Raw genomic sequence first — 57671 nt, 5'->3', positions numbered from 1 at the left:
GTTCCCGGCCGGCGCTCTGTGCGACCGGGAGGGCAGCCAGATCCCGTTCTCGCCCAAGCAGGCCGACCGGATCGCGAAGGGTGATCCCAGGCCCTCGATCGAGGAGCGCTATCCGGATGCGAACGCCTACGTCGCCGCCGTCACGAAATCGGTCGATGCACTCGTCGCCGATCGCCTGCTCCTGCGCGAGGACGGCGACCACATGATTGAGGCCGCCCGGCCGCGAACCCCGTAACGGTTTTCTGCAGCCGAGCAGGCATTCACCAATTGCCTGTTCGGCTATGCGTCCGAAGCGACGCGAGGCTTGGACGCGCGAAGCGCGGCTACGGTCTCCTTGCCGAAATACAACGCCCCTCCCAAAGTCTGGATCGGGTTGTGAGCTGCTTAGGCAGTCTAGTAAATTTCACTGAGAATACCAAAACCATTAGGAGCGCGAAATGTGCGATTTTTACTTCATTTGTTGAATGCTTTCCTAAAAAATATCTCGTTGTAGAGCTATTTACCGAAGTTTAAGAGATAAAATTTTCGATATGTATTGATTTGCCGAGCGTCAGGTCGGCAACCGCCCTGCGAAACCTGCGGTTCTCGCGCTGTAGATCCTTCATCCGTCGGACCTGACTGGTCTTCAGACCGCCAATCTCCTAACGCCAGCGTTTCGTAGGTAACCTCCAGCACAGCCAGCGTACGGATTACCTAGGTCACGCTCTGGGCCTGCGCGATCAACACGTCCGCCTGCTGCAGCTTGGCGACGACATTCTCCGGCTAGTGCCACTACGTTCCCGACTGTCTCACCTTGTCTTGGCCCGCAGGCCATGCCGCAGGGCGGACCACTCACAGGGGGCGAATTAACTGCAATCCGACCAAACGGAGAGGCTTCCACTGAAGTGGAAATGCTTGCGATGCTGCGGATATTAGGGGCGATCGCGTGCGGGTGGCGACAGGCGATATGGCTTCGGCGCGCTACCATGCGCAGCTGCTGATCACCGAGGATTCGGCAGCGTTGCGGCGTGGAAATCAGTCCACCGATACGAACAAAAGTCGATGCTCGGATGTTACGTATGAAAACTTAGATCGTAACGCTCCATTTCCAATCAGCTGAACGGAACAGCCTCAGCGCAGGCCGTAAACCGTATTGAGATGCGGCATGTCGCAAGGCCAAGGCGCCGGTGCCCCAACGTTGAATCGGAAAATGCAGTCTCGGCTGGCAAATCTCACACACTAATTGCCTTTCAACCAAATGCATCATTTGATCGTTATGTAGCCTCTCGCCTGCCGCACGATGATCTGTAAGTTGAAAACGCAGAGCATCTACGCTTTTGGCACTCACTCGTTGGCCTCGTTGGGCAATCTGAGAGGGCGTCAATTAGCTATTTTGCCAAGTCCGACATACGGGGAGGGGTAGTCATGCCGCAGTTTACCTACAACTTCAGCGATCCCGCCGGCAGTAGCTTCACGGTTACGACAGAAGACAATACGACCGTATTCACGTCCCCGAGCGGGCAACAGGCTGAGGGATTTGCAATCACGGGGATCAGTGGCACATTCAACGGCCAAGAGATTACTGGCCTGTCAGGCCCGGCCGGTTTCAGTCAAAGTGACACCGATGCAAATGGCGGCGGAGCGTCCGGACCTTTCAATAACATCATTTTCATCAACGACACGCAGGCCGAATTCGGCACAAGCTCGCGCGGTGTCGATTCGAATGGTATCGGGTTCCGAACCGCAACGACTGACTATGGTGTCTTCACCGACGGAACCGAGTTTCGCTATCAGGCAAACGGGAACCCGACACCTGCAACCCTCTCTTCCACGAACGCCCCCTGTTTTGTCACGGGCACGATGATCCGTACGACTCGGGGTGAAGTGGCAGTGGAGGATCTGCGTGTGGGGGATCTGGCCGTTACCGCTTCAGGGTCGGTGCGTCCGATCACTTGGATCGGTCACCGCGAGGTTGCCTCCACAAGCGGTTCAATCTGCTTCAGTCATCAGCCGGTGCGTGTGCGCGCCAACGCGTTCGGTCGCGGCCTTCCTGTGCGGGATCTTCGCTTGTCGCCGGGCCATCCCGTTCTCGTCGGTGCAGATGCGGACAACGAAGGGGGCTACCTCGTCCCCGTGATGTGCCTCATCAACGGTACGACGATCGCGCGCGAACCGGTTTCTTCGGTGACCTATTGGCATGTCGAACTCGAATGCCATGATATCCTGCTAGCCGAAGGCCTTGCTGCAGAAAGCTACCTGGATGGAGGCGAACGCGCTTTCTTCGAGGAAGCCTCCGACCATGCCCTCCACAATCCGGACTTCGTTGTTCCGGGCTGGGATGCTCGGTGCCGCCCAGTTGCGGTGGATGGGCCCGTGGTCGAGGCCGAGCGGGCTCGTCTTGCTGGGGTCTTCGCCGGAAGCCTCACCGCCGATTGCGCATGGGAAGACGCCGCGCGCTTTCCTTGGCTCGCTGCCTGAGACAGCACGCGCCGGAGGCCGGGTCGTGAGACCCGGCTTCCCTCCTTGAACACCGTTCCAAACCGTCGAGCGGCAGACGAGCGGCAACTCAGGACAAAGCTGAAACGTGTGCCGTTCGTGCGGGGTGCAGAAACGGGCAGCACGAAAATCTACAAAGGTGTGATCATGCGCAAGAGCGACAAGCTTCACACCGTTCCATTCAAAGCCCTCGATACCGTGGCTTCAGGGCAGACCCGAGCCAACGAGTTGAACGAGATGTTAGGAGAATTTGCCGGGTTCGGCCGCGCCTGACTGTCGAGACTGTTCTTCCGCGATCCATTGCCAAACCTGAATGTCGCTCACAAGCTTGGCTGGGCAGACGAAGCTGAAGAGAGAGTCATTAAAATCGCCACGCATGGCTTTAGCGTTATATTGAGCTCACACGATTTGACTGTGACCATATCGGGCAGCTGAGAAGAAGTTTCCGCGCTCGCCAGCCGATTCGATGTGGACACGGTTTTCATTAATTGGCCATAACTCTGCAATTATTCACTCAGAAACTCTGCGTAATTTTGCCTCAAACTCGAATAAGCTTATCTAGTTCGAATTAGTTCTAAAGATCTATCCGATTCGGGCTCTGCGTGTAGGAGGGCGGATCTGAATTTCATGTCTGCTACGCGGAGAGCGGTGCGAACGGTCGCGCCCTTACGGCTCATAAAGCTGCCGGTCACCGGGCATGAGCCGGGGCATCAACACTCAATCGACACAGGTTTGGAAGGCTACACGGTCGATTGGCCTGTGGAACACGAACGAGGTCATGAACCAGATAAAACGCAAATTTATCATGAAGTTGTTTGTTTCCGGGCCTGCGACCAAATTTTGCTGGCTCAGGAAAATAGCGATCACATCATTGTGACTTGGTACGGGGGCGAACAAATATTGATTTTCAGCCATCTTGCAGCCGGAAACTGCTCAGGTTTCGGTTTCAAGCGGGGGAGCGATGTCTGTCGATGCGGCGACGAAGGGCCATTTGATGGACTTAACTGCGAGTATTGTCGGCAATTATGTGTCCAACAACACAATTGCGACGATACAAATGTCTGAATTTATATTGGATATTTATGCAACCTTGGCTTCAATTGTGCAAAGTGATCCAGCCATAGCAAAGCCCAATACGCCGAGCAAACCGACCAAAACTCAAATCCAAACTTCGATCACCCCAGAGGCAATTATTAGTTTTATCGATGGCAAACCATACAAGTCGCTCAAACCGCATCTCAATGCGAATGGGTATAATGCCGACTCATACCGCGATCACTACGGCCTACCGTCTGACTACCCAATGGTTTCTCCACATTACTCGGAGAAGCGCTCGAAAATTCGAACCAAAATAAAAACTCGGTAGTATGCTTTAAATGCAATGTCGAATAGTTTTATTGAATAGCTCAATAAATACCGGGACAATTGTCAAATGTCTGTGCCTCAATGCAACTTATATTTACGATCTGAATTTGCAAAGAATTCTCGAACGGTAAATTATCGTCATATTTGAAGCACCTGCGGTGAAGTCGAAGTCGTCAGCAAACCGTAACGCTTCAAGCCTAGTGGAAGGCGGCGAAACTTTCAGACGCTGTTCAACGCTCCAGCATGCTCTCAAGATTCAGGAGCGGCTCCGAAAAGTCGCTCCCAGGTTCTCTATTGAGCCGTTGCTATCCTACAATCAGGTTTCGACTGTTTCGACAATGGCGTTTAGGCCCTACGACGGTTGAAGTCGAGTACCGTCAGAAATCCACCGACGCCGATAGGATGAAAGTTCGGGGCGCGCCGACGGCGAGAAACCCGCGGGCGGCGGACGCCCAATATTTCTCGTCGAGCACATTTCTGACCGTGGCCCGCAGGACCACCGGCTTACCGTTGACGCCCTCGAACGTGTAACGCAGTCCCGCATCAAACCGCGTCCAGTCCGGCACTGTCTGTCTGTTGGCCTGATCGAAGTACACCCCACTCGTGTAGATTGCCCGGCCCGTCAAGGTGAGCCCCGGCGCCAACCACGGCGGCAGGTCGAGTTCGCCGTAGAGGTTGAATGTCGTGCTGGGGACACCGGGCGCGATATTGCCATTGAAGTCCGGTACCCCGTTCTTGTCCTTGTCCTCGGTGTTGACCAGCCTCGCATCGATGAAGGTCACGCCGCCGAGCAGCCTCACGCCGGGCAGGGGCTCTCCGAACAGGTTGAGTTCGAGGCCACGGTTCCTCTGGAGACCGCTGACGGTGAAGGTTCCGGCATCGTTGAACGCGTTCGGCTGCTCGATTTCGAACAGTGCGGCCGTGACGGCATAGGTGCCGAAATCGTACTTCGCACCGATCTCCTTCTGCTGACTCACGACAGGGGGAAACACTTGACCTGGATTGGAGACGCCCGTGCTCGGTGCAATTGGTCCTTCCGTGAGAGCCTCGATGTAATTGCCGTAGAAGGAGAGATTGTCGAACGGGCGGAGCACCAGGGTGATGGCCGGGCTGAACCGGCTTTCGAGATAGTTGGTCGAGAGGCTCCCCTGAGTTGCGACCGGTCGGGTGACGTAGCTCTTCAGCCCGACCTCTTGATAGCGGCCGCCCAAGGTCAGGAGGAAGCGATCATCGCCACCGAAGGAGAGCGTATCGGCCACGGCGACGCTCCGAACGGTGAGATCGTTGAAGAGCGGTTGCTGGCCGGATCGCGGAAGGCCGAAAGTCGCGACCGAACCGAATGGAAGATAGTTCGGCTCGTAGATATTTGTCGTGAAACTTGGAAGCTTCGGAGGGAAGTAGCCTCTCGAGTAATTCTTATTATTGGCTTCGGTGGCAGAGACACTGAGCTGATGGCCGATGAAGCCGGTTTGGAAATTGGAGCGGAGGCCCACTTCCCCGGTCAGCCCATGCAATTGGATGGGAGCGATAGCGAAAGTATTGGTCGCCCGCCCGTTCGAGTTCGTGATCAGATAGTACGAGCTGAGGGAATCCTCGCTGTAGCGACTGATACCTCCCGCTGCGTAGAGCGTGGTATCGGGCGTCAGGTCATATTCGACGCGACCCACCGCCATATTGTATCGGCTGTCGTTGAATTCGAAGCTGCTCGCGGTGTTGCGCCGATTGGCGGGATTGCGGGGGATGCGGATATCCGCCACCGCTGAATTGAAAAGGGACGTCGGGGCGGTGATGTTCTGCCGGCTATGCACCAGATCGAGCGAGGCCCGGACCCGCTCGCCGCGGTAGTCGAGTCCGAGCGCTGCGACCCCGACCTCGATCTCGTTCTTGTCGAGCGCCGTGGCTCCGTTCCGGTACGCACCGTTGAAGCGCACGCCCCACTCCTTGAACGTGCCGAAGCGTCGGCCAAGGTCGGCATGCGTCCAGATCTGCGCGTCGCTGATATACGTGGTCGTGAGCCGGGCGAGGGGCTCGTCGAGGGCACGCTTGGGAACGAGATTGATCGTACCGCCGATCCGGCCGATGCCGCCGCTCAGAAGGGCTGTGGGCCCGAGCAACACTTCGACCCGCTCGATCCCCTCGACGAAATGGCGACGTGGGCTGACGAGGTAGAACAACCCGTCGAAGGCGGTATCGAGATTGGTCACCGAGTAACCGCGGATGAAGTAGGAGTCCCGCTCGCTGAAGGCCGGCGCATCACTGCGGACGGAAGGATTGTTCAGCGTGACGTCGCCGATGGATTGGGCCTCCTGATCCCGGATCAATTTCTCGGTATAGCCGGTGACGCTGAACGGCGTCGTGAGCACCGAGCGGTTGCCGAGCATGCCGAGGCGGGTCCCCGTGGCGACCTGCCCGCCGGCATAGGGGGCGGGCGGCTGACCGATGGTGCCGGACCGCGGCGGCTGACCAGTCGTGACCGTGTTGCGGCCTCGGGCATCGCCTTCGACCCGCAATTCATCGAGTCGCACCGAGCCGACCGGGTCCGGGCCGAGTTGCGCGTAGCGCGGATTGACCAAGGTGATCGTCGTCGCGCCGGCCGGCCGATAGGTCAAACCCGTCCCCTTCAGCAGCTTGGCCAGCGCATCGATGGGGGAGAACTCACCGTCGAGGCCCTCGGTCTCCAACGTTGCCGTCAATTCGGTTGGGTAGACCAGTTTCACGCCCGCCTGCTCGGTGAAGGCGACGAGGCCGTTCTCCAACGGTCCCTTGGGGATGGTCAGATGGACGCTGCTCCGCTCCCCAACCAGGCGCTCGGCCGGCGGGCTGGGTTGGGCCGCGACCGCCTGAGCCATCGCCCCAAACGACACGCCAGCGAGGGCGATCGCCGCCACCCGGCTCCGTGAAACTATGCTGATCTGCGCTGCCATGTTCTTGCCCCTCGATCGGTCGGGGCGGGCGTTTCGCGCGCTCTTGCCCCGTTACGGACCAAGATCAACGAGCTCGCGATCTCCTGACGTCGGCGGCAGATTTTTTTTCGCGCTCCCTCAGAAAGGCGCGCCGACCAGGACCAGCAACGGAGATACGCGATGGAGGGAGACCCCCATCGTGGCAGCGATCACCGCAAGGGCGTCGTCCGTGTCACGGGTGTCGAACGCTCCGGTCACACGCCGCTCACCGAGGCGGCGGTCGAGGAGGAGGATACGCCCATGGCGATAGCGACCGAGTTCAGTCAAAACCGCGGAGAGCGGCTGACCGGCGAAGAGAAGCCGATTCTCACGCCAAGCCATGCTGCGCTCCACATTCGCTGCGGCTGCGGTCAGGGAGGCGTCGCTACCGCGGTGAACGGCTTCGCCGGCCGATACCAGCGAGCGGCGACCCGCCTCGCCGACTTCGACACGGCCCTCTGCGACGCCGACCGGCTGATCGGTGCCGTCGGCGCGCACGAAGAAGCGCGTCCCCACGGCCCGCGCGCTCAATCCTCCGGCCTCGACCGTGAAGGGTCTGCGAGGATCCGACACAACATCGAAGTTGGCCTCGCCGCGGAGCAGCGAGATCCGGCGCTCTTGGGGCGTGAAGCGCACGATCAGAGCCGTATCGGTATTGAGGTCGATGCGGCTGCCATCGGGAAGCATCGCGTGCGTGATCTCGCCAACACCGCTCCAGAGATCGGCCCGCAGCCGATCCACGAGACCGTACCGATCGGCCAATATCCCGCCGAGCGCGGCGGCGAGAGCGATGCCGGATACGGTTTTGGTCACCCGTCGTCTGAGCAGCCGTCCTGCGGCTTTGTCGGAGCCGGACTTGGCTTCGGGCAGCTGCCCGAGCCTGTGCCAAAGGGCGTCCATCTCGTCGTAGGCATCCGCGTGCAGCGGATCGGCCGAGCGCCAGACTTCGAACGCGGCCCGGTCGGCCGCGGTCGCGTCCGCTGACGACAGACGGGCAACCCACCCGGCGGCCTCCTCGAAGACCGGATCGTCGGATTCGACTCCGCTCCCTTCGGTCTGCTCGTTGCCGGCCACGGCCGTTCCCCCGGTTCGCGCCGTCTGCCAGGCGATGCGCTTCTCTGCTTTAGATCAACGAAGCGCCGAACTCCTGAGGCCTTGCCTTCAAAAAAGTTCCGATTGCCGAGCTCGGCAGTGCAGAAGCGCCTTGATGAGATGCTTCTCGACCATGTTTCGCGAGATGCCCAGGCGAATCGCGATCTCCCCATTCGCGATGCTCTCGAAACGGCTCAGCAGAAACACCTCACGGCAGCGCGGCGGCAATTCATCGATGGCGAGGGCAAGACGCTTCAATTCCTGACGGGCGATCACCTGCCGTTCCGGAACAGCCAAGCCGTCGACGGCGTCCGCGAGATCCACCTCACCGTTGTCGCTGAAGAGGCAACGTTCGAGCCGATGGCGGTTGCGCGTTCGCAACGCGACATTCCGGGCGATCCGAAAGAGGAGCGCCGAGGGATGCTCGACATGGGTGCGCGACAAGGCCGCGATCATGCGCAGGTAGGTTTCCTGCGTCGCATCGGCGGCATCGACGGGGTTGCCCAGCATGCGCAGGAGGAAGCGCTGCAGCTTCAACCCTTCCCGGCGATGAAGAGCATCGACCGATACTCCGCTCATGACTCCAATCCTGTCGGTGACGGACCTCCTGGCCGCTCAACGCCGTGACGCATCGCCGATCGTCAGACAAGACAGCTCAAATCATGCCCGGATTTTAGGGCGCTTCTAAACAAGGCAAGCTTCAAAGATAAGATACTGGGCGCAATATAGGAAATAGCTTGATTTGAATTGATCGAAATTGCTGCGGCCCGAAATCCGCTTGCTCTTTCCGGAACAGTTGCGTTTTTGCGACAGGCATAGATCGCAGCTTCACAATCTGAAATATATAAATTTTACGACAAATATAAACTATCAATTTGTGTTTTATTTGATGTTAGACATGCGCATTCGATCTATCGCGAGCTTCAATCAATGCGGATTTAGAAAATATTAATATAAAATATCTTCATATCTGAGGGTATTATTCGAAATTATATTCATACTTCCTTAATACCGTGCGCATCAGATCTGAATTTAATTTGTTTCTATGTCATATATATCTGCAATACAATATCAATACCGATATTTCTCATACATTATGTTACTAATCAATCGACTTGAAAAGCATGAAAATATTAAACCAACACATTTATACCAAATTTGCCCGCCAATGCTACAAGTTGCCGTTTAAGATTGGTTCTAGGGAAATATATTACCGATCATCATGGCACGCCCTGATTTCGAAAGATTCACAAGCGACACAATTACATCAGGAATCAAAGCGACCTTTCGCGACAAAAAAGGGAAGATGCTCTGAACAGCTTGGCCGAGCAAAGACTGAAAGGCGTTCACCGAATGTTTGCAAGCGCTTGCCGCTCAAAACGGAAGCGCAGTGCCGCGCAAAAAGGGCTGCAACGAATTTGTGATCGACTGGGTTAATGCCTAGCTCAGGCGAACCGGCTCGAGCGACAGGAGAGCCATCGATGTCCGTCACAACCATTCTGCTGATTTTGCTCATCCTCCTCGCATTCGGCGGTGGTGGTTTCCTCGGCGGCGGCGCTTATCGGGGTCCCGGCTTCGGCCTCGGCGGCATCCTGCTCATCATCTTGATCGTGCTCCTGGTAACCGGCAGGATTTGAGGCAGATTCCCGCGATCTACAGTGGCCTGATCGCTCTATTGGCGGTCTTGTCGGATTGAGGATGCGGGTCGTCCCTCCCAGCTACGGCCGGGAGGGACGTTGCCGCTTGATGGGTTCCGGAGCCAGCCTCGGTGCCACGGGAACCTGGCGATGAGCCGGACCCGGCATCAGAGGCACCGGTGCTGTTCGATGTGCCTGAGCGGCTCTTTTCGCCCGCCGATGGCGCGCTGCCCGATGCGCCGGGCGTTGAACCCGAGCCCGCATCGTTCGCACCCGTCGCGTTGGCCGTGCCTGAGCTGCTAGCCCCAACCGATTCTGATCAGGAGCTTGAGCGGCCGGCAGCAACTTGCGCGACCGTTGCGACCAGAGGCAGACCTGCGAACGGTGCTACTGTCATCCCCATTCAGTTTCTTATCTTTGATGCCTGCTGGCGACTGTATAAGTTCAGCCGAACGCGGCCGTTCAAAAACGTAAGAATTAATCAAACCGCTATATTCCGAGGGTTATGGTACAAAACGATCAATCACGCCGTCGATATAGATTATATATACTTATCAATAATTCAATCAAGGCCGATTTCAAAGCAATCGCTCGAATATTGGACGTCATGTCGGAATTTTAAACGCGTTAATATTGCGCGGAAACTCTTCGTTAAATAGCTTGCACCCTTCATTCATCGACATATTCCAACAGAATCCATCACCGCGCCGAGTATAAAGATGCGTTACAAAATGACATCCAAGCGAGGCGTGACGACCACTTACCTTAACAAATTCTTCACGACCACCGTTCAGACTCTCCGCATCCTGAGCGATCCCTCACCCTTTGCCGGGGTCATCGACCAATCGTGCGAAGGTCGATGCTGAACGGATGACGAGGATCCATGTTGCGCATCTTGATGACGATCCTCGCATTGTCGCCCATCGCGCAGGCACAGGCTGAATTCCGCGCCTATGCCCCTTATCGGGTTGCCTATCGGCAACCGACTGCCGCACTCGTAACAGATAGTCCGGAAGCCGAAGCTCCCCCAGACCCCGTGCGCGAGGCGGCCAAAGCGCAACAGGAAGCTTTCGATCGAAAGATTGCGGACAGCAGCGATCGGGCCGTGAAGTCGATCTGTTCACGCTGCGCAGATCCTCAAATCTCCGTCGCATCGGCATCGCCACGGCAGCGTCAGGCGCGCGCACGCGTCAATGCGGATGGGGTGATGATCGCAAATCCCGGTCTGGCCCCCCTCGACTGAGTGGATCTCTGAAGATCCTCTCTCGCCATAGCGCGCAGCGGGTTCTGGATGGGGTGAACCTTCGCATCTAAGAGGGAGCGGGAATTGTCATGGTTCATATCCCGACAGTCATCGGCCTCGCCCCTGTGAACCCATAGGCAGCACGGGACCGCGTCACAAAAGGGTCAAGCTCGCGCAGCACCCTCTGCCTTCCGTTCGGTCGGCAGAATGTACGGGATACGGGCATGACGGTTCGTCGGACCATTAGAGGCAGCACCCACGGGTCGCTGCATCAGGCGAACAAATTTCTGCGCTTCCTTTCGGTCCTTCTCATTTCGACAATTGGCCTCGGGATCTTCCAAACCCCTTGCGCATCGGATTCGGACGACGATGCGGATCGCGAGGAACGGGTCGTGTTTCGCCACTACGTCTGACCGAGGGGAGGGACCGCCGGCGCATCGGCGCTTCCTCGATTTCGGCGCGATTGGCTGAGATGAATCGCGCAAACACATCATCCGCGCGACGGATTTCATGAACCTACAGCCCCCGACCGCCCTGATACGGCGAAGCCAGACGGATATCTATCTGCAGGTCCTCAACGCATTGATCCTCCGGGACATGCGCAGTCGCTTCGGCGGTTCGTACTGGGGCTATCTCGTCCAGATGCTGTGGCCGGTCGCCCACGTCATCCTCATCGTCGGCATCATGGTGTTTCGTGAGGTGCCGTCACCGATGGGCGATTCGACGATGCTCTTCGTTGCATCGGGTGCGTTTCCCCTTTTGGCTTTCAAGTATATCTCGCGCGAGATGATGAAGGGATATCTGGTCCACAAGAGTCTCACGTGGTTCCCTCAGGTCAAACGCATCGATACGATGGTGGCCCGTGCTGTCGTGGAGATCTGCAGCAGTTTCATGGGCTTCGGTGTCATCTGCCTCTTCCTGCTGGCATTCGGCGTCGATCCGATCCCGGTCGACATCACGACCGCCATGACGGGTTATATCGCCGCCATCGCCCTCGGAATTTCCGTCGGCACCGTCAATGTTGGGATTGTTTCGATTTTCCCGCCTTGGCAGATCATCTACATTCTTGTTGTTCTGCTCGTGTATTTTTCCAGCGGGTTGATGTTTGTTGCCGCCTACATGCCGGAGCAGATCTATTCGCTGATGAGGTGGAACCCGTGCGTACAGATCGTCGAATGGGTCCGCCTGGGCTATGAACCGAGCCTCCCGATTCAAATTGATTATCTGTACATTCTCGGCTGGATCTTCGGCAGCCTCACCGTCGGCCTGTTGATGGAACGGTACGTCATGGAACGGTGAAACGACGGCCGGGACGCTCCGTCAAACCAGACGGAGCGGGCGGCCGGGTGTGAGGCCGAGTCTCGCGGCGACATTCGAATTGAGCACCTCACCGGTGATCTCGGCGATGTCGGACAGGCTGAGATCGGCGACCATTGCGGCCATGGCCTGTCCCGAACTCGGGGCAAGGACGGCAAAGCGGGTCGGGGCCTTGTTAGGGCTGGAAACGCGGATGACGTAGGTCCGCACTGCCGAGGCTCCATGTCGGAACGGATGGTTCGATGTGACCGCCGGCTTCGCGCACAGCGTGTGCAAAGCCATTGAGCCCCGAACGTCTCACATCCCGCGAAGCCCCGATAAATAACAAAGAGCAAGGCGATCCGCTGAGAACGCACACTCGTTGGAGCGGGTGAGCGGCAGACCAAACCTGTTGCCTCGAAGAAACAGCAGCGGCTTTCGGCCTTCGAGCCGATTGGTTGGAAAGCCTCCCGGGCCGACATGGGAGGGGGGCATGGCGATCGTCACGACATGCGCCGTGAACGACCCTTGGCCTGTCAGGATCTCATCGCAACCGAGAGGGTCCCAGCGCGGCACAGGTGGCGTGCCTTCAGGCCATCCCGCTTCTTAACGCTCGAGAAGTCCCGCCGACGAACACGCTGATCGGGCCGTTCGATCTGCCTGAAAGCAGGCGTGCCCCCCGCAAGGCTGGCGGGCGGCACGCTTCTCGTTCGACTGGGCGATCTACCAAGCCACCGTATAAGCGACCTCGAACGAACGGGGCCGTCCGAGATACCAGCTCGTGTTCATCCCGCCGGCGGCACGGCCATCGACGGCATAAACCGTATCGAGCAGGTTGAAGACCCGGAACGACAAGCGGGAAGACGGGGTGACCTGCCGATCGAGGCCGAGCGTCACCAAGGTATAATCCGGCCTGCGGGCGAGGTTGGCGAAATCGCTGAAGACTGCGCCGACATACTGCACCCCGACCCGAGCCTCCCAATCGCGGGCGAAGGCCCAGTTGACCCAGAGATTGGCGACCTGCTCCGGCACGTTGATGGGACGGTTTCCGGCGAAGGAGACGCCACCCTGACTGAAGGCATCGTATTCAGCGTTGAGCAAGGCGAGATTGGCATCGACGCGCAATCCAGGCGCGGGCAGCCAGGACAAGGCGGCCTCGGCACCGTAGGAGGATTGCTGGCCGACCTGGACCGAGACCGTAGGCCGAGCGGGGTCGTTCGAAATCAGGTTGTCCTTGACGATGCGGTAGCCGGCCAGCGTCCACTCGACGGCGCCGCCGAAGGCGAGCCCCTTCGCCCCGACTTCGACTTGGCGACCGGTAGAGAGTTCGAAGCCCGCGAGCGATTGCGAGAGCGAGATCAGGCTGTTCACCGGGTCGGTGGCGGTGGCGTATTGCGCGTAGAGCGTCGTGTCGGGCGCCACCGCGTAGACGAGGCCGAAACGATAGCCGAGGGCGCGGAACGAGCGCTCGAAGGACGTGCGGTTCAGCAAATTGACCCGCGACAGGTGCGGGGCATCGAAGCGCACACCCGCCAGAAACGACAACCTTTCGGTCAGTTCGAGCCGGTTCTCGGCAAAGACGGACGCTTGGTTCGTGCTTGTGGCGTAAGCCGGGACCGCCCGACCATTGGCGGGGAAGAACCCCGGATCGTATCCGATCAGCGGGACGCTCGTGGGCGTCTCCACGAAGTCGCCGCTGAAGTTGTTGGTATGGCGGAACGCGATATGGTTCACATCGAAGCCCGCCGTGAACTGGTTCGCCAACCCGAAGGCCGAGCCCCGGACCGTCGCATCGAAGCGATTCCCGATCTGTTCCTGACTATGGTAGATTTCGAGATAGTCCGACCGATCGACCAAGCCGGTCGTCGGGTTGTAGGCGGTCTGCTCCACATCGAACCAATGGCGGCGGCTCTGTAAACGGTAGGCCGTGTTGCGGACGGTGATATCGGCGGACGGCGTCCATTCGGTGCGGAACTGGGTCCAGTTGTCGTTGTAGGTGATCTTGGAATCGCGGACGTTGTAGTTGTTGAAGCGCACGGCATCGAGCACGCGCCCATTCACCAGCGGCGTACCCCAGTAGCGGGTCGGCTCCTGGTAGCCGAGGTCGTGGCTCACAGTGAAGGTAAGGTCGGGCGTCGCCCGCCAGGTGAGGGCGCCAGAGATCGCGAGATTGCGGAACTCGCCATTCGGCGAGATCCAACCATCGGCGCGGTTGCCGCTGATATTGAGGCGGTAGGCCATCGACTCACCGATCGGCCCGGTCGTGTCGACCGCCGCACGAGCCAGCCCGTCGGAACCGAGGCCGACACGGGCGACTTTGAGCGGCGTGAAGAGCGGCTTCTTCGAGACGACATTGACGATCCCGCCAATCGCCCCCTCTCCGTAGAGCACCGAGGCCGGCCCGCGCAGGACCTCGATGCGCTCGACATTCCACGTGTCGAACGGGAAGGTCAGCGTATTGGCCCCAACATAGAGCCGCGTGCCGTCGAACAGCGTCTGGATCGAGTTCTGCCCGGCGAAGCCTCGCGCGGTAAAGGCGCCGATGCCGAAGCCGGGCGAGCCGAAGGCAGTGATGCCCGTGCCGTTCTGCGAGACGGCCTCCAGCACGGATGATTGACCGCGCAGCCGGATGGTTTCCCCGGACACGATATCGAGGCTGGCCGGTGTCTCCAGAGGGGTCAGGCCCAGCCGGCTCGCGCCGCGCGACGGCGTGCGAAGATTGAGCCCGACCGGTGAGGCCTGGGTCAGGCTCGGCTTGCGCAGCAGGGCGGCCGCCTCCGCACCGACGGCGTCGGCGGGCGCATTGGCCGGAATGCCGGCGATCGCGATCTCGTCGAGGTGGGTCTCGACGGGTGCCGCGACCTGGGACTTTGCGGCCAAAGGAAGAGACGTGGAAAGAGCAGCAGAGAGGGCGGCGAGGAACGGCCTCGCTCGGCGGCCTGCGGGATAGGACATGATGGCAACAGCCTCGGACGGCAACAATGGCACGTCACCGCGAACGAGGCCGTGGCACGAACTCGCGCCTTAGCACCCGCCGAGGCACCCCGCCCAGCGCGTTTCGCGTGTGACCACGGCGGACGGCAGGTCTCCTGGCTCGCGGGTCGCCGCCCCCCATCGTCTTCCCAGGCGAGGCGCCAAGTGACGTGGTGATGGGGAACTCTCCGCTCACAGTTGCGGGGGCAGCCGCGGGTTCGGGACCGATCCCTCACCGCGTTCCCTTTTGATCCCTCGCGGGAACCGTCTAGTATTAGACTAAAAGGCGTGGGGCCCGGTGGTCAACTGAATTTGAACAGGTTTCAGGGGATTTCCCGTGGATCATCAAATCCATGGTATCGCGCACTGGACAAGAAAAAAGGCCGCCCCAATGGAGCGGCCCGAAGTCTAGGGAGGAAACGCCCAAGAAGGGCAACGGGACCGCGACGCCATCGCGATCTCGCATGCAGATCAGTCTCACGTTGCGCTGCACAAAACAATCCGGGAGTGATGATCGCAGCTATGCACCACATGCATGATGGGGAGGGTCGCGGCTGCCCCCACGCGTCGTGATGAGCGCGCGAAACGGCGGGTCGTCCCACCCGGCGCAGGATGGACATCTCATTTCGCGGCCGAGGAACGGAAGCACCTTTGATCACCGCACGCAAAGGCCCGGTGTATTGCCGAATTTGTGCGCATGATCGGCACCGGATGGATGGTGCCGCCTGATTTGATTGTTCTCGAATGCGAATTCGTGATTGAAAAGTGATTGGATCGATGCCGATCGCAGCTTTTACCTCACAAATCAGTGGAGCGAGCACAAACACGTGACGCGCCCAGGGTTTCAGTCCCGCAAAGTTGCATAAGCTTTGCTTAGGTTCGGAAGCGACGAATCCGAGGCCCCGACGATCATGCGGATATCAGCACTTCTTCCCGTTCTCCTCTCGACACTCCCATCTCCGGCGGAGTTGATGGCCATGGAGTCTCATATCGCGGCGGTCGAGTTCTCCGTTGCGGCCGATCAACTGATCGGCGAGCGCGTGACCCTCGAAGATTGCCATCTCGTGTTCGCCACGGAGAGCGAGGCGACCTGTCTCGGTTTCACCCCGCAGCCGGTCGCGGCCGAGGCAACGGCTCCCCTACGCCGGGTGCTGATTCGGCTGGCGGATGTCGGCGAACTCGCACAGCGGCAGGCCCGGGGCCTGTGCGAGGGCGGGGCGCTCGATGAGGCCTGCCATGTCAGTGTGTCCGGCGTGGTCGAAGATCAGTCGAGCGATTTCGGCGTCAGCGACCGGCACGTTCTCGGCTTGCGCGAGGGGACGATCCACTGGCCGGATTGACCGGTTCGTCTCGCCTTCGCCGATGGGAAACCCACTCAAGGCCCCGGCGTTGACGGGCCAGGGAGTTCCATCATGACCATGCGCATTCTGCTCGCTGCGGCTCTCGGCGCCACCGTTGCAACCGCAGCCACAGCCCAAACGCCGCAGACCGGGACCGGCGGCGGTCCCACCTCGACCGTCACGGCACCGAACACCTCCGCCGTTGGACGGACCATGCCCCCCGCCGGCGGTGGGCTGGATCGGATCGATCGCAGCGAGTCGCGTTCGATCGAGCGGGAATCCCGCACCGAGCGGCGGAACGACAAGATCGATACCGGCATTTGTATCGGCTGCGATAAGTAGCCGGCCGTTCCGTCGACCGGTTACTCCGACCAGCGCAGCGACGCCGCAGCGGCCAGGGTGCCGATCACCCCCGCGATCAGGCTGAGCGCGCCGAGTACGGCGAGGGGGGTCGTGAACGGCACGGTGCCGCCGAGCGCCGCCTCCGTCGCCGACACGCCGAAGATGAGGGTCGGAATCATCAAGGGCAGCACCACGATCGCCAGGATCAGGCCCCCGCGACGGATGGTGGCGGTGAGGGCCGCCCCGACCGCGCCGATGAAAGCGAGCGCCGGTGTGCCGATCAGCAAGGTCAGGGCCGTTGCACCCATGGCCGTCGGCGAGAGCGCGACCAGCAGGCCGAATAACGGGGCGCTGAGCGCCAGCGGCAGACCGGTGGTCAGCCAATAGGCGGTGACCTTGGCGAGCACCACGAGTTCCAGCGGCACCGCGGCGCCCGTCATTAGGTCGAGGGAGCCGTCCTCCTCATCGGACTGGAACAGGCGGTCGAGGCCGATCAGGGTCGCCAAAACCGCGGCCAGCCACAGGATCGCCGGGCCGATCCGCGACAGCAGGTTGAGATCGGGACCCAGCGCGAAGGGCACCATCACGACGATCATCAGGAAGAACACCAGCGAGAGTGCCCCCGAACCGCCGACGCGGGCAGCCAGCCGGAGATCGCGGGCGAGCAGCGCCGAGAAGGCCCGCATCATGCCCAACTCTCCTCGATCCGCTCGTCGAGCACCTGTTCCGCCGTGGCCGGACCGATCCGCAATTCACGGGCATCCTCCAGTCCAAGCGCCTGATGCGTCGCGGCGACGACGAGACCGCCCTCCGCCCGGTGTCGGCCCATCATCGCGGCGAGCACATCCTGGGAAGCGAGATCGAGTGCGGCGGTCGGTTCGTCGAGCAGCCAGAGCGGGCGGCGGCAGACGAGCAGCCGGGCGAGGGCGACGCGCCGCCGCTGACCGGCCGAAAGGTAGCCTACCGGCAGCCGCGCCACGTGCGGGAGCCCCATCGCCGCGAGGGCCTCGCCCGGCGTCAGCTGCGCGTCGCCCAGAAGGTCACGGGCGAAGTCGAGATTCTCCTGGGCGGTCAAAGCGGATTTGAGGCCGTCGCGATGGCCCACGACGTGCAGGCATTCGGGGAGACCCGCGTCGCCGATATCCTCTCCACGGATCGTCCCCGCATCGGGTTTCAAACGGCCGGACAGCATGGCGAGTAGGCTCGATTTCCCCGCGCCGTTGCGGCCCGTGATCATCAGGGCCTCGCCCGGTCCAAGGGTGAACGAGAGCCCGGAGAAGATGCGTCGACCGGAACGCCGACAGGCGAGGTTCTCGACGATCAGCCGCACGGATTGCCCTGTGACGCCACGCGTCCATCCTCCGACCGCACGGAACGACCCAGCGGAAACGGGAACCCGATAGCCTAATGCGCGGCGAGAGGCGAACCGCGCCGCTTTCGCGTCGACGATCGCAAGGGCCCGGGCCGGTGGGGGCCTGACCCAAGGCGGATATTCAGCCCGATGCCGCGACCCCGTCCCAAAGGTGGCGAGGACCGAGGGCGATCCGGCATCCGTCGCCGACCGTGCGCCGCTGAAAGAGCATCACGCTTGCATCAGGTGCGAACACGGGCCGCATGCGGGTGGCTCGTCGGTGACTGCTTCAGGGCACCGCCGACGAAGGCATCTTAAGGGGACGTTACCCGCCGCAGACTGAGGTCTCCGTTTCAATCATGGGACGGCGTCACTGCCCGCGTAAGAGGCAGTAGCGGCCAATTTCGAAACGTTCTATAGACCGGGCAGGCTGCGCCGCGCGATTTTCTCAGGGCGTCCAATTCGCCCCTCGCGCACCATCCTGAGTGTCCTCTCGGGCACTCTTCCCGGGCGCCCCCGGGGCGGCGCGCGCTCGTTAGAGCGCATACGGCCGAACACCTCTCGTGGCGCAGGTTATGCCTACGCCGTGTTCGACAACGCCAGCTTCAGGATGAGACCCGCCGTGGCATCGCTCGACAGTTTCAAAGCCCGCCAGACGCTTCAAGTCGCGGGCAAGACCTACACCTATTACTCGATCCCCGAGGCGCAGAAGAACGGCCTGGCCGACGCCGCCGCTCTCCCGTTCTCGATGAAGGTGATCCTCGAGAACCTCCTGCGCTTTGAGGATGACCGCTCGGTCCGCAAGGGCGACATCGAGGCGGCCGTCGCGTGGCTCGACAACAAGGGCAAGGCCGAGACCGAGATCGCCTTCCGCCCCTCCCGCGTGCTGATGCAGGATTTCACGGGCGTCCCCGCGGTGGTGGACCTCGCGGCGATGCGCGACGCCATGGCGGCGCTCGGTGGTGACCCGCAGAAGATCAACCCGCTGGTGCCGGTCGATCTCGTCATCGACCACTCCGTGATCGTCGACGAGTTCGGCACCCCGAAGGCGCTCGCGGACAACGTGGCGCTGGAATACGAGCGGAACGGCGAGCGGTACACCTTCCTCAAATGGGGTCAGTCCGCATTCCGGAACTTCTCGGTCGTGCCGCCCGGCACCGGCATCTGCCATCAGGTCAACCTGGAGTACCTGTCGCAGACGGTGTGGACGCGGTCCGAGGACGGCGCGGACGTCGCCTATCCGGACTCGCTCGTCGGCACCGATTCGCACACCACCATGGTCAACGGCCTGGCCGTGCTCGGTTGGGGCGTCGGCGGCATCGAGGCCGAGGCCGCGATGCTCGGCCAGCCGCTGTCGATGCTGATCCCCGAGGTCATCGGCTTCAAGCTGTCGGGCAAGCTGCCCGAGGGCACCACCGCGACCGACCTCGTGCTCACTGTGACGCAGATGCTGCGCAAGAAGGGCGTTGTCGGTAAGTTCGTCGAATTCTACGGCCCCGGCCTCGACGACATGGCGGTGGCCGATCGCGCCACGATCTCGAACATGGCCCCGGAATACGGCGCCACCTGCGGCTTCTTCCCGATCGATCAGAAGACCATCGACTTCCTCAAGGTCACCGGCCGCGACGACGACCGCATCGCCCTCGTCGAGGCCTATGCCAAGGCGCAGGAGATGTGGCGCGACGCAGAGACCCCGGACCCGGTCTTCACCGACACGCTCGAACTCGACATGGGCACCGTCCGCCCGTCTCTCGCCGGCCCGAAGCGCCCGCAGGACCGGGTCCTTCTCGACGCCGCCAAGGCCGGCTTCGCCGACGCCATGGAGAAGGAGTTCAAGAAGGCTGCCGACATTTCCAGCCGCTACGCGGTGGAGGGCACCAATTTCGACATCGGCCACGGCGACGTGGTGATCGCGGCGATCACCTCCTGCACGAACACGTCGAACCCGAGCGTGATGATCGGCGCCGGGCTGCTGGCCCGCAACGCGGTCGCCAAGGGCCTGCGCTCGAAGCCGTGGGTGAAGACCTCGCTCGCCCCCGGCTCGCAGGTGGTGGGCGAATACCTCGACAAGTCGGGTCTGCAGGAGAGCCTCGACGCCCTCGGCTTCAACCTCGTCGGCTTCGGCTGCACCACCTGCATCGGGAATTCGGGTCCGCTCCCAGCCCCGATCTCGAAGGCGATCAACGACAACGACGTGGTCGCGGCGGCCGTGCTCTCGGGCAACCGCAACTTCGAGGGCCGCGTGAACCCCGACGTGCGGGCCAATTACCTCGCCTCGCCGCCCCTGGTCGTCGCCTACGCGCTCGCGGGCTCGCTCCAGATCGACATCACCACGGAGCCGCTGGGCCAGGGCTCCGACGGTCAGCCGGTCTACCTCAAGGACATCTGGCCGTCCTCGGAGGAGGTGAGCCGCTTCATCGAGGAGAACATCACCTCGGCCCTGTTCAAGAGCCGCTACGCCGACGTGTTCGGCGGTGACGACAACTGGAAGGGCGTCGAGGTGACCGAGGCCGAGACCTTCGCCTGGGACGGCGGCTCGACCTACGTGCAGAACCCGCCCTATTTCGAGGGCATGGAGATGAACCCGGCTCCGGTGAAGGATATCGAGGGCGCGCGCATCCTCGGCCTCTTCCTCGACTCGATCACCACCGACCACATCTCGCCCGCGGGCAACATCCGCGCGGCCTCGCCCGCCGGTGAGTATCTGCAGTCGCACCAAGTCCGTGTGCAGGACTTCAATCAGTACGGCACACGGCGCGGCAACCACGAAGTCATGATGCGGGGCACCTTCGCCAATATCCGCATCAAGAACCAGATGGTGAGGGACGAGAGCGGAAACGTCGTCGAGGGTGGCTGGACGCTGCACCAGCCCGATGGGGAGAAGATGTTCATCTACGACGCCGCGCAGAGATACGCGGCGGAGAATACCCCGCTCGTCATCTTCGCCGGCAAGGAATACGGCACCGGTTCGTCGCGCGACTGGGCGGCCAAGGGCACCAAACTCCTCGGCGTGCGCGCGGTGATCGCGGAGAGCTTCGAGCGCATTCACCGCTCGAATCTCGTCGGCATGGGCGTGGTGCCGCTGGTGTTCCAGGGCGAGACCTCTTGGCAATCCCTGGGGCTCAAGGGCGACGAGACCGTCACCATCAAGGGCCTGGAGGGCGAGTTGAAGCCCCGCCAGACCTTGACCGCCGAGATCACGTCGGCCGACGGCTCGACGAAGGAAGTGCCGCTGACCTGCCGGATCGATACCCTCGACGAGCTGGAATATTTCCGCAACGGCGGGATCTTGCCCTACGTGCTGCGTTCGCTCGCGGCCTGAGGACGACCCGTCGATCGGGGCGCTCCTGAGCGCCCTGGAAATAGGCTTCTCCCGAAAGGGAGGGGCCTTTTTCGTATCGGCGCGCTATGTCGTGGCGTGGCAGGACTCGGAGACACGGCACGCATGATCTTGGAAATCGCGCAGATCGACGTGAAGGTGGGATCGGAGCCTGCCTTCGAGGCCGGCATCACTCAGGCCGCGGAGATTTTCCGCGCGGCGAAGGGCTGCCGCAGCTTCACGGTGCGTCGCTCCATCGAGAAGCCGCAGCGCTATCGCCTGCTGATCACGTGGGACACCCTGGAGGCCCATACGAAGGACTTCACCGGCTCTCAGGCTTGGAAGGACTACCGCGCGCTGGTCTCCGACACCTTCGAGAGCCCGCCCCAAGTCGAGCACACCGAACTCGTCCTCGAGGCGTTCTGAGCGGAAGAGGGGAAACGCGCTGATGAAGATGTATGGCAATTGGCGCTCGGCGGCGGCCTTCCGCGTGCGCATCGCGATGAACCTCAAGGGTATCGCCTACGAGGAGATCTTTCTCGATCTCGACGCGGGCGAGCAGTTCAAGCCCGACTTCCTGGCCATCAATCCGCAGGGCGCGGTCCCTGCTTTGTTCGATGGCGATGGCCCGCCTCTCACGCAATCGCTCGCGATCCTCGATTACCTCGAGGAGACACAGGGCGGTATGAAGCTCCTGCCAGCCGATCCACGGGAGAGGGCGCGCGCGCGTTCCCTCGCGCAGGTCGTCGCCTGCGACACGCACCCCCTCTACGTCCCTCGGGTGCGCACCTTCCTGATGGAGCATTACGGTCTGCCACGGGAGAAGATGCTCGACTTCCTGCGCAACGCCTTCACAACCGGCCTGAACGTGCTGGAAAAGCGACTCTCGACCGAGGCCGGCACCGGTCGTTACTGCCAGGGCGATGCGGTGAGTCATGCCGATCTCTGCCTGATCAGCCTCTGGGTCGGCACTGGCATCTTCGGCATCGACACCGCGCCCTATCCGACGGTCAAGCGCATCGCCGAGGCTCTGCTCGCCCTTGATGCCGTCGCCAGGGCTCACCCCTTGCGGCAGCCCGGCGCACCGGCGCAATAAGACCACCACCTGTCCGCCCCGCGCCCCACCCGCGCACGGTTGGTGTGGGCCGTTGCAGGATTGCTGGTGTAAGATCATTCCAAACTGGCAAAAGGGCCGTCCGCGAGGCGGCCCGTTCGTGGAGTGGGGCGAGGATGGTTCCGAGCGAGTCGGTCACCGATCTGCACAAAATCGTCGTGGTGGGGGGAGGGGCGGCCGGGCTGGAATTGGTGACGGCGCTGGGCAACAAGTACGGCAAGTCCGGCAAGGCCCATGTCACCCTGGTGGACCGGGCCCGCACGCATATCTGGAAGCCGCTCCTGCACGAGGTGGCCGCCGGCTCGCTCGATGTGGGCCATCACGCCGTCGACTACCTGCACCACGCCCACGCCAACCACTTCCGCTACCGCATCGGCGAGATGACCGGGCTCGACCGCGAGCGCCGTGTGGTCCAGTTGGCTGCCAGCACCGATAGCGAGGGACGCGAGGTCACCCCGGTCCGCTCGATTCCCTACGACACGCTGGTCATGGCGGTGGGCTCGACCACCAACGATTTCGGCACCCCCGGCGTGCAGGAGCATGCCATCGCGCTCGACACGCAGGAGCAGGCGGTGCGCTTCCACCAGCGCCTCGTCAACGGCATGCTCCGTGCCCACACGCAGGCGGGCCCGGTCCGTCCCGGGCAGCTTCACGTTACAGTGATTGGCGCGGGCGCGACCGGCACCGAGCTCGCGGCGGAGTTGCATCGCACGACCCGGGAGGTCGCCCAGACCGGCCTTGATCGGATCGATCCGGCGAAGGATCTCAAGATCACCCTGGTCGAGGCCGCCGACCGCATCCTGCCCGCGGTCCCGGCCCGACTTTCCTCCGAGGTGATGACGCTTCTCAGCAAGATCGGCGTCGAAGTGCGGGTGAAGGCCCGCGTGACCGAGGTGCGGGCCGACGGCGTTCAGCTGGCCGATGGCGGCTTCATTCCGTCCGAGCTCGTCGTCTGGGCTGCGGGCGTGAAGGGCGCGGGTTTCCTGAAGGATCTCGGCGGCCTCGAGACCACCCGCAACAATCAGCTCGTCGTGACCCCGACCCTCCAGACCACCCGCGACCCGGACGTGTTCGCCATGGGCGACTGCGCCTATCTCGTCGAACAGGGTTCGGACACGCCCATTCCGCCCCGCGCCCAGGCCGCCCATCAGCAGGCCGCCCATCTGTTGAAGCAGATCCCCAATAAGATGGCCGGCAAGCCGCTCAAGCCGTTCAAGTATCGCGACTTCGGTTCCCTGGTGTCTCTGGGCGAGTACACCACCGTTGGAAATCTGATGGGGTTCATCCAGGGCAAGAACATGTTCATCGCCGGCCTCTTCGCCCGGCTGATGTATCGCTCGCTCTACAAGATGCACGAGACGGCGGTGAACGGCTTCTGGAAGACCAGCCTGGACGCGCTCGCCCGTGCGATCACGCGCCGGACCGTGGCGCGGGTGAAGCTGCACTGATCCTGCGCAAGACGGAGGTTGTGGCCGGCCATTCAGCGCAGCGGCACGATCGAAGCGGGCGCTCCCAAGAGGGCGGGATCGACACGCGCTTGAAGCGTGATGGGCCGCGCCTCATCTTCCTGTCCGGCCGGCTCGCGTGAGGATGGCCGGAAGGAGATGCCATGGTCCTGATCAGCGTGATGTACCCGAGCGACAGCGGCACCCGCTTCGACATGGGGTATTATCTCAAGAGCCACATGCCACTGGTGAGCCAGCGTTGGTCGTCCAAGGGGCTGCACGACTACACGGTGCTCAAGGGCGTTGGCGCACCGGATGGGGGCGCTCCGGTCTATCAGGTGGTAGCCAATCTTCGCTTCGAATCCGCCGACGCCTTCAAGAAGGCGGCCAGCGAGGACGGTCCGGAAATCTTCGGCGACATCCCGAACTTCACGGATTCCCAGCCGGTGGTTCAAATCAGCGATTTCGCCGAGTAAGCGATTGCCCGGGCCGTCCTCACGGCCCGGGCAGCGTGTTTGAAGAGGGAAGGGCGCCGATGATCGACATCATCAAGCAATTGCAGGAGGCGAACCCCGCCCTCGGCACGACGATCATCGTTCTGCGCGCCGATTCGCGGGCACTCGACGGCACCGATCGGCTGACGCCCGAGGCGCAGGCCTGGATCGACGCGAATGCGCCCGACGCGCGTCTCTCGCAGGAAACCGTGTTGCTCGCGCCCTATCCGGGCGGGACACCGTCCGAGCGGCGCGTCACGGTTCTGGCCTTCTCCGATTCCCGGCAGCTTGCCGCCTTCGCGACGGCCTGGACCGTGGACCCGATCGAGGAAGAGGATGCCGCCTGAGGCTGTCGCTCGTTCGGCCGGCCCCGTTTCTTAAGGGTCGGCTCGATCGAGTGTGGCCCGTCTTTTCCGAGACCGAATGCGCGACGGATCATCCGTCGTCCCGGATCGGACATCCGGGACGACGGTGAGGCGCGCTCAGACGATTTTCTCGGCAGCCAGGATCATGTCCTTCATCGCGGCCGTGGCCGCCTTGTAGGCGGGGGTGCCGACGTCCCAATTGCCCTGGGCGATGGCTGTCACCATGCGCGCGGCTTCCTCGTGAGCCTTGGCCTCGGCCGTCAGGAATGCTTCGATCGCCGCCGAAGGAGCGGAGCCACCCTTTGCCGCTTCCGCAGCCCGCTTGGCCGCACGGCCCCGCAGGGTCGCAGAGGCCTGATCGGCGGGGGAGAAGCCGACGAGGATCGTGGCGAGCGCCCGCTTCCACTGGCCGATATCGGCCGGCAGCCGCACCAGTTCGTAATGGTCGATGCCGACGGGCTCCTCCAGCCCCTTCTGCGCGAGCGCCTCGGCCTTGGCGAGCCGGCTCGTGATGCTGTCGATTTCGGTGCGGGTCTTGGCCGCCTTCTCCGCAATGCTCTGAACGCTGCCCGAAATCTCCGAGGTGGCGCTGCGTTGCTGGCCGAGGGAGGCGGCGAGCGCCGCGTTCATCTCGCTGGTCTGAGAGATGCGCTCGGCTGCGCCCTCGACGCGCCCACCGAGTTCCTCGACGACCGTGCTGCCGGACGCCACGGCGGCGCGGCTCTCTTCGACCGCCTTGGCGATCTGGCCCATCTCACCCTGGAGGGTGTTGAGCCAAGTGCGGATCTGCTCGGTGGAGCGGGCGGTCTGGCCGGAGAGCGACTTCACCTCCGCGGCCACCACGGAGAAGCCGCGCCCCGCCTCGCCGGCGCGGGCCGCCTCGATGGTGGCGTTGAGGGCCAGCAGGTTGGTCTGGCTGGAGATCGTCGCGATGGTTCCCGCCATCGTGCCGATCTCGGCGATCGCGTTCTGAAGCAGCTTCAGCCGCTCGTCGATCTGGTGGGTGCGGTCACGGATCGCATCCATGGCGGCGCGGGCGTTGCGCACATCCGCCGTGCAGCTCGCCATCGCCTCACGGGCGGCAAGCGCGCAGGCTCCGGCCGATTCCGACGTATCCGAAACCTCGGCGATGGAGGCGACCATCTCCTCGATGGCGCTGGCGATGGTCTGCGTCGATTGTGCGACCTCGCCGATATCGTAGGTAGTCCAGCCGATATTGATCGCGGCTTCGGACGCTTCCTTGGCGACGGAGGCCAGATTCGTTCGTTCGGCCTTGAGACCGGCGCTGCGAGCCCGATTCAGCCCGTCGAGGGCCGTACCGACCGGCGTACCGGCAAGGGCAGGCTCATCGACGCGACCGCTGGTCTTCGTCAGCCGCTCGATCGCCGCCACGAGGCGCGCATCATCGGGCAGTGTACCGGATTGGCGTTCCGGGACCGGCGGCGTGACGGTGCCAGCATCGCGGCGGAACTTGAGTGGCAGCATAGGAATCCCGGTTACTTCGCCATCCCGGGTCGAGCCGGGACGACGGATCGTAAAAGGACGATGAGCCGCTCGGGTCGGACGCTCGGTGCGGCTATCGTCCGCTGGCCGATACAGTGTCAGCGCGTCGTTAAAATTCGATTTCCGAAATTCATCTGGGATATTCTGTCAGCTGCCTTGGGCACACAACCCTCGCCTGCATAATCACGTACAATCCTTGCGGGTTTGAAGCCCGCCACTCATGCGATTTTTGTGCGTCGCAAAAATGTTATGCTCAGTCGTAGCATATCTGGACAACGGATCGGACGATCCCTAACTTAGGCGGCACAATGCTCACTTTGAGCATAAAGGAGTCCGCGATGTTGCAGGCTGGATCCGCCCCCCGCGAGGACGTCGGCCGGGCCTTCCCGCTGCCCGAGCTGTATGCGCGCGTCAGCCGCCACGTACCGGCCGTGGAATGGCCGGCGCTCGCGCCCGACGTGGAAGCGATCCTGCGGCTCAAGCGCGAGCGGAACGCCGTGGTACTCGCCCACAATTACCAGGCGCCGGAGATCTTCCACACGGTGGCGGACATCGTCGGCGATAGCCTGGCATTGGCACGCGAGGCCGTTAACGTCGATGCCGACGTGATCGTGCTGGCCGGCGTCCACTTCATGGCGGAAACCGCCAAGCTCCTGAACCCGAACAAGACCGTGCTCATCCCGGACATGGGCGCGGGCTGCTCGCTGGCGGACTCGATCACCGCCGCCGATGTGCGCGCCCTAAAGGTGCGTTACCCCGGTGTGCCGGTCGTCACCTACGTGAACACCTCCGCCGCGGTGAAGGCCGAATCCGATGTCTGCTGCACCTCGGGCAACGCCGCGGACGTGGTCCGCGCCCTGGGCGTGCCGCGCGTTCTGATGATTCCGGACGAGTTCCTGGCGCGCAACGTCCAGCAGCAAGTTCCCGAGGTCGAGATGCTCACCTGGGCCGGCCACTGCGAGGTGCACGAGCGCTTTACCCCCGCCGACATCGCCGAGGTGCGTGACAGCTATCCCGGCATTACCGTGATCGCCCATCCCGAATGCCCGCCGGAGGTCGTCGAGGCGTCCGATTTCTCGGGGTCGACCGCGATGATGATGAATTACGTCACCGAGAAGCGTCCCGCCCAGGTCGTGCTCGTGACCGAGTGCTCGATGGCCGACAACATCGCCGTGGCCAACCCGGATATCGAGTTCATCAAGCCCTGCAATCTATGTCCGCACATGAAGCGGATCAGCCTCGCTAATATCCGGCACGCTCTTGAGACGATGACTCACGAGATCACCGTCGAGCCCGCTCTCGCGGACCGGGCGCGCCTCGCCGTCGAGCGGATGCTCGCCGTGCAGCCGACCAAGACCGTCTCGCCCGCACCGGCCGCGGCGGCCGCCTGATGAGCATCGTCGCCCGCAGCCCCGCCGACCGCGTGATCGTGGTCGGCGGCGGCGTCGCCGGTCTCGCGACCGCTCTGCGGCTCGCCCCGTGCCCCGTCACGCTCATTACCGCAGCCCCCCTCGGCCTCGGTACCGCGACCGGCTGGGCGCAGGGCGGCATCGCCGCTTCCATCGGCCACGACGATGCGCCAGCCCTGCACGCCGCCGATACCGAGGCCGCGGGCGCCGGCCTGACCGAGACGGACGTCGCTCTGTCCGTCGCGGAAGCCGGCCCCGGATTGATCGATTGGCTGATCGATCTCGGCATCGGCTTCGACCGCGCGGCGGACGGGGCGCTCGCCCTCGGGCTGGAGGCTGCCCATTGCCGCCGCCGCATCGTGCGGGCGAGGGGCGACTCGACCGGAGCGACCGTGCTGCAAGGGCTGGTGCGCGCCGTGCAGGCCTGTCCGTCCGTCGAAATCGTCGTCGCGACCCTGCACGATCTGCTCCGCGACGCGGATGGGGCGGTGCGGGGTGTGATCTGCGCCCGCGACGGGGCGGCATTTCGCCTGCCCGCCCGCGCCGTCGTCCTCGCGACCGGCGGGCTCGGCGGGCTCTACGCCTCGACCACCAATCCCCGCGGCGCCACCGGCCGTGGCCTGCTCGCGGCGGCCCGGGCGGGCGCGGCCCTGCGCGACCTCGAATTCGTGCAGTTCCACCCGACCGCCATCGCCTCGGGGCGTGATCCGATGCCGCTTGCCACCGAGGCCCTGCGCGGCGAGGGCGCGGCGCTGATCGACGAGCACGGCGAGCGCGTCATGGCCGGCGTGACCGGAGGCGACTTGGCCCCACGCGATGTCGTCGCACGCGGCATCTTCCAGGCGCTGGCTCGGGGCCGCACGGTCTATCTCGACACGCGCGGCGCTCTCGGTCGATTCATGCCGACGCGGTTTCCGACCGTTGCGGCGCTCTGTGCCGAAGCCGGAATCGACCCGGCGGTGCAGGCGATCCCGGTGCGACCGGCGGCGCACTACCACATGGGGGGCGTGCTCGTGGACGCGTTCGGCCGCAGCAGCGTCTCCGGCCTGTGGGCTTGCGGTGAGGTGGCCTCGACCGGCCTGCACGGCGCCAACCGCCTCGCCAGCAATTCCCTCCTCGAGGCACTCGCCTTCGCCCCCCGGATCGCCGCGGCGATCACCGACGCGGCTCCGGCCCATGCTCCGGTCAGCCCCGCGCCGCTGCCCGCGTCATTTCCGGTCGGGGAGGGCGCGCCGGACGAGGTCCGTTCGGTGATGGAGCGGCATGTCGGCGTGGTGCGCGATGAGAACGGTCTCTCCACGGCGATCGAGCAGTTGGACCGCCGTGCCCGCCTCGGCTGCGCCGCGGCCGAGACCGGCCTGATGATCGCGCGGGCGGCGCTCGCCCGTCGCGAGAGCCGTGGCGCTCATTGGCGAAGCGATTTCCCCGAGCAGCTTCCGGCTTACCACGCGGTGACGACGCAGGCCGATGCGATCGGGATGCCGGCGAAGCAGGAGTTCACCGATGCCTGACGATCGGCTCTTGCCGCTCCCCCGCATCCTGATCGAGCCGGTGGTGCGCGCCGCACTCTTGGAGGATCTCGGTCGGGCCGGTGACATCACCACCGACGCCATCGTTCCCCCATCCGAGCGGATGGAGGCAGTGATCGCGTCGCGTCAGGACGGGGTGATCGCCGGCACCGACGCGGCGGCGATCGCATTCGAGCTGATCGACCCGACTCTCTCTGTCACGGTCGAGCATCCCGACGGGGCCCGTGTCGTGCCTGGGGATGTGGTGATCCGCCTCTCCGGCCCCGCCCGCGCGGTCCTCACCGCCGAGCGCGTCGCCCTGAACCTTCTCTGCCGCCTCAGCGGCGTCGCCACCGCCACAGCCTCCCTGGTCGACGCGGCGCGCCCGCACGGCAAGGCCAGCATCGTTTGCACGCGTAAGACCACGCCGGGCCTGCGGGCCTTGGAGAAGCACGCGGTGCGGGCGGGCGGGGGCTCGAACCACCGCTTCGGCCTCGACGACGCGGTTCTCATCAAGGACAACCACGTCGCGGTGGCCGGCGGCATCGTGCCGGCGATCGAGCGGGCCCGCGCGCGGGCCGGGCATCTCGTGAAGATCGAGGTCGAGGTCGATACGCTGGCGCAGCTCGAAGAGGCGCTGCGCGTCGGGATCGACGCCGTGCTGCTCGACAACATGAACCCCGAGACCCTGACTCGAGCTGTCGCCATGGTCGATGGTCGCGCCATCACCGAGGCATCGGGCCGGATCAATCGCGACACAGTCGGCGCAGTGGCTGCCTCCGGCGTCGATCTGATCTCCGTCGGATGGATCACGCATAGTTCGGCGATCATCGATCTGGGGCTGGACGCGGCCTGAGCCCGTCCTTGCCTATCGGGAAGTGCTCGCCGTCTGCTCCTAGGTCTCCGGGCGTCCGAGCCCTGGCCCCGACTACCCGAAAGAATAGACGGGTGCTCTCGGTTGCCTCGGTCCGCAGTGCGGCGAGGCCGAGCGTGACGGCCCGTATCGCCCATGCGGCAACGAGAGATCGGGCGATGGTGCGGTGTCCTTAAGCTCAGGTCGCGGGGTCGGACGCTGCGCGATCCGGTCTGCTGGGTCCGAGTGAGCCGACGCGACGATCCGCGCCGGACGATCATCGTATTAAGCGAACTTGCGGCTCGTAGATGCGATGAAGTGGCCATCGACCGGAGGGTCAGCGGGTCGAGGGACGAAGGGAGCCGGCGTTCGTCGGACCGCGGTCCGGCCGAGCCCTGCGAACGACACGCTCGAGGAGCGGTTTCCTTCCCATCGCACGGCCAAGCTGACATAGTGTTGCCACACGGTCACGAGGCGCCCCGAACCGGTGGTGCGGTGCAAATCAAGCTTGGCTTTAACCGGCGAGCGTTTACGCCTTGGCGATGATCCGCACGGCATCGTGCGTCCTGAGTTCACCGCGTTCCCGCACATTCCGCCTGTCCCCGAGAGGACCTGATGCGCCGTTTCGTCACCGCCCTGAGCGGGCTTGCCTGCGCGACGATCGCGCTGGCCGGCCCCGTTGCCGCCTACGAGATCGACCCGCTGACCCGCCAGCCGCTCTCCGACGTCCTGACCGTCCGCGTGCGCGCACAGGCGGTCCCGACCGCCAACGCGGCCCTGCCGAGCGCCGACCCCTTGCTGCCGAGCTCGGCCGCGGCTGCCGTGCCGCAGGCCACCGCCATCAGCCGCGAGACGATTCCGTATTCCGGCCCGCACAGCCCCGGCACCATCGTGGTCTCCACCGCCGAGCGGCGCCTCTACTTGGTCCTGCCGGGTGGGGAGGCCATGCGCTACGGCGTCGGCGTCGGACGCCCCGGCTTCACCTGGGGCGGCGCGCAGACCATCACGATGAAGCGCGAATGGCCGGATTGGCGTCCCCCGGCCGAGATGCTGCGCCGTCGTCCTGACCTGCCGCGCTACATGAAGGGCGGCATCGAGAACCCGCTCGGCTCCCGCGCGATGTATCTCGGCAACACGATCTACCGCATCCACGGCTCCAACGAGCCGGAGACGATCGGCACCGCCGTGTCGTCGGGCTGCATCCGCATGACCAATGAGGACGTCGCGGATCTCTACACCCGGGTGAAGGTCGGAACCCGCGTCATCGTCCAGCGCTGAGGCGCGTCAACGCCGTCGAAACATCGGGGCTGGCGGCGACGCCGGCCCCGATTGCATTTCACGGCTGCGTGAGACCGGAACATCGAGCCTGCGCCTCCCGTTGCGCCAGCAACCGAACGGGAGATGAAACATGGTCGATTCCAGCACCATTCGTGAGCACGCCACTGTCGTCGGGTCCGACGGCGGCCATGTCGGCACCGTCGATCACGTCGACAAAGGCGAGATCAAACTGACGAAGAAGGATTCCGAGGCGGGCGGCCTGCACCATTACATCCCGCTCGACTTCGTGGACTCCGTCGACGGCGATCAGGTGCGGCTGAACAAGCCAGCCGATGAGGTCAAGCGCGAGTGGAGCACCTCCGGCGCCGCCTGACCCTTCGAGACGGGCGGCGCTTTGCCGCTCCGCCCGTCTGGTCGCCATTCAGTGGCAGCCACAGTTTCCGCTGCCGCACCCGCCCCCGCTCTGGCCGCCCTTGGCCGGTGCGGCAGCAATCCGGTCTCGGTTCAACCCGCGCTCGTCCAGCTCCTTGAGGTAGGTCGCCCATCGATTTCGATATTCGCGACCGAGATCGTAAAGATAGCCCCAGCCGTAGATGCCGGTGTCGTGCATATCGTCGAAATGCAGCTTGACGGCATAGTTGCCGATCGGCTCAACCGAAAGAATGGCGACGTCGCGCTTCCCGCCGATCACCTTGCGCTCTGCCGGCGAATGGCCTTGCACTTCGGCCGATGGGCTGGATACGCGCAGGTATTCGGCCGGGAGATCGAACCGCCCGCCATCGTCGAACGCCACCCGCAGGATGCGCTTGTCCCCGGTCAATCGAATTTCTGTGGGCCAGCGCTCGCTCATGGGACAAGTCTCACGTATTGGCTCGCGTATCTGATCCACGCCCCGCGCGGTTGTGGGCGGGCGCGTAAACCCTCATATGGCCGAAGATGTTGGATCTGTCAGCCGACAAGCCGCGTGCCGCCGAGACCGCCCATGACGAGGCGTCGACGCTGCTGAGACCGGCTCCCCTGATCGACCCGTTCCAGCGGGCGATCACCTATCTGCGCCTTTCGGTCACCGACCGCTGCGACTTCCGCTGTGCCTATTGCATGGCCGAGGACATGCAGTTCCTGCCCAAGCGCGACCTGCTGACGCTGGAAGAACTCGACCGGCTCTGCGGCGTCTTCGTCGAGCGCGGCGTACGCAAGCTGCGGATCACCGGGGGCGAGCCCCTGGTGCGGCGCGATATCATGCAGCTGTTTCGACGGCTGTCGCGCCATCTCAAGAGCGGCGCTCTCGAAGAGCTGACGCTCACCACGAACGGCTCGCAGCTCGCGCGGTTTGCCTCCGAGCTTGCCGATCTCGGTGTGCGACGGATCAACGTCTCGCTCGATACGCTTGACCCGACGAAGTTTCGCGAGATCACCCGGCGCGGTGATCTCGCTACCGTGCTCGGCGGGATCGAGGCGGCGCGCGCCGCCGGTATCAAGGTGAAACTCAACGCCGTGGCCCTGAAGGGGGTCAACGAGGACGAGATCGCGCCGATGCTGACCTGGGCGCATGAGCGCGCCATGGACATGACGTTGATCGAGGTGATGCCGCTCGGCGAGATCGACGGCGACCGGACCGATCAGTTCCTGCCGCTCTCGGTCGCCCGCGCGCGGTTGGAAGAGCGCTTCACCCTGACGCCGCTGCCGGACCGTACCGGTGGCCCGGCTCGCTATGTCCGCGTCGAGGAGACCGGCGGGCGGCTCGGCTTCATCACGCCGTTGACCCATAATTTCTGCGAGAGCTGCAACCGCGTGCGCCTCACCTGCACCGGCAAGCTCTACATGTGCCTCGGACAGGAGGATGCCGCCGACCTGCGTGCGGCCCTGCGCGCCTCGCCGGACGACGCCCTCGTCACCCGGGCCGTGATCGAGGCGATCTCGCGCAAGCCGAAGGGGCACGATTTTGTCATCGAGCGCGCCCGCCCGGCAGCCGTTCCGCGCCATATGAGCGTGACGGGGGGCTGAGCTTTCAGCCCGCCACCGGCTGCAGCACCGCCCGCATCTCCGCGTTGTCGAGCCAGCCCCGCACCCGGTCGCAATGCTGCGCGATTTTCGGTGCCGGGGCATAATGCGCGAGCGAACCCTCGACCATTGCCTGTAGATCGAAGCAGCGAATGGCATCCAAGAGGAAATCGAAGCCGCCGGCCGGCGGTTTGAAGGTGGTCCCACCGGTGAGCCCGTATCGCGCCGCGATCTCCGGATAGACCGGCCAGACGATGCCGCTCAGCGGATCAGTGAGGACCTCCTCGCAGCGAACCGGGCGGGCCGGAATATCGGCCCGTGCCAGAGCTTCGCGGGCGAGATCCTCCATCACGAACAGCTTCGGATGGTTGACCGTGTGCATGAAGCAGCCGCGCCGCATCCAGCCGGCGAACAGGCGCCCGAGTTCAAAGCCATGCGCTCGGCTCATCGCCAGGAGCGAGTCGCGCGCGCCGAACCAGCCGTCGAGATAGCCGATCTTGGCGAACACCTCGGCCCGGAACAGCGAGACGATCTCGCGCGCCGAGTAGCCGCAGGCGAAACCGTAGACGATCAGTGCCGAATGGTAATCACCCATCGGCGAACCGAAATTGCGGCCCTTGTTGCTGATGTAGACGATATCCGGATGGAAGGCCGGGAAGATGATGCTCGGCACCGGCACATAGGCACGCGCGGCATCGCGCAGGCGGGCGGGCGTCAAAGAGCCTAATTGCCCCTTCTCGAAGGGCAAGCTGACGGTGAGATCGGCGCCCGCCGCCATCGTCAGAATTCGTTCGGGACTCGACTCGAACTCAGCGACGTTCGCCGGTTCTACCGTGGCGACCTCAGCATCCGGCGCAAGGAACCGAAAGCACCCGCCCAGGACCGCGACCTGACAATTGTGGCCGACGACGAGGATACGCCTAGCCACGGCTGTGCGCTCCCGCCCGCCAGAAGCTCCTCGTCGCAAACGATGGCAGCCTGCTCGGCGAATTCGCGCCGCGCCTCGTGGAGGCTGCGGCACGAGGCGGGGAGGGCATCGGCGTCCCCGCCTTCGGTGAGATGGCGGAAAAAGACCCGCATGACATGGTCGACACCGTCCTTGCTGACGGATCTGAGATCGCTGTCGAGATAGCGAAACGCGCCCTCGGGTGAGGTGACGATCTCGTAGGAAGGGAAGTAGAGCGTATCTGAGCGGGTATCGGCGAGGCGCTGCGCGGCGACCCGCAGGACTGCCTTGCTGTGCACGGTCGATTGCAGCACGTGCCGCGGCGCGTAGGTCGCCACCAGCGGCACCGGCGACACGGTGAGGATGAGGCGAGCCTGCGAATTCACCGCCTTCAGCGCGTCTGCGAAGGCGGTGAGATCGGCGATCACTTCCTCGACCGGCTGGTTGGCGAACAGGTAGGCGGCCGGATCGTAGCGGCCGGCCGCGACGCCGGGGCATAGCGGGAACGCCGCCCCGTCGGAGGCCGCCTGCCATCCCTCGGTCAGGCCGAGGGTGAAGACGAAGACGTCGAGCGTCTCGAACAAGCGCCGCACCTGCGCAAGATGCGCCTGCCGTTCGATCTCGACCGCCTCCGGGGAAGCGAAGCCGTCCGGCTCGATGCGCGGGCGAAACGGATCGGCGAAGCGTCCGTCCGGCCGTGTCCAGACCCGGTCCTGCGGGACGAAGCGGCCATAGGCCCGTTCGATCAATTGGTGCAGCTGGCGGGCGGTGTAGACGTTGCCGTAGCGCGCCGAGAACAGCCGATAACCGCGCCCCCGCGCCGCTTCGGGCGTCGTGCCTTCCGGTGCGTCCTCAGTGACGAGATAGCGGTAGCCACTTTCCTGAAGCCGCTCCGCGATATGCTGCGCAAAGCAACTGCCGGCCGTGCCGATCCGTGTCTGTCGTGTCAGGCGGAACGCGTCCGGGACCGCAGGTCCCACCATCGGATCTAGGGCGAAGAGAGGAACGCTGCCGACCGACCGCTCCCAGAAGGCATGGTCGGGCAATCCCGAATAGGGGTTCTTATGCGGGGCGCGGTCCTGCATCGGCAGGTGGACCGTAATGGAGCGGGGAGGGGGCGGCAATGGCACCCTGTAAAGCGACGCCGAGCGAAACCGATGCCGAGTTCCCGTGTCGACCTTCCGGCTTTCAGCATGCGTCGCTCGCTGAGATCGCCAGCGCAACAAGCAACCGAGCAGCGTTCAGTGCCCCCGGATTCCAACACCGGAACGGTGCGGATCGCGCGCCCTGGACACTCTTCGCATTTTGAATGCGACCGCGTCGGCGATAAAGCGGGCCTACGATCCGATCAAAGGCTGAAGAGACGATACCCATGGCCAATGTCGCATTCCTGGGGCTCGGCGTGATGGGCTCGCCGATGGCGGGGCATCTCGCCAAGAAGGGCCACACGGTCACGGTCTACAACCGGACGGGATCCAAGGCCGAGGCCTGGGTCGCGGCCAACGGAGGCCGGACCGCCGCGACGCCCCGTGAGGCGGCACAGGGCTGCACCGTCGTCTTCGCCTGCGTCGGCAACGACGACGATCTGCGATCGGTCGTGCTCGGAGAGGACGGCGCCTTCGCCGGCATGGAGAAGGGTGCGATCTTCGTCGATCACACCACCGCTTCCGCCGAAGTCGCCCGTGAATTGTCGAACGCGGCGGAGGCCGCCGGTCTGCGCTTCGTCGATGCACCGGTCTCCGGCGGCCAAGCCGGGGCCGAGAACGGCGTGCTGACCGTGATGTGCGGCGGCGACACCGCCGCCTATGAGGAAGCCGAGCCGGTGATCGCTGCCTATGCCCGCTCCTGCCGATTGCTCGGGCCGGTCGGGTCGGGCCAGCTCACCAAGATGGTCAATCAGATCGCCATTGCCGGCTTGGTGCAGGGCTTGTCCGAGGCGATCCACTTCGCCAAGCGCGCCGGGCTCGATGTCGAGGCGGTGCTGGAGGTGATCTCCAAAGGTGCGGCCGGCTCCTGGCAGATGGAGAATCGCGGCAAGACCATGAATGCGGACAAGTTCGATTTCGGCTTCGCCGTCGAGTGGATGCGCAAGGATCTCGGCATTCTTCTCGCCGAGTCGCGCCGCAACGGCGCCCGGCTGCCGGTGACCGCTCTGGTCGATCAGTTCTACGCCGAGGTCGAGGCCATGGGCGGCAAGCGCTGGGACACCTCCGCGCTCATCGCCCGGCTGGAGCGCTCAGGCGGCTGACGGCGAGATCGCGCGCCGCCTCCGGCGGCAGCCAGTGCCAGTCCGCCCCCATCTGGTGGCGGAACCACGTGTGCTGCCGTTTGGCGTAGCGGCGGGTGTCGCCCTGGCCCCGCCGGATCGCCTCGTCGCGGCTGATCGTCCCGTCGAGATGGGCGATCAGCCCCGGCACGCCGTGAGCCCGCATCACCGGCAACAGGGGATCCAGCCGACGCGCCCGCAACGCAGCGACTTCGTCGAGGGCGCCGTCGTCCATCATCGCGAGGAAGCGCGCATCGATCCGTCGACGCAGCGTGTCACGTTCGACCTCAAGAAAGAGCTTCAAGGTTGCCCGTCCGGCCAGCGGGCCGGGCTCGCGGCTCTCGTGGAACGCGCCGATCGGCCGGCCGGTGGCAGCGAAGATCTCCAGGGCCCGCATCACACGCATCCGGTCGGAGGGGCGCAGGCGCGCGGCGCTGACGGGATCGCGCTCGGCGAGCCGCGCATGCAAGGCCTCGGTCGGTCGATCCTCCGCCTCCAACCGGACGGCCTCGCGGATGGCAGCCGGAACCTCGGGCAGATCGGACAGACCTTCGTCGAGCGAGCGGAAATAGAGGCCGGTGCCGCCCACGAAGATCGGAAGCCGGCCGGTTGCCTCCGCCTCGGCGAGAAACGCGGCGGCTTGGCGCTGAAAATGACCTACGGAAAAGTTCACGGCCCCGTCGACGCTGCCGTAAAGGCGATGGGGAGCGAGCGATTCCTCCTCCGGGTTCGGCCGCGCCGTCAGGACGCGCAGGTCGCCATAGACCTGCATCGAGTCGGTGTTGATCACCGTCCCACCGAAGGCACGGGCGAGCGCCAAGGCCAGGGCCGACTTGCCCGACGCCGTCGGCCCTGCAATGAGAACCGCGGGCAGGCGGCCTTCCTCGCGTCCCTGCGCCACAGGCACGGCGGCGCCTCCATCAAGCTCTCGCACCACGCACTCTCATGACACTCTTCGCGACGCTGATAGCAAACCCGTCCCGGCCCGCCATCACCGATGCGGTGCTCGCCGAGACCCGCCGGGTGCTCGCCACCGACCATCAACCGCGAATCCTGCACGGCGAGGTCGCCGCGGAATTGCTCGTTCCGGCGGAGCCGGACGAGGCGGCGGCCCTCACGGAACGCCTGCGCCACGCCTTGCAAGGGGAGCCTATCGACGTGGCGGTGCTGGAGGGTGGCCCCCATCGGCGTCGACGCCTGTTCCTGGCCGACATGGATTCGACCATGATCGAGCAGGAATGCATCGACGAACTCGCTGACCTCGTCGGCATCAAGCCGCAGGTGGCCGCCATTACCGAGCGGGCCATGCGCGGAGAGATCGCGTTCGAGCCGGCGTTGCGGGAGCGGGTCGGACTGCTCAAGGGTCTCTCGGTCGATGTCATCGACGGGCTGATCCGGGACCGCATCCGCCTGACGCCGGGCGGGCGAACCCTCATCGCGACGATGCGGGCGCACGGAGCCCATACCTGTCTCGTCTCGGGGGGCTTCACCCTGTTCACCGGGCCGATCGGAGCGATGCTGGGCTTCGAAGAGACGCGCGCCAACACGCTCGACGTGGCGGATGGCCATCTCACCGGACGGGTGGTCGAGCCCATCGTCGGGGCGGAGGCCAAGCGTGCGACGCTGATCGAATGGCGCCAGCGGCTCGGCCTGGCCGAGGCCGACACGCTGGCTGTGGGGGATGGGGCCAACGACCTGCCGATGCTGGGCGAAGCGGGCCTCGGCATTGCCTTTCGGGCCAAGCCCAAGGTCGCGGCGGCGGCGCGGGTGCGGATCGAGCACGGCGACCTGACGGCGCTCCTCTACCTCCAGGGATACTCGGCCGCCGAATTCGTCGGTTGACCGGACGCCTCAGGTCTTTCGCCGGGCGATGAGCCCGACCAGAACCAGAGACACCGCAAGCGAGGTCGAGAGCGCGACCGTGTAAGTGACCGCCATGCCGGTTGTCGGCGCGAGGCGGATCACCGCGAGGTTGAAGGCACAGAGTCCCACGGCCCCTGAGACGGTCCCGCGGATGGTGGCCACGGCCTCGGGACGTCCGTTTTGAGCGTGGACGAAGACGATCAGCGGCCACGCGATCACCGGCACCGGAGCGAGGAGGCCGCTGACGGCGGGCCCCAGCAGCGGTGCGCCGAGCGTCACCAGCACGACGAGTCCGGTCGAGACGGCGATCCGCGCCGGGAGATCCCAGGGCGGCAAGCGGGCAGCCCGCGTCCCCGCAGGTGCATCGCGGGTGAGCACCAGCATCAGCCCGGTCAGGACGAGATCCAGGAGGACAAGAACCGTCTCCGCGCCGATACGGCCGGCGGCGAAGGCCCAGAGGATAAAGCCGGACAGGCCCGCCAAGCAGGACAGCGGAACCGAACAGTGCCGGCTCGCCTGGAGATAGGTGAGATAGGAGGCAAGGACCGCGCCCACGCCGACCAGCGAGCCGTGAGCGGCCTCGCCGGCAAAGCACAACCCCTGCTCCGCGGCGAGATAGATCGAGATCGGCCCGGAGGTCAGGGGCAGGCCGGCGGCGACGCCGCCGGCGAAGCTGCCGAAGCGCCGGTTCACGTAGGTGACCAGCGCCATCAGTAGCGGCGTGACGGTCAGCTTGACGGCAAGAAGTCCCACCGCCACGCAGCCGACAGATCGGCGTCAGTCGAGCCCGATCGCGACGAAGCGCACATCGCCACCCGTGCTGGCGACCAGCAGCAGCACGGATTTGCGACCCTCTTTCTTCAGGGCCTCGACCCGCTTAGTGACGTCGGCGGGGGCCGCCACAGCCTCCTGTCCGACTTCGACGATCACCTCGCCGGGCTGGATGCGCTTGTCGGCCGCGGTGGAGTTCGGATCGACCTTGGTGACGACGACGCCGCTCTTCACCGTATCCTTGATGTTGTAGCGACGGCGGGCCTCGTCCGAGAGGCCGGACAGGTTCAATCCGAGGATTTGCCGGTTTACGGTTTCCGGCTCGGGCTGCTTCGCGTTGGCGACCTGGGTCTTCTCGCCGTCCTCGAGACGTCCGAGCAGGACCGACTTCGACTGCTCCTCGCCCTTGCGCACGACCAGCACATCGACGGTCTTGCCGACCGGGGTCGCGGCGACGATGCGGGGCAGCTCGGTGGACGACTTCACGGGCACGCCGTTGAACTTGACGATGACGTCGCCGACTTCCAGGCCGGCGGTCTTGGCCGGGCCCTTCTCGTCGATGCCCGCGACCAGCGCGCCCTTGGCGCCGCCCTTGAGGCCGAGCGCCTCGGCCGTGGCATCGTCCACATTCTGGATGCGCACGCCGAGCCAGCCTCGGCGCACTTCGCCGAACTGGCGCAGCTGATCGATGACCGGACTTGCCGTACCCGACGGGACCGCGAAGCCGATGCCGACCGAGCCGCCGGAGGGCGACAGGATCGCGGTGTTGATGCCGATGACCTCACCGTCCATGTTGAACAGGGGCCCGCCGGAATTGCCCTTGTTGATGGCCGCGTCGGTCTGAATGTAGTTGTCGTAAGGACCGGACTCGATGTTGCGGCCGCGGGCCGAGACGATGCCGGCGGAGACCGAGCCACCGAGGCCGAACGGGTTACCGATCGCCATCACCCAGTCGCCCGGGCGCATCTTGTCGGAATCGCCGAACGGAACGGCCTTCAACGGACGCTCGGCGGTCGGCTTCACGCGGAGCAGGGCAAGGTCGATCTTGGAATCCTTGCCGATGATCTCGGCCTTGAGCTTTACGCCGTCGCTGAGAATGACCTGGATGTCATTGGCATCGCCGATGACGTGGTTGTTCGTGACCACGATGCCGGACGCATCGATGATGAAGCCGGAGCCGAGCGAGTTCGATTTGCGCGACGGCGAGCGCGGGCTGTCCTCATCGCTGCGCGGGGTGCCCTGCTGTCCGCGACGCTTGAAGAATTCCTCGAAGAGATCCTCGAACGGGGTTCCCTGAGGCAGCTGGGGCAGGCTGCGACCGGTGCTCTTGGCCTCCACGGTGGTGGAAGCAGAGATGTTGACGACGGCGTCCGTCACCTTCTCGGCGAGGTCGGCGAGCGATTCAGGGCCCTTCGCAAGGGCGGGAAGCGGCAGCGACGTTGCGGCCACCGCAACACCGATCATCGCGGCGGTGAGCGCCGAGGCGGCGCGTCGGGCGATGGTCGAGCCGGACGACGGCCGACGGCCCTGTTCGGCATTCGCGGCGAATCTCGCTGCGGGCATCATCGGCGGTTTCCTCACGTTCATGAACGCGGCCCGTTTCGGGCCTGCCCCTCTATAAATTCGGCGGCCGGCACCCCGATCAAGAGTGCCGGCCGCGGATGCCGCAGGCTCAGGCGGCTTAGCGGACCGTACCGGTCGTGCCGGGGCTGGCCTCGCCTTTCGCCGCTTCGCCCTTGGCCGCCTCGGGCTTGCGGCCCTGCGGATCGGAGAAGTAGCGGAAGAAGTCCGAGTTCGGACTGACCACGAGCTTCGTATCCTGCCCCTTGAGCGCGGATTCGTAGGCCTGCATCGAGCGGTAGAAGGCGAAGAAGTCGGCGTCACGACCGAAGGCTTCGGCGAGGATGCGGTTCTTGTCCGCCTCGCCCGCGCCGCGCAGTTCTTCGGCCTTCTGATTGGCCTCGGCCAGGATCACGGTGACGTCGCGATCCGCCTTGGCGCGGATCAGCGTTGCCGCCTGATCGCCGTTGGCGCGGATATCGGTCGCCTCCTTCTTCCGCTCAGAAGTCATGCGATCGTAGACCGCCTGACTGTTCTTCGCCGGAAGGTCGACGCGGGTCATGCGCAGATCGACGATCTCGACGCCGAGCCCCTTGGCCTCGCGGTTCACGCTGTCCTGGATCTCGTTCATCAACTTCGCGCGGTCGGTGCGCACCAGCGCATCACGGCTGGAGCGGGCGAGCACGTTGCGCAGGGCCGAGTTGGTGAAGCTCGCCAGACGCTGGTTCGCCTGGGCCACCGTGCCGACCGACTGATAGAATTTCAGCGGGTCGACGATGCGGTAGCGGGCGAAGGCGTCCACTTCGAGGTTCTGCCGGTCGGCCGTGAGCAGCGGCTGGACCGGTAGGTCGAGATCGAGCACGCGCTTGTCGAACAGCACGACGCTGTCGGCGAACGGCACCTTGAAGTAGAGACCCGGCTTGTTCTGGCCGACCGGATTCAGGACGTCGCGCACGCGGCCGAGCTGGAGCACCAGCGCCTGCTGCATCTGCCCGACGGTGAAGACCGAGGCGTAGAGGCCGACCGCGATCGCTGCCGCGACCACCATCAGGCCCGTGCGGAGGGCGGGATTGTTCATCGGTTCGTCGCTCCGCTCGCAGCAGGGGCCCGCAGGGTGTCGGTCAGGGGCAGGACCGGCAGCACGCCGGCCGCTCCGCCGGCACCCGAGACACCGGAGCCGCTCTGGTCGATGATCACCTTGTTCACGGAACCGAGCACCTTCTCCATGGTCTCCAGGAAGATGCGCTCGCGGATCACGGCGGGCGCGGCCTTGTACGACTCGTAGACCTGGCTGAACCGGGCGGCCTGACCGGTCGCGTCGGCGGTTGCCTGGGTGCGGAAGGCTTCCGCGCCCTGGACCACTTGGCTCGCCTTGCCTCGGGCCTGCGGCACCTCGCGGCTGGCGTAGGTTTCGGCCTCGTTGCGCACCTGCTGGGCGTATTGCTGCGCGGCGTTCACGTCGATGAAGGCCGGACGCACCTCAGGAGGCGGGTTGACGCTGGTGAGCTGCACCACCTCGATGCGCACGCCCGCGCCGTACTCGTCGAGCGCCGCCTGAAGGATCTCCTTGACCTCCTGGGCGATGCTGGACTGCTCGTTGGTCAGAATCGGCTGAATGTTGCGCCGACCGATCACCTCGCGCATGGCGCTCTCGGCGATGGCCTTGATGGTGCCGTCGGGGTTGGCGAGATTGAAGACGTAGTCTTCGGCTTTGAGCGGATTGACGCGCCACTGCACCTCGAAATCGAGGTCGACGATGTTCTCGTCGCCGGTGAGCATCAGGCTCTCCTCCGGTACGTCGCGGGTGCGCGTGGCGCTCCCACCGGTGACGTAACCGATCGGAATCGAGTTCACGACGCCGACATTGGGCTTCTGCACCGTGCCGATCGGATAGGGGAAGTTGTAGCGCAGGCCCTCACCCGTCGAGCCGGTATAGCGGCCGAAGATGGTGTTGATGCCGACTTCGTTGGGCTTCACGATGTAGAAGCCGGTGAGCAGCCACGCCCCGAGCACGAGGCCCGCCGCGATCAGGATGCCCTTGCCACCGCCGAAGCCGCCGCCCGGCATCACGCCGCGCAGCCGGTCCTGTCCGCGCCGGAGCAGATCCTCGAGATCGGGGGGCGTCTTGCCGCCGCCCCTGCCACCCCAGGGACCGCCGCCGTTGCCGCCGCCGGGACGGCCCCAGGGACCGCCACCGCCGCCGCTCTGATTGCTCCAAGGCATTCTCGACGTGAACTCCTGCTCAGGCCGCGCCCGCACGGGGCGGATACGACAAATTTCTCAAGCCGCGAGAACGCGTTTGCGGCGCCAACCGGACGCCGCGCACCTGAGTGGCCACGAACGGTCCTGTCAAGGCTGGCAGGTGGGCGCGCGGCCCGTCAATGGCAACCGCACCGACCGACCTCGCCCCCATCGGAACCCTGCGGCCAATGCGCCCCGGTTCGATCAACGGCTGGACCCGCGTTCCCAATCCACGAAGCTGAATGGAAACTCGTCGCGCTCCCCCGCCGGATGCCGTTCCCGCAAGGTCACGTGGAAAAGAGACCGGTCGAAAGCGGGGAAATGCACATCGCCCTCCGGGCTCGCCTCGACCTCGGTGAGGTGCAACCGGTCGGCATGGGGCAGGGCGAGTGCGTAGATTTCCGCACCGCCCGTCACCATCAATTCGTCGGACCCGGCGGCGGCCACCGCCTCTTCCCAGCTATGGACGATCTCGGCGCCGTCCAGGGTGAGGTTCCGGTCACGGGTCAGCACGAGGCTGCGCCGTCCGGGCAGGGGCCGCCCGATGGAATCCCAGGTTCTGCGGCCCATCAGGATCGGCTTGCCGAGGGTCAGCGCCTTGAAGCGCTTCAGGTCACTCGACAGGCGCCAGACGAGGTCGTTGTCGCGGCCGATGACGCCGTTGCGGGCAACGGCCGCCACGAGGGAGATGCGAGAGGCCATCAGACCGCCACCGGTGCCTTGATGGCGGGGTGGGGGGCGTAGTCCTCGATGGCGATGTCCGCGAAGGTGAAATCGAACAGGGAACGGACCTCCGGGTTGAGCCGCAGCCGGGGCAGGGGGCGCGGCTCACGGGAGAGCTGGAGGCGGGCCTGCTCCAGATGGTTCACGTACAGATGGGCGTCGCCGAAGGTATGGACGAAATCGCCGGGTCGATGGCCCGTCACCTGCGCCATCATCGCGGTCAGCAGAGCGTAGCTCGCGATATTGAAGGGTACGCCGAGGAAGACGTCGGCCGAGCGCTGGTAGAGCTGGCAGGAGAGGCGCCCATCCGCCACGTAGAACTGGAACAGGCAGTGGCACGGAGCGAGCGCCATCCGATCGAGATCGGCCGGATTCCAGGCCGAGACCACGAGTCGGCGCGAATCCGGATTACGGGCGATCTCGTCGAGGACCCACGCGATCTGGTCGACCGTCCCGCCGCCGGGCTTCTCCCAAGACCGCCACTGACGCCCGTAGACGGGGCCGAGATCGCCCTGCGCGTCGGCCCACTCGTCCCAGATCGTGACGCCGTTCTCGCGCAGATACCGGACGTTGGTGTCCCCTTTCAGGAACCACAGCAATTCATGGATGATCGAGCGCAGATGCAGCTGCTTCGTGGTCACGAGGGGAAACCCCTCGGCCAGATCGAAGCGCATCTGATGCCCGAACACCGACAGCGTTCCGGTGCCGGTGCGGTCCTCCTTGCGGATGCCGTCGGCGAGGATGCGGGTCAGGAGATCGTGGTACGCGCGCATGTCCGGTCAGGTCTGACGGGCCGCGAAGCGGATGTCGAGTCATCGTCGCAGTCAGCGTAAACCGGGCCCGATCTGGTAGACGACCAGAGCGAGGTTGCTCCACGCGTGCAGCAGCATGCAGGGCCACAGCCGTCCCGTACGCCAGCGCAGCCAACCGAGGGTGAGGGCGAGCGGCAACAGGGTCAGGGGCCGGGCTAGGGCGTGAAACGCGTTGGCGTTCCTGGGGGCCGGCTCCAATCCGATATGGGCGAGGCAGAAAATCAGCGCCGTCGTGACGATGGTCGCGGCCGGCCCAAGGAACCGGCTCGCCCGCGCATAGACCTCGCCCCGCAGGAGCAGCTCCTCCGCGACCGGGGCGAGCAGGATCACGAAGGCGAACCACAGGGCGACCATGGAGGGCGACAGGAACGGCGAGATCCGCACGCCCTGGGCGAAATTGACCTGGAGCGCCGCGGCGGTCGCCGTGACCCAGGCGATATGGATGAGGGGCCAGAGCGGCAGCAACCACAGAAGCCGCCGGGTCGAGGCGCGGGGTATGGCCGGGGCGGCGAAGCCCAGCCGCGCCCACACGGCCCCCGGCCCAGCGCCGCGGCAGGCCCAGGCGGCGAGCGCCACCACGAGGAGCGCCATCAGCCCCTGCCGCAAGGCATCCGTCACGACTCCACGGGCGGCGAGTTCGGCCAGCGGCAGGCGCGGACGCTGAAGCGTCGGGGTGAACGGGTCGATACCCAGACGCCAATCGCCCACGAGCCGGACGAGGGCGATCGCGAGGAGCGTCGCGGCGATGAGGACGACGAACGGCACCGCCACGAGCGCGAGGATGCGCCCCATCCACAGGAGCGGAGCGACGGGGGAGGGGGAAAACCGCGGCGAATCCGTAGGGGAAGGTAGGGACGCGCGCATGCCATCGGGCGGCATATCGGCCACGCTTGCAATGCGGAGCGGATCTGAGCGCGGATCGCTCTTCAAAACCGCCGTCAGCCCCTCTATATTCCCCTTGCCGGTCGCAAGGCCGGCTATGGCGATAAACGTTCTTCGCAATAAACCTATCGGACCCGGGGGCGGTACCCGGCGCCTCCACCCGAACCCAGGACCGATGGCCGCATGGCCATCACGCGGCAAATTCCTGGGCTCCGGCGGGGGCGAAATAGGATCGACGAGGGCGTAAAGGGAGCACTTTCGCTCGGCATGGTTCCGCCGTTATCGGGCCTTTGCAATAGTTGCCAACGACAACTTTGCTCCGGTGGCTGTCGCCGCGTAAGCGGTGCCAAAAACCGACCTAAAGTCCTAGCGGGTAGCACCGCATAGGCGGGGTTCGGAGGTACCTGGCAACAGAAACCTCCACTTAATTTCCACGTCCCGGCGCTGCCGCCCTCCGGCCGTGACCGGACAAGCGAGCGCCGATGGCCGAAGATCTGATCCGTTACGATCTCCTGGTTCAGGATGCCCTGCGCGGCGTCGTGCGCAAGGTGCTGACCGACGCGGCCCGCGAGGGCCTCTCGGGCGAGCATCATTTCTACATCTCGTTCCGGACCGAGGCGCCGGGCGTGCGCATGTCGCAGCGTCTGCGGGAGAAGTACCCGCAGGAGATGACGATCGTTCTTCAGCACCAGTTCTGGGATCTCGGCGTCACCGAGCACAGCTTCGAGGTCGGCCTGTCCTTCTCCGGCGTGCCGGAGCGGCTCCTGATTCCCTTCGACGCGCTGTCCGGCTTCTTCGACCCGTCGGTGCAGTTCGGGCTTAAGTTCGACCTGAACGACGGCACCGAGGGCGAAGAGACCGCCGAGGTACAGCCGGCCACGCCGAAGATCGGTCCACGCGGTGCGGCGTCCGAGCCCACCGAGATGAAGCCCAAGGGGACCGGCCTTACCCCCCTCGCCGCCGGCCCGAAGATCGTTCCGGCGCTGCCGGCGACGCGCGAGGGCAAGGAGACCGAGGACGGCGTCAAGGCTCCGAAGCCCGAGGCGGCCGAGAAGGGCGACAAGGAAGCCAGTGCCGAGGTCGTCAGCCTCGACGCGTTCCGCAAGAAGAACTGACCCAGTCCCCAGCCGTTTGGCGTTTACCGCAGTTGGGAAAATCCCCGTCGTGCCCTCACGAGGCGGGCAATTTTGGTATCCAGAACCGGGATAAATCGGTAATTCACACGGGCGGCCTCGAGTCGCTGGCGGGGGTCACGCGTGTGAAGGGGCGAGGCAGCTCACAGTCCTGGCTCATCGTTGCGCTCTTCCTGGCGGTGGGCGGCCTCGTATTGGCGGTCGAGCCACGGCTGCTGGAGCGCGTCCCGAGCCTCGCACTTCCCTCAGCGAGAACAGTGTTCAGGGCGGAATCGCCCGCCCATGAAGCCCCTGCCGTGCCGAAGCCCGCGTCGCGCACGGCCATCGAAGGTGGGCGCATCGTCGTGAAGCTCGCCCCCGGCGAGCGCGAGCGGATCGGCGTCGAGACCCTGGATGTCGCCCCGGGCAACCACCGCATCGAGATCCAGGCCTATGGCAGCGTCCTCGATCTTGCCCGGGTCACCGAACTCACGAATGCCTATGCCAGCGCGCAGGCCGCGCTTCAGACTGCCCAGGCCAAGGCCGAAGTCTCGAAGAGCGCTTTTCAGCGTGCCCGCAATCTCGGCCCCTACGCGACCCAGGTGCAACTGGAGACCGCCGAGGGCACCTACCAGACCGATCAGGCGAGCCTCTCCGCGGCCCAATCGCAATTGCGAACGTTGGCGGCCACTGCCCAGCAGGAATGGGGACCGGTGATCGGGAAGGCGATCATCGAGCGCGCCCCGGCGGTGACGCGCCTGATCGAGAGAACCGATTTCCTCGTCCAAGTCACGCTGCCCCCCGGCGAGGTGCTGAAGGGCCAGCCCAACACGGCTTTTGCCGAAGTCCCGCCACAGAGCGAGCGCGTGGCCCTGCGCTACGTCTCGCCCGCCACCCGCACCGATCAACGCATCCAGGGGGTCAGCCTCTTCTACGTCGTATCGGGTGACAGCGGGCTGCTGCCGGGCATGAGCACCCTCGCCTTCATCACCGCGGACCGGGCGGCACACGGCATCCTCGTGCCGGAAGACGCCGTGGTGCATTGGCAGGGCGGGGCGTGGTTCTATCGGGCGATCGGCGAGGGAGGGTTCGCCCGCCATCCGCTCCCGTCGGGCGCCGCGATGTCGGCGGATGCCTACGTCGTCGGCGACATCACCGAGGAGACCGAGATCGTCGTCCGCGGGGCACAGGCGCTGCTGTCGGAGGAGGCGAGGGCCCAATCGCCCGCGGCCGTGGACGACGACGATTGAGTCCGCCCGTGTCACCGGCCACCGGCCCGCAGGCCGCCCTCGTCGCCTTCGCGGTGCGCTTTCCCGGCGTGGTGCTGGCGCTCGCCCTGGCGCTGCTCGTCTACGGTGCGATGGCCCTGAACGAGGCGAAGTACGACGTCTTTCCGGAATTCGCCCCACCCACCGTCTCGGTCCAGACCGAGGCACCCGGCCTGAGCCCGGAGCAGGTGGAAGTGATCGTCACGCAGACGGTCGAAGGCGCGATCAACGGCCTTCCCGGCATCGCGACACTGCGCTCCTCCTCGATCCAGGGGCTCTCCGTCGTCACCGCCACCTTCACGACCGGGACCGACATCTATCGGGCGCGCCAGCTCGTCAATGAGCGCCTATCGACCATCGCGAGCCGGTTGCCGCAGGGCATCATGGCCCCGACCATGACGGCGCTGACCTCCTCGACCGGGACGGTTCTGGTTCTTGGTCTGACATCGACAACGCGATCGCTCCTCGACCTGCGCACCGTCGCGGATTGGCGGCTGCGGCTACGGCTGCTCGCGGTTCCCGGTATCGCCGAAGTGCTGGTCTATGGAGGCGATCTCCGCTCGATCCAGATCCAGGTCCGGCCGCGCGATCTCATCCGTTTCGGGATCGGCCTCAACGACGTGCTCGTCGCGGCGCGCAAGGCGACCGGCGTGCGCGGCGCCGGCTTCGTCGACACCACCAACCAGCGCATCGCCCTGCAGACGGAAGGACAATCGCTCACGCCGGAGGAGGTCGCCCGCACGGTGCTGGTCAACGAGGGCGGGGCCAGCGTCACCCTCGGCGATGTGGCCGATGTGCGCGACGCCCCCGAGCCGTCGATCAGCGCGGCGCAGATCGACGGCGTGCCCGGCGTCCTGCTCTCCGTCGGGGCGCAGATCGGCGCCAACACCGTCGAGGCCACCGCGCGGGTCGAGGCGGCGCTCGCCGAATTGCGGCCGAGCCTGGAGCGCGAGGGCATCGTGCTGCGCACCGACCTGTTTCGCCCCGCGAATTTCGTCGCTGTCGCCAACGGCCACGTGATCCAGGCGCTGGCGCTGGGCGGCCTTCTCGTCGTGGTCGTGCTGTTCCTGTTCCTGCTCGACTGGCGCACCAGCCTCATCAGCGCGGTCGCCATCCCGCTCTCGCTGATCGCGGCGGTGGTCGTCCTCGCGGCCATCGGCGAAAGTCTCAACGCGATGACGCTGGGCGGGCTCGCCATCGCCATCGGCGAGGTGGTGGACGACGCGGTCATCGGCGTGGAGAACGTCGTACGGCGCCTGCGCGAGAACCGGCGGTCGGACATGCCCCGGCCCGGACCCGCCATCGTCTTCGACGCGGTGATGGAGGTGCGCACCTCCGTGGCCTACGCGACCCTCGCCGTGCTGCTTGTCTTCCTGCCGGTCCTGGCGCTGACCGGAGTGGCGGGCCGGCTGTTCGGGCCGCTCGCGCTCACCTACATCCTCGCCGTTCTGGCCTCGCTCGCGGTGGCGCTGACGCTCACCCCCGCCCTCGCCGTCCTTCTGCTCGCCCGGCGCAAGCGACTGCCCACGCACGATCCGCTGCCCATGCGGAGCTCGCGCGCCGCCTATATGCGGCTGCTCGCGCGCATCGACCGCGCCCCGAAGCGGGTGATGGCGGTGGGGGTCGTGGCGGTGGCCGCCGCGGGGGCGGTCGTGCCCTTCCTCGGCGGCGCGTTCCTGCCCGATCTGAAGGAGGGGCACCTGATCCTCCACATGGCCGCGGCGCCCGGCACCTCCCTCGAGCAGTCGCTGCGGCTCGGGCAGCATCTGACGAAGGCGCTGAAGGAGGTGCCCGGCGTGCGCGCCGTGGCGCAGCAAGTCGGGCGGGCCGAGGCCGGCTACGATGTGGGCGGCACCCATTACAGCGAGATCCATATCGATCTCGCGGCGGGACTCGATGGCGAAGGCCAGGAGGAGGCCGAGGCCGGCATCCGTGCCGTCATGGCTCGCACGCCCGGTGCGGGCTTCTCGCTCAAGACCTTCCTGACCGAGCGCATCGAGGAAACGGTCTCGGGCTTCACCGCACCGGTGGCCGTCAACGTGTTCGGCAACGATCTCGCCGCGATCGAGGCCGCCGCCCGCGACGTCGCCCGCGAACTCGCCGAAGTGCGGGGGGCGGCCGACGTGCAGGTGGTCTCGCCCGCGGGTCTGCCGCAGATCAACGTATCGTTGCGCGCCAACGATCTGCGCCATTGGGGCCTCGACGCGGTCGAGGTCCTCGAGATCGTACGCACCGCCTATCAGGGCGACGTGGTCGGACAGACCTACCAGGGCAACGCCGTCTTCAACGTCACCGTCATCTTGGAGCGCGCGGCGCGGACCCGATTATCAAATCTTGGCGACCTGCCGATCCGGGTGCGCGGGGGCAGCTTCATCCGTCTGTCCCAGGTCGCCGACATCTACGAAACCTCCGGCCGATACGCCGTCCAGCATATCGGCGCGCAGAGGGTGCAGCCGGTCACGGCCAACGTCGTCGAGCGGGACGTCGCCTCCTTCGTCGAGGCGGCGCGGCGCAAGATTGCCCGCGAAGTGAAGTTGCCGCCCGGGGTCTATGTGAGTTTTGCGGGCGCGGCAGAGGCGCAGTCTAAGGCGCGACGCGATCTCATCGCCTACTCGGCCCTCGCCGGCCTCGGCATCGTGGTGCTGCTCGCCGTCGTAACCGGATCGGTGCGCAATCTGATCCTCGTTCTCGTAAACCTGCCCTTCGCCTTCGTCGGCGGCGTCGCCGCCGTGGCGGCGACCGGAGCCGTCGTGTCTCTCGGCTCCATCGTCGGCTTCGTCACCTTGTTCGGCATCTCGCTGCGCAACACCATCATGATGGTCTCGCATTACGAGCACCTCACCGCCGTCGAAGGTCGCGCCTGGAGCCGCGCAACCGCGATCGACGGCGCGGCAGATCGCCTCGTGCCGATCCTCATGACCTCCCTGGTGACAGGCCTCGGCCTCCTGCCGCTGGCGCTCGGCGCCGGCGAACCGGGCCGCGAGATCGAGGGACCGATGGCGCTGGTGATCCTCGGCGGCCTCGTGACCTCGACCGTCCTGAACCTCCTGATCCTTCCGACGCTCGCCCTGCGCTACGGCCGGTTCGGCCGCACATCCCTTGCTGGCTAAGCCTTCAACGGTCCGGCTCGGAATGGAGCGGTTGCCTTCCACTTGACCGAGTACGCTGTCCAGACAGCTCTCGACTTGAGTGCGTCACTCTCAATACCCACAAGGCAAACGTAGTTTTTTAAAAACCTCCCTTGCGTCTTCCTGCAACACGTATGATCTTCGCGCACGGGGGCCTTAGGAGCGGACAAGCAGGATGACGGAAGAAAGCCAGAAAACGTTCAACGACTTCGTAGAATTAGCGAGTGATATCGTTTCGTCCTACGTGTCGAATAACTCAGTGCCTGCATCCGAGCTTCCGGGCCTGATCATCAACGTTCACGCAGCTTTGACCGGCCTTGGAACGGCCACTGCGGCGGCGCCCCCCGCTGAAGAAGCCATCGAGAAGCCCACGCCGGCCCAAGTCCGCAAGTCCGTGACCCCGGACGCCATCATCAGCTTCGTCGACGGCAAGCCCTACAAGACCCTGAAGCGCCATCTCGGCACGCACGGTCTCGATCCCTATTCCTATCGTCAGCGCTACGGCCTGCCGAACGACTACCCGATGGTCGCTCCGAACTACGCCGCGCAGCGCTCGGCGCTCGCCAAGTCGATCGGCCTGGGCCGTCCCGGTGGGCGGATCGAAGACGAGGTCGAGCCGGAGCCCGAGCCGAAGCCGACCCGTTCGCGCCAGAAGGTCGCCTGAGCGCCGCTCAAGCCCGAAGGAGCGCCCGCCTCGATGCCGATGCTGGCCATCATTCGACCGACCCAGCCCGCTTCCCGGGTACGGTCGTCGCTCTAGATCAATGACCGGCCCGTCCCGTGGGGCGGCCGGTGTTCCTGGGATGCGGGATGCCGCGGAGGCTCGCGAGGGACGAGGCATGGCGGGCGCCGCCCATCTGATAGTCGACGTGGCCGGCACGCCCTGTGCCCTGCCGCAGGCCGAGATCCGCGAAATCCTGCCGTTGCCGCGCCTGCACGCGCCGCCCGCCTCGGGCGGCCCGCTGGCCGGGTTGCTCAATCTCGGTGGCGAACCGGTGCCGGTCGTCGATCTTGCCCTGCTGTTCGGCTTGCGCGACGTCGCGGAGACGGACGACCCCTACCGTCACGTGATCCTTGCCCGCGGCGGGTCGCTCGGCCTCCTGGTCGACCGCGCCCTCGATGTGATGCAGGTGGCGGATGAGAGCCTGCGACCCGTCGAACCGGAGCGAAGCCTGAATGGCTGCGTCGTCGCCGAGTTCACCCGCGGCCACGAACTCGTTCATCGCCTGTCGCTACCGCGGATCCTGACGCTGGAGGAGCGGGTACGACTCGATGCCCTGGCCGCGGAGTCGCGCGACCGCCTCGCACGGTTCGCCTTCAACGAGACCATTCAGCCCGCGTGACTTGCCCGCCCGAACGTTTGCAGCGCGCCCCGCTCGCGGGCGCCGATCCCGGCTTTCCCGCTCTGAAGGAGCAGGTGATCGCCCGTACGGGCCACAACTACTACATCGACAAGGACGATCTCCTCCACGACCGGGTCCGGCGGCGGCTGAAGATCTGCGGTCTCCCGGATTGCACCGCCTATCTCGCGCGGCTCGAAGGACCGGGCGGGCGCGAGGAATGGGCGGCGTTGGAAGCCGAGATCACCATCGGTGAAACCTTCTTCTTCCGCTACGCCGAACAATTCGAAGCTCTGCGCGGTCGCATCCTGCCCGAACTGATCGCGGCGCGCGGCGATGTTCGCACCCTGCGCATCTGGAGCGCCGGCTGCTCGACCGGCGCCGAGCCCTATTCTTTGGCCATCCTGGTCCGCGACCTTCTCGGCGAGGCGTTGTCCGAATGGTCGGTCACGATTCTCGGCACGGATCTGAGCGTGGAGGCGCTCGCCACCGCCCGCGAGGCCGAGTTCGGCCCCTGGGCCCTGCGGACACTCGGCGAAGCCGACCGCCTGCGTTGGTTTCGTCGTCTTCCCGCACGGTCCGGCCGGCCGCACGGATCCTATGCCCTGCGTCCGGTCTACCGCCGCATGGTCCGGTTCGAGCGGCAGAACCTGCTCTCGCTGATCGACGCTGCGCAGCCTGCCGGTGGGGCGGCATCCCCGATCGGACCGACCTACGATCTGATCCTGTGCCGCAACGTGCTGATCTATTTCAATGCCGATCACGTGAACCGGATCGTGCGCGCCCTCGGACAGCGGCTTCAACCCGGTGGATGGCTGCTGATCGGTCACGCCGAGCCCAACCCCGCCTTCGCGCAATGGCTGGAACCGGTGGCCCTGCCCGGGACCGTCGCCTACCGCCCGGCGGGAACGGTTCTGGAGGTCGATCCACCGGCTCCCTTCCTGCCGCCCCTACTGGAAGCGTCAGTTGTCGAGCAGCCCGTTCCCCTCCCACCTCTTCCGGAACCGCCCCAAGACTTGCCTCCCGCCCCCATGCCGGAAGCATCTCGCGAACCCCTATCGGTCGATTCTGCAATTGAAGCGGCGGAACCCGCCGCGTTGATCGAAACGGTCCGAAGGCTCGCCGATGCGGGAGAGACCGCTCAGGCTTGGCGTCTCCTTCAGGAAGCCATCGGCGGGCGAGGCACGGAACCGGCTCTCCGCTATTACGAGGGCCTGCTCGCGCTCGATCTCGGCCGTGAGGTGGAGGCGGAGCGGGCTCTGCGGGGCGCCCTGTTCCTCGACCGTGGTTTCGTGATGGCGCATTATCAGCTCGGCCTGCTGCTCGCCCGCCACGGGCGTCGGGACGAGGCGGCCCGTGCCCTCGACAACGCGCTCCGGCTCGCGCAAGGACTACCGTCCGTCACGATCCTGCCGGAGGGAGACGGCGTGAGCGCCCATCTGTTGGCTGAGAATGCGCGGGGGATCCTCTCCGGCATCGGTGGGCCGCCCGCCCGGGAATCCGCCAGGGAATCGGAATGAAGGCCGCTCTCGATGCCAGCCGCGACGCCCTGCTCGACGCCCGTGCGGCGGCTCTGGCCGGCCGCTCGACGGAAGCGGCCCGCCCCATCGAAACGCACGGCTATCTCGTCTGTCTCTGCGGGCCCGAACGCTACGGCCTGCCGCTCGGTGCGGTCGCGGGCGTAACGCCGCAACGTCCCATCACGGCGCTGCCCGGCGCACCGGCGACCCTCCGCGGCATCTGCGCCATGGCCGGGACGATCGTCAGCGTTCTCGATCTCGCCGCCTGTCTCGGACTCGTCGCCGAAGGCGAGGGCGGGCATTTCGTACGGCTGCGGGCGCAGGAGCCGCCGCTGGCCCTCGCGGTGGATCGTGTCGTCGGGATTGCCCGCATCGAAGCCCGCCCGGCCGATCCCGCGAGCACCCTGGGAGGCGGACCGCTTCTGGGCTATGTCCCGCCCGGTTCCGACCGCACCGACGACGTCCGCGACGGCTTCACGATCCTCGACCTGCCGGCCTTGCTGGCTCGCTTCCTTTCCTGATGGCCCGGCTGAGGCCGGATCCCTCTCGCCGGAGTCTTCGAACGCTCGTGTCACCGACGCATCGGACCACACATTCTCCCGGGACCGGTGAGGCAAGCCTCCACGGATCGGCGTTCGCCGCTCCGGCGGTGAGACGATCCTTTCGCGGCTGGCACGAGATCGCGTCGAGCCCGGCCCGCTGCGGCGCGGCTTCGCCTCGCTCGAACGGGAATCGCTCTGTCGGGCAGCGCGGACACAACCATCGCGAAGCGGCCTTCGCCGCTCCCATCGACATCCGGGACGCCGTTCCCGACGGTTCCTGGATCTGAGAGAAGTCGAGCATGGCGAACACATTCGGCCTCAACCGCTCGCTGGGCGGCGCCATCGGTGCGATCGCGCTCGTGTCGGTTCTCAGCAGCGTTGCCGTGCAGGTGACGCTCGCTCAGTTGCACGACGCCACCGAGGCCCGCGGACGATCCAATCGTATCATCCGCGGCCTCGACGCGTTCCGCTCGGCCATGCTCGATCAGGAAACCGGGATTCGCGGCTACCTGCTCACCGGGCGGGAAAGCAGCTTGGAGCCCTACAAGACCGGCCGGCTCGCACTGGACGAGACGATCAATCGCCTCCGGGCGACGATGGGCAGCGACACCGACCAATCGCGCATGCTGGCCGATGCCGTCGTGGCGGCTCGGGCATGGCAGACCGATGTCGGGGAAGCCGCCCTCCGCCGCGCGGCGGATCCGGCGACGCGCCCCGAAGCCGTCCGGATCGAAGCCGACGGGTCGGGGAAACAGCTCTTCGATACCCTGCGCGAGAAGCTCGGCGCCATCGAGATGGCGGAAGAGCGCGTCCGCGCCAAGCAGAACGAGCGGGTCGCCGAGGGCGAGCGCAATTCCAATTTCGCCCTTTGGGGCACCACGCTGCTCACCCTCCTCATCTGCGCCGGGTTGGCCTTCGTCATCAGCCGCCTGATCGTTCGCCCGCTCGCGAGCGTGATGGCCTTCGTCGAGCGGGTCGGCTCCGGGGATCTGACCGGCCGTGTCGAGGCGACGGGCCTCAACGAGGTCGGGCGGCTGGCCACGACGCTCAACACGATGGTGGCAGGCCTCGGGGACCTAGCCCGGACGAACCGCTCCGCCACCAACGACCTCAACGCCGCCGCGGCGGAGATCCGCGCCTCGGCCCAGCAGCAGGCGGCCAGCGTCGAGGAGCAATTCGCCGCCGTGCAGGAGACCGCCGCCACGGTCGACGAGATCACCCATTCGGGCGCCCAGATCTCGAAGCGGGCGAGCGAAGTGATCGCCACCGCGCAGGCTGCGGCGCAAACCGCCCGCTCGGGCCTGCGCGCCGCCACCGACACCGCCAAGGCGATGGAGTCGATCCGCGAGCAGGGCGAGGCCGTGGCCGGCAACATCGTCGCGCTCAGCGAGAAGACGCAGGCGATCGGCGAGATCATCGTCACCGTCAACGACATCTCCGAGCGCACCCATCTGCTGGCGCTCAACGCCGCCATCGAGGCGGCGGCCGCGGGTGATGAAGGCCGCAGCTTCGCCGTCGTCGCTTCGGAGATGAAGCTGCTGGCCGATCAGGCCAAGCAGGCGACCGTGCAGGTGCGCGGCATCCTCGGCGAGATCCAGCGGGGCATCAACGCCTCGGTCATGCTGACGGAGGAGGCGGTCAAGCGTGCCGCCGCCGGCAAGACCCGCACCGACTCGACCGTCCGCACGATCGAGGAGATGGCCGCCCGGGTCGAGGAGGGCGTTCAGACCTTCCAGCAGATCGTGGCCTCGACCAACCAGCAACAGCTCGGCATCGAGCAGGTGATGGGGGCGCTCCAGAACATCCGGCAGGCGAGCCAGCAGACGGCAGCCGGCACCCGCGAGGTCGAGACCGCCTCGGCCAACCTTACCGAGCTGGCGCAGGGGCTGATGGCGTTGGCCGAACGCTACCGGCTCTGACGCGCGCTGATGGATATCCGTCAGCAACTGCTCGCCGCCTTCGATGTCGAGCATCGGGAGCATCTCGACGCGATCCGCGCCGCCCTCGCGGCCGAGGGCGGGGTCGATTGGCACGACGTGTTCCGACGGGCCCATAGCCTGAAGGGCGCCGCCCGCGCCGTCGATCTGCCGCCGGTCGAGGCCGTGGCGCATCAGCTGGAGGCCCTGTTCGAACGCATCAGCGCGGGACGGCATCCCCTCGACCGGGACGCCAGGGCCGCGACCCATCTCGCCCTCGACCGGATCGAGGCCTACGTGGCCGCAGGCGGCGCGGCGTCGATGCCGGACGATGCGCTCGCCGCCCTTGCCGCCTGTCTCGACCCCACCGCATCGACGCCCTCAGGTACCGGGACTTCGACGGCGGAGGCTGCGGCCCCCCCGCCCCCTGAAGCGATCCCGTCAGCCGCAAAGCTGCCCCCCTCCACTGCGCCGGAAGCGGCGGGCGAGCCGTCGCTCGCGGTCCTGCGCGTACCGGCCGCCGCGGTCGAGGCGCTGACACGGGCGAGCCATGGGCTCGGGGCCGCCTTGCCGACCCAGCTCGCGGCAGCCGAGCGGGCGTCGCGGCTCGCGGCCCATGCGCGGTCGCTGCGGGGCCGGACCGAGGCCGTCCAGCGCCAGAGCCTGGCCGGCGGCATCGACGAGGTCACCGCCCTGCGCCGTGCGCTCGCCGAGATCGAATCCGGACTTGGCGCCTTGGCACGCGAGGCCTCCGATCTGGCTCAGGGGCAGAAGGCGGCCAATCTGGCCGTCGAGACCGCCGCCGCCCGCGTCCGTAAGGAGACCGAGCGGCTCGCCCTGGTGCCTGCCGAGACGGTGTTCGGCGGTCTCGCCCGGATGGTGCGGGATCTCGCCCGTGCCGAGGGACGCGACGTGGAGGTGAGCGCCCGGGGCCTCGACCTCCCGGTGGAGCGGGCCATGCTCCAGTCCCTCAAGGATCCGGTTCTGCACGCCCTGCGCAACGCCCTGAGCCATGGCGCCGAGGCGCCGGAGGCACGGCGCCGCGCCGGCAAGCCGCCCACGTTGTCCATTTTGCTGACCGTCGAGGCCCAGGGCGGACGCCTCGTGCTCGGTATCCACGATGACGGGCGCGGGCCGAATCTCGACGCGATCGCGGCGACGGCCCGGGAGCGTGGTCTCATCGCTCCGGACGAGCATCCGGCGCCCGAGGCTCTGCTCGCCATGCCCTTCGAGCCCGGCTTCTCGACCGCCGGCGCCGTGGATGCCCTGTCGGGACGCGGCATGGGCCTCTCCGTGGTGGCCGAGGTCGCCCGCGCGCTCCATGGGCAGGCACGGCTCGCTCCGCGCACGCCGCACGGCACGTCCCTGATCCTGACTCTGCCCCTCTCGGCAGCCCAGCGCCCGGTGGTGATCGTCGAGGCGGGCGGATCCCGCTA

General features: G+C 65.5%; 51 protein-coding genes, 1 other RNA gene, 1 pseudogene and 1 riboswitch (2 of these 54 cut by a window edge). Of the genes and pseudogenes, 33 read left to right on the top strand and 20 right to left on the bottom strand.

Translation table 11 applies throughout. The features are described from left to right. Positions 1-235, top strand: partial view of an alpha/beta hydrolase domain-containing protein gene (locus MFF26_RS12700; RefSeq protein WP_238308079.1) — the final stretch only. It extends 1727 nt beyond the left edge of the window; only the last 235 of its 1962 coding nucleotides appear in the window; the start codon falls outside the window, past its left edge; the stop codon is at positions 233-235. A gap of 298 nt (positions 236-533) precedes the next feature. Here MFF26_RS12700 and MFF26_RS12695 read toward each other — a convergent pair. Further along, positions 534-741: pseudogene (locus tag MFF26_RS12695) on the bottom strand (transposase); the annotation flags it as partial. Positions 742-1404: 663 nt separating this feature from the next. Here MFF26_RS12695 and MFF26_RS12690 point away from each other — a divergent pair. From MFF26_RS12690 to MFF26_RS12680, 3 genes are all read left to right on the top strand, one after another. Next, positions 1405-2457: a Hint domain-containing protein gene (locus tag MFF26_RS12690; protein WP_137828859.1), complete on the top strand. Its 1053-nt coding sequence runs from the start codon at positions 1405-1407 to the stop codon at positions 2455-2457. Positions 2458-2502: 45 nt separating this feature from the next. Then, the gene (locus MFF26_RS12685; RefSeq protein ID WP_137828858.1) at positions 2503-2748 is read left to right on the top strand and encodes a hypothetical protein; all 246 of its coding nucleotides are present in this window, start codon (positions 2503-2505) and stop codon (positions 2746-2748) included. A gap of 643 nt (positions 2749-3391) precedes the next feature. Further along, positions 3392-3841 carry a Ros/MucR family transcriptional regulator gene (locus MFF26_RS12680; protein ID WP_238308078.1) on the top strand — a complete coding sequence of 150 codons (450 nt, stop codon included), beginning with the start codon at positions 3392-3394 and terminating at the stop codon, positions 3839-3841. A 376-nt stretch (positions 3842-4217) separates the two neighbouring features. On the opposite strand, the gene MFF26_RS12675 is transcribed toward MFF26_RS12680, so the two are convergent. The 3 genes from MFF26_RS12675 to MFF26_RS12665 all read right to left on the bottom strand — a co-directional run bounded on the left by MFF26_RS12675 (position 4218) and on the right by MFF26_RS12665 (position 8453). After that, positions 4218-6764 (bottom strand): TonB-dependent receptor, encoded by a 2547-nt coding sequence (locus MFF26_RS12675; protein ID WP_171015445.1) that lies wholly within the window; start codon positions 6762-6764, stop codon positions 4218-4220. Between the two features lie 117 nt (positions 6765-6881). Further along, on the bottom strand, positions 6882-7856 hold the full coding sequence (locus MFF26_RS12670) for a FecR family protein (RefSeq protein ID WP_137828856.1): 975 nt from the start codon (positions 7854-7856) through the stop codon (positions 6882-6884). A gap of 87 nt (positions 7857-7943) precedes the next feature. Beyond that, positions 7944-8453: an RNA polymerase sigma factor gene (locus tag MFF26_RS12665; RefSeq protein ID WP_137828855.1), complete on the bottom strand. Its 510-nt coding sequence runs from the start codon at positions 8451-8453 to the stop codon at positions 7944-7946. Between the two features lie 902 nt (positions 8454-9355). Here MFF26_RS12665 and MFF26_RS12660 point away from each other — a divergent pair. From MFF26_RS12660 to MFF26_RS12650, 3 genes are all read left to right on the top strand, one after another. Next, the gene (locus MFF26_RS12660) at positions 9356-9511 is read left to right on the top strand and encodes a DUF3309 domain-containing protein (RefSeq protein WP_091943448.1); all 156 of its coding nucleotides are present in this window, start codon (positions 9356-9358) and stop codon (positions 9509-9511) included. Between the two features lie 883 nt (positions 9512-10394). Further along, positions 10395-10754, top strand: a complete 360-nt coding sequence (locus MFF26_RS12655) for a hypothetical protein (protein WP_137828854.1) — start codon at positions 10395-10397, stop codon at positions 10752-10754. Between the two features lie 510 nt (positions 10755-11264). Continuing rightward, the gene (locus MFF26_RS12650; protein WP_137828853.1) at positions 11265-12053 is read left to right on the top strand and encodes an ABC transporter permease; all 789 of its coding nucleotides are present in this window, start codon (positions 11265-11267) and stop codon (positions 12051-12053) included. 21 nt (positions 12054-12074) lie between these two features. On the opposite strand, the gene MFF26_RS26480 is transcribed toward MFF26_RS12650, so the two are convergent. Together MFF26_RS26480 and MFF26_RS12645 are read right to left on the bottom strand one after the other, a co-directional pair. Next, the gene (locus tag MFF26_RS26480) at positions 12075-12197 is read right to left on the bottom strand and encodes a hypothetical protein (RefSeq protein ID WP_283207402.1); all 123 of its coding nucleotides are present in this window, start codon (positions 12195-12197) and stop codon (positions 12075-12077) included. A 576-nt stretch (positions 12198-12773) separates the two neighbouring features. Next, positions 12774-15005, bottom strand: a complete 2232-nt coding sequence (locus tag MFF26_RS12645; RefSeq protein WP_137828851.1) for a TonB-dependent receptor — start codon at positions 15003-15005, stop codon at positions 12774-12776. A gap of 107 nt (positions 15006-15112) precedes the next feature. After that, a riboswitch (cobalamin riboswitch) is annotated at positions 15113-15307 on the bottom strand. A 693-nt stretch (positions 15308-16000) separates the two neighbouring features. Between MFF26_RS12645 and MFF26_RS12640 the strand changes: the two genes are divergently transcribed. Continuing rightward, positions 16001-16363 (top strand): hypothetical protein, encoded by a 363-nt coding sequence (locus MFF26_RS12640; protein ID WP_137828850.1) that lies wholly within the window; start codon positions 16001-16003, stop codon positions 16361-16363. 72 nt (positions 16364-16435) lie between these two features. Further along, positions 16436-16705 carry a hypothetical protein gene (locus MFF26_RS12635; RefSeq protein WP_137828849.1) on the top strand — a complete coding sequence of 90 codons (270 nt, stop codon included), beginning with the start codon at positions 16436-16438 and terminating at the stop codon, positions 16703-16705. Between the two features lie 20 nt (positions 16706-16725). On the opposite strand, the gene ccmB is transcribed toward MFF26_RS12635, so the two are convergent. Next, positions 16726-17394: a heme exporter protein CcmB gene (ccmB, locus tag MFF26_RS12630; RefSeq protein ID WP_137828848.1), complete on the bottom strand. Its 669-nt coding sequence runs from the start codon at positions 17392-17394 to the stop codon at positions 16726-16728. Beyond that, positions 17391-18035, bottom strand: a complete 645-nt coding sequence (ccmA, locus tag MFF26_RS12625) for a heme ABC exporter ATP-binding protein CcmA (protein WP_137828847.1) — start codon at positions 18033-18035, stop codon at positions 17391-17393. The genes ccmB and ccmA overlap by 4 nt, the downstream gene beginning before the upstream one ends. Before the next feature lie 643 nt (positions 18036-18678). Here ccmA and acnA point away from each other — a divergent pair. The 6 genes from acnA to MFF26_RS12595 all read left to right on the top strand — a co-directional run bounded on the left by acnA (position 18679) and on the right by MFF26_RS12595 (position 24775). Further along, on the top strand, positions 18679-21378 hold the full coding sequence (gene acnA, locus MFF26_RS12620; RefSeq protein ID WP_137828846.1) for an aconitate hydratase AcnA: 2700 nt from the start codon (positions 18679-18681) through the stop codon (positions 21376-21378). 123 nt (positions 21379-21501) lie between these two features. Then, positions 21502-21801: an antibiotic biosynthesis monooxygenase family protein gene (locus tag MFF26_RS12615; protein WP_137828845.1), complete on the top strand. Its 300-nt coding sequence runs from the start codon at positions 21502-21504 to the stop codon at positions 21799-21801. Positions 21802-21823: 22 nt separating this feature from the next. Beyond that, positions 21824-22471 (top strand): maleylacetoacetate isomerase, encoded by a 648-nt coding sequence (maiA, locus tag MFF26_RS12610; protein ID WP_137828844.1) that lies wholly within the window; start codon positions 21824-21826, stop codon positions 22469-22471. A gap of 134 nt (positions 22472-22605) precedes the next feature. Continuing rightward, positions 22606-23937 (top strand): NAD(P)/FAD-dependent oxidoreductase, encoded by a 1332-nt coding sequence (locus MFF26_RS12605; RefSeq protein WP_137828843.1) that lies wholly within the window; start codon positions 22606-22608, stop codon positions 23935-23937. A gap of 161 nt (positions 23938-24098) precedes the next feature. Then, positions 24099-24410, top strand: a complete 312-nt coding sequence (locus tag MFF26_RS12600; RefSeq protein WP_137828842.1) for an EthD family reductase — start codon at positions 24099-24101, stop codon at positions 24408-24410. 59 nt (positions 24411-24469) lie between these two features. Beyond that, positions 24470-24775 carry a hypothetical protein gene (locus tag MFF26_RS12595; RefSeq protein WP_137828841.1) on the top strand — a complete coding sequence of 102 codons (306 nt, stop codon included), beginning with the start codon at positions 24470-24472 and terminating at the stop codon, positions 24773-24775. Positions 24776-24910: 135 nt separating this feature from the next. Here the strand turns inward: MFF26_RS12595 and MFF26_RS12590 are convergent, their stop codons facing one another. After that, positions 24911-26278 (bottom strand): methyl-accepting chemotaxis protein, encoded by a 1368-nt coding sequence (locus MFF26_RS12590; protein ID WP_238308077.1) that lies wholly within the window; start codon positions 26276-26278, stop codon positions 24911-24913. Between the two features lie 356 nt (positions 26279-26634). Between MFF26_RS12590 and nadA the strand changes: the two genes are divergently transcribed. The 5 genes from nadA to MFF26_RS12565 all read left to right on the top strand — a co-directional run bounded on the left by nadA (position 26635) and on the right by MFF26_RS12565 (position 31717). Next, a complete protein-coding gene (gene nadA, locus MFF26_RS12585) occupies positions 26635-27687 on the top strand; it encodes a quinolinate synthase NadA (RefSeq protein WP_137828839.1) in 1053 nt (350 codons plus the stop codon). Further along, on the top strand, positions 27687-29216 hold the full coding sequence (locus MFF26_RS12580) for an L-aspartate oxidase (RefSeq protein ID WP_137828838.1): 1530 nt from the start codon (positions 27687-27689) through the stop codon (positions 29214-29216). Before nadA ends, MFF26_RS12580 begins: the two co-directional genes overlap by 1 nt. Then, positions 29209-30069, top strand: a complete 861-nt coding sequence (gene nadC / locus MFF26_RS12575; protein WP_137828837.1) for a carboxylating nicotinate-nucleotide diphosphorylase — start codon at positions 29209-29211, stop codon at positions 30067-30069. The genes MFF26_RS12580 and nadC overlap by 8 nt, the downstream gene beginning before the upstream one ends. A 612-nt stretch (positions 30070-30681) precedes the next feature. Next, on the top strand, positions 30682-31344 hold the full coding sequence (locus MFF26_RS12570) for a L,D-transpeptidase (RefSeq protein WP_137828836.1): 663 nt from the start codon (positions 30682-30684) through the stop codon (positions 31342-31344). A gap of 130 nt (positions 31345-31474) precedes the next feature. Further along, complete coding sequence (locus MFF26_RS12565) at positions 31475-31717, top strand: DUF2171 domain-containing protein (protein WP_137828835.1); 243 nt, start codon at positions 31475-31477, stop codon at positions 31715-31717. Positions 31718-31765: 48 nt separating this feature from the next. Here the strand turns inward: MFF26_RS12565 and MFF26_RS12560 are convergent, their stop codons facing one another. Continuing rightward, on the bottom strand, positions 31766-32194 hold the full coding sequence (locus tag MFF26_RS12560) for a gamma-butyrobetaine hydroxylase family protein (RefSeq protein ID WP_238308076.1): 429 nt from the start codon (positions 32192-32194) through the stop codon (positions 31766-31768). Positions 32195-32361: 167 nt separating this feature from the next. On the opposite strand from MFF26_RS12560, the gene moaA reads away from it, so the two are divergent. Then, positions 32362-33348 carry a GTP 3',8-cyclase MoaA gene (gene moaA, locus MFF26_RS12555; RefSeq protein ID WP_373324475.1) on the top strand — a complete coding sequence of 329 codons (987 nt, stop codon included), beginning with the start codon at positions 32362-32364 and terminating at the stop codon, positions 33346-33348. Positions 33349-33352: 4 nt separating this feature from the next. On the opposite strand, the gene MFF26_RS12550 is transcribed toward moaA, so the two are convergent. Together MFF26_RS12550 and MFF26_RS12545 are read right to left on the bottom strand one after the other, a co-directional pair. Then, positions 33353-34273, bottom strand: coding sequence for a WcbI family polysaccharide biosynthesis putative acetyltransferase (locus tag MFF26_RS12550; protein ID WP_137828833.1), 921 nt, complete (start codon positions 34271-34273; stop codon positions 33353-33355). Then, positions 34174-35376: a GSCFA domain-containing protein gene (locus MFF26_RS12545; RefSeq protein ID WP_137828832.1), complete on the bottom strand. Its 1203-nt coding sequence runs from the start codon at positions 35374-35376 to the stop codon at positions 34174-34176. The genes MFF26_RS12550 and MFF26_RS12545 overlap by 100 nt, the downstream gene beginning before the upstream one ends. A 287-nt stretch (positions 35377-35663) precedes the next feature. Here MFF26_RS12545 and MFF26_RS12540 point away from each other — a divergent pair, with 287 nt between their 5' ends. Beyond that, entirely contained in the window at positions 35664-36539 is an 876-nt protein-coding gene (locus MFF26_RS12540; RefSeq protein ID WP_137828831.1) for an NAD(P)-dependent oxidoreductase, read from the top strand. Here the strand turns inward: MFF26_RS12540 and miaA are convergent. Beyond that, the gene (gene miaA, locus MFF26_RS12535) at positions 36508-37458 is read right to left on the bottom strand and encodes a tRNA (adenosine(37)-N6)-dimethylallyltransferase MiaA (RefSeq protein ID WP_373324474.1); all 951 of its coding nucleotides are present in this window, start codon (positions 37456-37458) and stop codon (positions 36508-36510) included. The genes MFF26_RS12540 and miaA overlap by 32 nt on opposite strands. Before the next feature lie 44 nt (positions 37459-37502). Between miaA and serB the strand changes: the two genes are divergently transcribed. Continuing rightward, the gene (serB, locus tag MFF26_RS12530) at positions 37503-38399 is read left to right on the top strand and encodes a phosphoserine phosphatase SerB (RefSeq protein WP_137828829.1); all 897 of its coding nucleotides are present in this window, start codon (positions 37503-37505) and stop codon (positions 38397-38399) included. A gap of 9 nt (positions 38400-38408) precedes the next feature. Here serB and MFF26_RS12525 read toward each other — a convergent pair whose 3' ends face one another. The 7 genes from MFF26_RS12525 to MFF26_RS12495 all read right to left on the bottom strand — a co-directional run bounded on the left by MFF26_RS12525 (position 38409) and on the right by MFF26_RS12495 (position 45319). Further along, positions 38409-39179, bottom strand: a complete 771-nt coding sequence (locus MFF26_RS12525; protein ID WP_137828828.1) for a hypothetical protein — start codon at positions 39177-39179, stop codon at positions 38409-38411. 18 nt (positions 39180-39197) lie between these two features. Next, positions 39198-40754 (bottom strand): DegQ family serine endoprotease, encoded by a 1557-nt coding sequence (locus tag MFF26_RS12520; RefSeq protein ID WP_137828827.1) that lies wholly within the window; start codon positions 40752-40754, stop codon positions 39198-39200. A gap of 118 nt (positions 40755-40872) precedes the next feature. Then, a complete protein-coding gene (gene hflC / locus MFF26_RS12515) occupies positions 40873-41829 on the bottom strand; it encodes a protease modulator HflC (RefSeq protein WP_137828826.1) in 957 nt (318 codons plus the stop codon). Beyond that, positions 41826-42974, bottom strand: coding sequence for an FtsH protease activity modulator HflK (gene hflK, locus MFF26_RS12510; protein ID WP_238308073.1), 1149 nt, complete (start codon positions 42972-42974; stop codon positions 41826-41828). Before hflK ends, hflC begins: the two co-directional genes overlap by 4 nt. A 222-nt stretch (positions 42975-43196) precedes the next feature. Then, positions 43197-43694, bottom strand: a complete 498-nt coding sequence (locus MFF26_RS12505; protein ID WP_171015444.1) for a dihydrofolate reductase — start codon at positions 43692-43694, stop codon at positions 43197-43199. After that, positions 43694-44488 carry a thymidylate synthase gene (locus MFF26_RS12500; RefSeq protein ID WP_137828823.1) on the bottom strand — a complete coding sequence of 265 codons (795 nt, stop codon included), beginning with the start codon at positions 44486-44488 and terminating at the stop codon, positions 43694-43696. The genes MFF26_RS12505 and MFF26_RS12500 overlap by 1 nt, the downstream gene beginning before the upstream one ends. A gap of 51 nt (positions 44489-44539) precedes the next feature. Then, positions 44540-45319, bottom strand: coding sequence for a CPBP family intramembrane glutamic endopeptidase (locus MFF26_RS12495; RefSeq protein ID WP_238308072.1), 780 nt, complete (start codon positions 45317-45319; stop codon positions 44540-44542). A gap of 129 nt (positions 45320-45448) precedes the next feature. Between MFF26_RS12495 and ssrA the strand changes: the two genes are divergently transcribed. From ssrA to MFF26_RS12445, 10 genes are all read left to right on the top strand, one after another. After that, positions 45449-45834, top strand: a transfer-messenger RNA (tmRNA) gene (gene ssrA, locus MFF26_RS12490). 57 nt (positions 45835-45891) lie between these two features. Further along, positions 45892-46524: an SspB family protein gene (locus tag MFF26_RS12485; RefSeq protein WP_137828821.1), complete on the top strand. Its 633-nt coding sequence runs from the start codon at positions 45892-45894 to the stop codon at positions 46522-46524. Between the two features lie 230 nt (positions 46525-46754). Beyond that, a complete protein-coding gene (locus MFF26_RS12480; RefSeq protein WP_238308108.1) occupies positions 46755-47771 on the top strand; it encodes an efflux RND transporter periplasmic adaptor subunit in 1017 nt (338 codons plus the stop codon). A gap of 8 nt (positions 47772-47779) precedes the next feature. Beyond that, positions 47780-50899: an efflux RND transporter permease subunit gene (locus MFF26_RS12475; protein WP_373324466.1), complete on the top strand. Its 3120-nt coding sequence runs from the start codon at positions 47780-47782 to the stop codon at positions 50897-50899. Between the two features lie 193 nt (positions 50900-51092). Next, positions 51093-51581, top strand: a complete 489-nt coding sequence (locus tag MFF26_RS12470) for a Ros/MucR family transcriptional regulator (RefSeq protein ID WP_137828819.1) — start codon at positions 51093-51095, stop codon at positions 51579-51581. A 175-nt stretch (positions 51582-51756) separates the two neighbouring features. Continuing rightward, on the top strand, positions 51757-52260 hold the full coding sequence (locus MFF26_RS12465; RefSeq protein ID WP_238308071.1) for a chemotaxis protein CheW: 504 nt from the start codon (positions 51757-51759) through the stop codon (positions 52258-52260). Further along, entirely contained in the window at positions 52257-53777 is a 1521-nt protein-coding gene (locus tag MFF26_RS12460; RefSeq protein ID WP_238308070.1) for a CheR family methyltransferase, read from the top strand. The genes MFF26_RS12465 and MFF26_RS12460 overlap by 4 nt, the downstream gene beginning before the upstream one ends. Further along, positions 53774-54298: a chemotaxis protein CheW gene (locus tag MFF26_RS12455; RefSeq protein ID WP_137828816.1), complete on the top strand. Its 525-nt coding sequence runs from the start codon at positions 53774-53776 to the stop codon at positions 54296-54298. The genes MFF26_RS12460 and MFF26_RS12455 overlap by 4 nt, the downstream gene beginning before the upstream one ends. A gap of 320 nt (positions 54299-54618) precedes the next feature. Then, entirely contained in the window at positions 54619-56238 is a 1620-nt protein-coding gene (locus tag MFF26_RS12450) for a methyl-accepting chemotaxis protein (RefSeq protein WP_137828815.1), read from the top strand. A gap of 9 nt (positions 56239-56247) precedes the next feature. Further along, positions 56248-57671, top strand: partial view of a hybrid sensor histidine kinase/response regulator gene (locus tag MFF26_RS12445; protein ID WP_238308069.1) — the 5' portion only. The gene runs 823 nt beyond the window's last position; 1424 of the gene's 2247 nt are visible here — the first part of the coding sequence; it begins with the start codon at positions 56248-56250; its stop codon lies off the right edge, out of view.

The sequence above is a fragment of the Methylorubrum suomiense genome (assembly GCF_022179765.1).
Taxonomy (GTDB): domain Bacteria; phylum Pseudomonadota; class Alphaproteobacteria; order Rhizobiales; family Beijerinckiaceae; genus Methylobacterium; species Methylobacterium suomiense.
The sequence above is the reverse complement of the archived record's forward strand: the minus strand, read 5'-3'. Positions and strand labels throughout refer to the sequence as shown.

Coding starts and splice junctions, on each gene's coding strand:
- MFF26_RS12690 (WP_137828859.1), top strand. CDS start 1,405: ATGCCGCAGTTTACCTACAACTTCAGCGATCCCGCCGGCAGTAGCTTC.
- MFF26_RS12675 (WP_171015445.1), bottom strand. CDS start 6,764: ATGGCAGCGCAGATCAGCATAGTTTCACGGAGCCGGGTGGCGGCGATC.
- MFF26_RS12665 (WP_137828855.1), bottom strand. CDS start 8,453: ATGAGCGGAGTATCGGTCGATGCTCTTCATCGCCGGGAAGGGTTGAAG.
- MFF26_RS12660 (WP_091943448.1), top strand. CDS start 9,356: ATGTCCGTCACAACCATTCTGCTGATTTTGCTCATCCTCCTCGCATTC.
- MFF26_RS12655 (WP_137828854.1), top strand. CDS start 10,395: ATGTTGCGCATCTTGATGACGATCCTCGCATTGTCGCCCATCGCGCAG.
- MFF26_RS12650 (WP_137828853.1), top strand. CDS start 11,265: ATGAACCTACAGCCCCCGACCGCCCTGATACGGCGAAGCCAGACGGAT.
- MFF26_RS26480 (WP_283207402.1), bottom strand. CDS start 12,197: ATGGCCGCAATGGTCGCCGATCTCAGCCTGTCCGACATCGCCGAGATC.
- MFF26_RS12645 (WP_137828851.1), bottom strand. CDS start 15,005: ATGTCCTATCCCGCAGGCCGCCGAGCGAGGCCGTTCCTCGCCGCCCTC.
- MFF26_RS12640 (WP_137828850.1), top strand. CDS start 16,001: ATGGAGTCTCATATCGCGGCGGTCGAGTTCTCCGTTGCGGCCGATCAA.
- MFF26_RS12635 (WP_137828849.1), top strand. CDS start 16,436: ATGACCATGCGCATTCTGCTCGCTGCGGCTCTCGGCGCCACCGTTGCA.
- ccmB (WP_137828848.1), bottom strand. CDS start 17,394: ATGATGCGGGCCTTCTCGGCGCTGCTCGCCCGCGATCTCCGGCTGGCT.
- MFF26_RS12615 (WP_137828845.1), top strand. CDS start 21,502: ATGATCTTGGAAATCGCGCAGATCGACGTGAAGGTGGGATCGGAGCCT.
- maiA (WP_137828844.1), top strand. CDS start 21,824: ATGAAGATGTATGGCAATTGGCGCTCGGCGGCGGCCTTCCGCGTGCGC.
- MFF26_RS12605 (WP_137828843.1), top strand. CDS start 22,606: ATGGTTCCGAGCGAGTCGGTCACCGATCTGCACAAAATCGTCGTGGTG.
- MFF26_RS12600 (WP_137828842.1), top strand. CDS start 24,099: ATGGTCCTGATCAGCGTGATGTACCCGAGCGACAGCGGCACCCGCTTC.
- MFF26_RS12595 (WP_137828841.1), top strand. CDS start 24,470: ATGATCGACATCATCAAGCAATTGCAGGAGGCGAACCCCGCCCTCGGC.
- MFF26_RS12590 (WP_238308077.1), bottom strand. CDS start 26,278: ATGCTGCCACTCAAGTTCCGCCGCGATGCTGGCACCGTCACGCCGCCG.
- nadA (WP_137828839.1), top strand. CDS start 26,635: ATGTTGCAGGCTGGATCCGCCCCCCGCGAGGACGTCGGCCGGGCCTTC.
- MFF26_RS12580 (WP_137828838.1), top strand. CDS start 27,687: ATGAGCATCGTCGCCCGCAGCCCCGCCGACCGCGTGATCGTGGTCGGC.
- nadC (WP_137828837.1), top strand. CDS start 29,209: ATGCCTGACGATCGGCTCTTGCCGCTCCCCCGCATCCTGATCGAGCCG.
- MFF26_RS12570 (WP_137828836.1), top strand. CDS start 30,682: ATGCGCCGTTTCGTCACCGCCCTGAGCGGGCTTGCCTGCGCGACGATC.
- MFF26_RS12565 (WP_137828835.1), top strand. CDS start 31,475: ATGGTCGATTCCAGCACCATTCGTGAGCACGCCACTGTCGTCGGGTCC.
- MFF26_RS12560 (WP_238308076.1), bottom strand. CDS start 32,194: ATGAGCGAGCGCTGGCCCACAGAAATTCGATTGACCGGGGACAAGCGC.
- MFF26_RS12545 (WP_137828832.1), bottom strand. CDS start 35,376: ATGCAGGACCGCGCCCCGCATAAGAACCCCTATTCGGGATTGCCCGAC.
- MFF26_RS12540 (WP_137828831.1), top strand. CDS start 35,664: ATGGCCAATGTCGCATTCCTGGGGCTCGGCGTGATGGGCTCGCCGATG.
- serB (WP_137828829.1), top strand. CDS start 37,503: ATGACACTCTTCGCGACGCTGATAGCAAACCCGTCCCGGCCCGCCATC.
- MFF26_RS12520 (WP_137828827.1), bottom strand. CDS start 40,754: ATGCCCGCAGCGAGATTCGCCGCGAATGCCGAACAGGGCCGTCGGCCG.
- hflC (WP_137828826.1), bottom strand. CDS start 41,829: ATGAACAATCCCGCCCTCCGCACGGGCCTGATGGTGGTCGCGGCAGCG.
- hflK (WP_238308073.1), bottom strand. CDS start 42,974: ATGCCTTGGAGCAATCAGAGCGGCGGCGGTGGCGGTCCCTGGGGCCGT.
- MFF26_RS12505 (WP_171015444.1), bottom strand. CDS start 43,694: ATGGCCTCTCGCATCTCCCTCGTGGCGGCCGTTGCCCGCAACGGCGTC.
- MFF26_RS12500 (WP_137828823.1), bottom strand. CDS start 44,488: ATGCGCGCGTACCACGATCTCCTGACCCGCATCCTCGCCGACGGCATC.
- MFF26_RS12495 (WP_238308072.1), bottom strand. CDS start 45,319: ATGGGGCGCATCCTCGCGCTCGTGGCGGTGCCGTTCGTCGTCCTCATC.
- MFF26_RS12485 (WP_137828821.1), top strand. CDS start 45,892: ATGGCCGAAGATCTGATCCGTTACGATCTCCTGGTTCAGGATGCCCTG.
- MFF26_RS12470 (WP_137828819.1), top strand. CDS start 51,093: ATGACGGAAGAAAGCCAGAAAACGTTCAACGACTTCGTAGAATTAGCG.
- MFF26_RS12465 (WP_238308071.1), top strand. CDS start 51,757: ATGGCGGGCGCCGCCCATCTGATAGTCGACGTGGCCGGCACGCCCTGT.
- MFF26_RS12455 (WP_137828816.1), top strand. CDS start 53,774: ATGAAGGCCGCTCTCGATGCCAGCCGCGACGCCCTGCTCGACGCCCGT.
- MFF26_RS12450 (WP_137828815.1), top strand. CDS start 54,619: ATGGCGAACACATTCGGCCTCAACCGCTCGCTGGGCGGCGCCATCGGT.